We start from the raw sequence: 55,074 nt of genomic DNA, 5'->3' as shown, positions 1-55,074 counted from the left end.
TGATCTGCGAAAGCTGATCATGCCGCCTCCGCGCCTCATTCTCGATGATGCCACTTCAAAGCGATCCGCAAGGGTCGCTTTTTTCTTGGCGCACACCTCGACCGAGGCCGCCGTCGCGGCCAAGATGGTGGTCAAAGAAAACGCACGGAGAGACGCCAATGGCTTCGACAAGCGGCAAGACGAACCGTCAATGGGTGCTGCGCCAGCGGCCCAAGGGCCTGATCCAGCCCGGTGATCTGGAACTGGTCGAGACGGCCATCCCTGATCTGAATGAGAACGAGGTGTTGGTCCGCACCGTCTATCTGTCGCTGGACCCGACCAATCGCACTTGGATGAACGATTCCGAGGGTTATCTGCCGCCGGTCGGTCTGGGCGAGGTCATGCGCGGCCTGACGCTGGGCGTGGTCGAAGCCTCGCGATCCAGCCGCTTCAAGGCCGGCGATGTCGTCATGCCGACCTCGGGCGGTTGGGCCGACTATGCGGTCGTGCCGGAAGGCGGTCTTCGCCCGGTTCACCGTGCGCCGGGCCTGCCGTTGACGGCCAATATGTCCGTGCTCGGCATGACCGGTCTGACCGCCTATTTCGGCGTCACCGATGTGTTGAAGGCCAAGGAAGGCGAGACCATCGTCATCTCGGCCGCCGCCGGCGCGGTCGGCTCTATCGCGGGGCAGATCGCCAAACAGCGCGGGTGTCGCGTCATCGGCATCGCGGGCGGCCCGCAGAAGTGCGCCTGGCTGACCGACGAACTCGGCTTCGACGCGGCCATTGATTACAAGAACGAGGATGTCGGTGAGGCGCTAGACCGTCTGGCCCCCGACGGCGTCGATCTGAACTTCGAGAATGTCGGCGGCGACATCATGATCGCGGTGTTCAACCGGCTGAAGGTCCACGGCCGGATGGCGGTCTGCGGCCTGGTGTCCTCCTACAATGCGACCAAGGCGCCGCCGTCGCCGAACTTCGCCCGCATCATCACCCATCGCCTGCACGTCCAGGGCTTCCTGGTCCTGGACTACGCCCCGCGCGCTCGCGAGATGGTGGCGGAGATGGGCCCGTGGCTGGCGGACGGCCGGGTGAAGTGGAAGGTTCACGTCGACGACGGGCTGGAAGGCGCGGTGGGATCGTTGAATCGCTTGTTCACCGGCGATCACGACGGCAAGCTGCTGGTTCGCGTTTCCGAAGAACCCGCCTGAACTCAAGGTCTGCGCATGAGTGATCCGCTGCACGTCCATTTCGAAGACCTGGAGGTGGGGCAGGTCGTGCCGCTGGGCGCCTGTGCGGTCGATCAAGGGGCGCTGGACGTTTTCATCGAGCGGTTCTCGCCGGGCTGGGACGTGGCCTACGGCGCCCCGGACGCCATGGTCTATGTGCTGTGGAGCCGACTGGCGGCCGACAAGTCCGGCGGCTGGGCCCAGACCAAGGTCCTGGCCGTCGATGGGCTGCGTTACATGCGCAATCCCCCGGCGGGCGAACTGCTGCGGGGTCGCATGACGGTGATGGGCAAGGATCCGGTCGGAGACGACAAGGGCATCGTCATCGCCTCGCATGACCTGCTGGACGAGGCCGGGCGCCTGGTCTTTTCCTGCCTGACGCGAGCGCTGTTCTCGCGCCGTTGAAACGAAAAACGCCCCGCCGGCGAACCGGCGGGGCGTTGATCGATCTTTGACAGACCGGGTCTTAGTTGACCGAGGTCGGGACCTGGGCCTGACGCATCACAGCCATGGCGATCAGGCGATCCCAACCGACCAGCGACACCAGGTGGGCGTAAATCTGGCCCAGAGCGCCGTTGTCGCGCAGCTCGACCAGCTTCTCGGCAGGCAGGGCGCGCAGCTTGTCTTCCGACACCGCATAGTATTCGGCCAGCTTCTGCGGCTGACCCGGCGTGCCGTCGGGATTGCGCGGCGTGAAGTGGGCTTCGCGGATGTCCAGCAGGTCCAGATCCTTGACCAGGGCGACGAAGCCCTCGGTGCGCTGGCGCTCCTGCTCGAAGTTGTTGCAGAACTCCATCGCCATGTTCGTGTAGTCGCTGGGCTGGCCGTCGACGAACAGCGGGTTCTGGCCGCCTTCGGCGACGATCGACGCGCCGCGGTCGATGCATAGGATCAGGCGCTGGTTCTGCTTGTCGTCGGCGAAGACGAACGGATAGCGGCGCACATAGGCCGGCACATAGGCGTCGGCGCGGAACTCGCCGTCCGGCGCGACGAACAGGTTTTCGTTGGAGCTCAGGCCCATCACGGCGACCGGCTGGCGGTTATCGCCGGTGAAGATGATCGGATAGGACAGGGCGGCGGCCGAGAATTCGGTGACAGTCAGCGGCACGATATTGGTCTGGGCCACGAAGGCGTAGGGCTTGTCGCTCGGGTTCACGCCCAGGCCGCCGTGGACGCTCTGATCCAGCGGTTCGGGGTTGGTGTAGAAGAGGACGTTGCCTTCAAGCGGCGAATTGTTCGTGTCGGTCATGAAGCGAGGACGCTCTGGTTAAAGATCGGAGGCGCGCCTTCTAGCCCAACGCCGCGCAACCGGCAAACCCGCGATGCGTCGGTTGCAGTGGGGGTCGCCAGCCATTAGCTGTGGCGTATGGGTTCCGCCTGCGATCACGACCATGACCATTCCGGCCTGAACGGTGGGGCGCTGGACCGCGCCCTGGCGGCGGCCGAGGCGCGCGCGGTCCAGCAGGGCGAGCGGATGACCGCCCAGCGCCGGCGCGTCCTGGCCCTGCTGCTGGAAAGCGGCGAGCCGGTGAAGGCCTACGATCTGATCGCACGCTTCGGCGAAGACGGCCAGGCCGCCAAGCCGCCGACCGTCTATCGGGCGCTGGAGTTTCTGGAACGGCTGGGCATGGTCCACCGCATCGCCTCGATCAGCGCCTATGTCGCCTGCACCGACGACGGCGAGGCCGCCCACGCGGCCGCCTTCTTGATCTGCGACTGCTGCGGCGCGACGCGCGAGGTCAGCGGACCGGACCAGGGCGCCATGAACGCCGCCGCCTCAGCCGCCGGCTACGCCATCGCCCGCACGACGATCGAGGCGCACGGTCGCTGCGCCGCCTGTCGCGACGTCGCATGACCATGGATGCGGCGTTGATGTCGCCACCGCGTCGCCTGTCCGTGCCGATCGACAATCGCTGGGGCGCCGGCGAGATGGCCGTGCTGGATTTCGGCGATCCGAACCGGCCGGTCGATCTGATCTTTTCTCACGCCAACGGCTTCAACGCCGCCACCTATCGCAGCCTGTTGTCGCCGCTGTCGTCGTCCTTGCGGATCTGGGCGCCGGATCTGCGCGGCCATGGCCGATCGGCCCTGCCGACCTTCGCGCGACCCAAGACCAGCTGGTTGGATCACCGCGACGACCTGCTGGCGCTGCTGGAGGCCATCGACGGCCCGCCCGTGGTCATGGCCGGCCATTCGATGGGCGGCACGGCCTCGCTTCTGGCGGCCGCCGTCCGGCCGGATCGGGTGTCCAGCCTGGTGCTGTTCGATCCGGTGATCTGGAAACGCTCGGCGGTCTTCGCCTTCAACCTGCCCTTCGCCCACAAGCTGATGAAGGCGATCCCCATCGCCAAGGCCACCTTGCGCCGTCGCAGTCAGTTCGACAGCCGCGAACAGGCCATGGCCGCCTATCGCGGGCGCGGCGCCTTCAAGGGTTGGCCCGACATGGTTCTGGCTGACTATCTTTCCGAAGGCCTGAGCGAAGGCGACGGCGGGTTCAGCCTGACCGCCGCGCCGGCCTGGGAGGCGGCCAACTACGCAGCCCAGGCGCACGATCCGTGGCGGGCCATGAAACGCTATCCCGGGCCGGTTCGCATCCTCAAAGCCGAATACGGCGCCCTGACCCATGTGCCGGTTCAGCCCCGCGGCCTGCCCAATGTCTCGGTCGAGGTCGTGTCCGGCGGCGGACACCTGTTCCCTATGACCCATGCCGACGTGGCGCGCGACGCCCTGTTCGACGCCGCCGTCTGAGAACGAATTCTGTAGGCGGAGCATGGGCGCGCGCTATAAGGGCGCCGCTGAGCATAACGCCCGCCGCCCGAGACGCCGCTTGTCCTTCTTCCACGCCGGTCCCGCGCCCAAAGGCGCCGGCCCCCGCTCCGGGGCGCTGCGCGACGGTTTGATCCTCGCTCCAGGCATGAAGGTCGGCCTGTTCGGCGGCTCCTTCAATCCCGCCCACGACGGTCACGCCCATGTCGCCGAGACCGCCATGCGACGTCTGGATCTCGACCGCGTCGTCTGGCTGGTCTCGCCGCAGAACCCGTTGAAGGACGCCCGTCACAGCGCGCCGCTGAAGGACCGCATGGCCTCGGCGCGCCAGCATGCACGTGGTCCGTCGATGATCGTCTCGGATTTCGAGAGCAGGGCTGGCGTGGCCTGGACCGTCGACACCCTACGCCTTCTGGTCGCGCGGCATCCCGGCGTGCATTTCGTCTGGCTGATGGGGTCGGACAATCTGGCCAGTTTCCACCGCTGGAGAGGCTGGACCGACATCATGCGGCTGATGCCTGTGGCGGTCATCGCCCGGCCGGGTTCGCTGCTGGATAGCCGAACGGCGCCGGCCGCCGCTCGCTTCGCCGGTTTCCGCATTCCGGCCCAGCAGGCGGGGCTTCTGCCGACGCTTCAGGCGCCCGCCTGGACCTATCTGACGGCGCCGCTCAACCCCCTGTCGTCCACGGCGATCAGGACCGGCGCAGGCGTACGCGCGACCTCGTGATCGCCGGATGATTCGGGCGGCGGTTCACGTTGCGGCCCATCCGTGCTAGAGGGCTTCTTTAGTCAACGCTCCCGGAGCCCTCCGCTGACCCCCTCGCCCGCGTATGATACGCAAGACGCCGCCGTCTCGAATACGGCGCACGAGATGGACCCTATCGAACCTCTCCATTCCGAAGACGGCTTTGAATCCGACGCCTCCCCGCGCGGCTTCGACGATTCCGCTCCCCGCCCCGTCGGCTCCACGCCGCTGGAAGAAGCCCTGCTGAGCCGCCTCGACGAGGACAAGGCTCAGGACATGGTCCTGATCGACCTGAAGGGCAAAAGCGCCATGGCCGACACCATGATCGTGGCGTCCGGTCGTTCGCACCGTCACGTCGGCGCCATCGCCGACCACCTGCTGCGCACGCTTAAGGAACAGGGGCTGGGCAAGGCCAAGGTCGAGGGCCTGCCGCACTGCGACTGGGTTCTGATCGACGCCGGCGATGTGATCGTGCACCTCTTCCGCCCGGAAGTACGCACCTTCTACAACATCGAAAAGATATGGGCGGTCGATTCCGCCCACCGCATGGTCCGCGACTGACAAGATGAAGCTGAGCATCGTCGCCATCGGCCGACCGGGCCGGGGGCCTGAAGCGACGCTCGCCGACGACTACGCCAAGCGCGCCACCCTGTCGGGGCGCGCGCTTGGCCTCGGTCCCCTCGAACTGATCGATCTGGAAGCCCGCAGACCCGGCAAGGCGCCGGAGGCCGAGTTGATCCTCGCGGCCGCCGAAGGATCGCACCTGATCGCCTGCGACGAGCGCGGCAAAACCTATTCCTCGCGCGCCTTCGCCGACCACATCGCCAAACTGAGGGATCAGGGCGAGCGCCGCCTGGTCTTCGCCATCGGCGGGGCGGACGGGCTGGACGCCAGCGTGCGCCAGGCCGCGTCTTCGACCCTGGCCTTCGGTCCCCAGACCTGGCCCCACGCCCTGGCGCGCGCCATGCTCGCCGAACAGCTGTATCGGGCCGTGACCATCCTGGCCGGATCGCCCTATCATCGCGACTGACATGCGTCGCGCCATACCCTTATCGCTGGCCTTGCTGACGGGTTTCGTCTGCGCCGCCCCGGCGATGAGCAACCAGGCGCCCGAGAGCGAACTGTCGCGCATCCAAGCCGAATACCGCGACGAAACGGTGCGCGCCCGTCGTCTGCGCGCCGACGCCGACGCCGCCAAGACCGAACTGGCCCAGTTGGAGCTCCGCCTGGCTTCGCTGCGGGCCGACGAACAGACCGGCGACCGTCAGATCGACGATCAGCGCGCCCGCCTCCAGCAACTGACCGAGCGCGAGGCCGAACTGGTCACGGATCTGGCGCGTGAGCGCGGCGCCCAGGGCCGTCTGCTCAGCGCGCTGCAGATGATGAGCCGCCGGCCGCCGCCGCCCTTGCTGGTGCCCGCGGACAAGGCCATCGACACGGTGCGCGCCTCCATCCTGCTCAAGGCCATGACGCCGGATCTGGAAAGTCGCGCCAAGGTGCTGGCCGCCCGTCAGGCCGAGATCATGCGCATCCGCCGCCTCGCCGTCCTGTCCTCGGAGCGACTGCTGACGACCGAGAGCGAGCAAGGCGACCGGCGCGGCGAGATCGAGGGGCTGACGGCGCGCAAGACCGCCCTGACCGCCGTCCTGAATGCCGAGGCCCGCGCCGCCGAACGCGCCGCCGCCGTGCTGGAACGCCGAATCCGCGAACTGGGCGGCGCGGTCCCGACCACCCAGGCCGAAGAGACGCCGACCGCTCGCCTTCCGGCCGGACGCGGTCGCCTCAGTTCGCCCGTCGCCGGCGCGCCCAGCCAGACTTGGGGCGCCGGAACCTCCGGCTGGCGCTGGCGGGCTGACCGCGCGGCCGTCACCGCGCCCGCCGACGCCAAGGTGGCCTACGCCGGGCCGCTGACGGGGTGGGGCAATGTGGTGGTGCTGGATCTCGGCCCCGGCTGGCGCGCCGTCATCGCCGGCCTGGAAAGTGTCGATGTGGGCCCGGACGCCCGGGTTTCGGACGGCCAGACCCTGGGGCGCAGCGGCCCGGACGGCGATGTCTATTTCGAACTGCGCCGCGACGAACGGCCGATCGATCCGGGACCGTGGTTGCGTTGAACGCGCAATAGTCCTTTGCATTCTCGTCTGACGCTGATTTTATCGGCGGGACGCCGCGTCGCCACGATTTGGTCGTGAGGACGGGGCCTTAACCTTCCCACGGGCGCCCACAGTGATCGGCCCGACCGAAAGAGACCGAATGCGTAAACTGCTCCTAGTCGGCTGCGCCGCTCTGGTGCTCGGCGGATCCGCCGCTGCTGTCAGCAGCCAGACCCCGCGAAACGAAACCTTCCGCATGCTGGAGCTGTTCGGCGACGTGGTGGGCATCGTCGAGCAGGCCTACGTCGTCCCGGTCGACAACAAGAAGCTGATCGAGGCCGCGCTGGCCGGCATGATGACGGCGCTGGACCCGCACTCCAACTATCTGCCGCCCTCCAACTACGACGATCTGCGCGAGCGCACCGAGGGCCAGTATTCTGGCGTCGGCCTGACCATCAGCGCCGACGGCGGCATGGTGAAGGTCATCTCGCCGATGGACGACAGCCCCGCCGCCAAGGCCGGGGTCCAGGCGGGCGACGTGATCTCTTCGATCGAGGGCCAGAACGCAGCGGGCCTGACGGTCAGCCAGGTGTCCGAAAAGCTGCGCGGCGCCGTGGGCACCAGCGTGAAGGTGACCTTCCTGCGCGACGGTTCAGACCCGCTGGAAGTGACCCTGACCCGCGAGGTCATCAAGGTTCAGTCGGTCACCGGCCGTGTCGAGGGCGACTTTGGTTATCTGCGCGTCTCGACCTTCAACGAGAACACCGGCCGCGAGCTGAACGAGGCCATCGCCAAGATCAAGGCCGAGAAGCCGGGCGTGAAGGGCTATGTCCTGGACCTGCGCAACAACGGCGGCGGCCTGCTGAACGCCGCCATCGACGTGTCCGACGCCTTCCTGGAACGCGGCGAGATCGTCAGCCAGCGGGGCCGCAAGCCCGAGCAGATTCAGCGTTATTCCGCCAAGCCGGGCGACATCACCGGCGGCCTGCCGCTGGTCGTTCTGGTCAACTATGGCTCGGCCTCGGCGTCGGAAATCGTCGCCGGCGCCCTGAAGGATCACCAGCGCGCGACCATCGTGGGCCTGACCAGCTTCGGCAAGGGTTCGGTCCAGACCGTGATCCCGCTGCGTCAGGGCCAGGACGGCGCCCTATCGATCACGACCGCGCGCTACTACACGCCCTCGGGCGCCTCGATCCAGAAGATCGGCATCGAGCCGGACCTGGAAGTCGCGCGTTCGGAGGCCGAGGCCCGCATCGTCTCGCGCTCCAGCTTCATCTATTCCGAGGCCGCCTACGCCACGGCCCTGGACGCCTCCATCGGCGCCGAGCGCAAGGGTCCGCACACCCCGCGCGAAGCCCCGGGCGAAAAGTTCGACAAGGAAAAGGACTATCAGCTTCAGCGCGCGCTGGACGTCCTGCGCGCCGGCGGCGACCTGTCGAAACTGCCGGCCGCGCCCGAAGGCATCGTCGTCACCGAGCCGGGCTCGACGCCCAAGCCCGACGCCGAACCGACGGCGGACGAACCGAAAGACGAATAGGTCAGGGAAGGGCGGCGCGGGCCGCCCTTTTTCTTTGCGATCAGGACAGGCGGTCGCGGAAGGCCGAATAGTCGAACGCGCGCACCGTCCTCAGCGCATCCGTCTGGGAGTTCCACAGCACGATGGACGGCAGCGGCACGCCATTAAAGGTATTGGTCTTCACCATCGAATAGTGGGCCTGGTCCAGAAACGCGATCCGCGTCCCCGACGTCGGCCGTTCGGCGAAGACGTAGTCGCCGATGATGTCCCCGGCCAGGCACGACGGCCCGCCCAGCCGCACCGTCACCCCATGTTCGGGTTCTTGCAGCAGCGCGGGGCGATAGGGCGCCTCGATCACATCCGGCATATGGCAGGTGGCCGAGATGTCGGTGATGCCGATGGGCATGCCGTTGTCGAAGACGTCCAGCACCTCGCCGATCAATATGCCGGCGTCCAGCGCCACGGCCTCGCCCGGCTCCAGATAGACCTGAACCCCGTGCCGGGCCTGCAGATCGCGCACGAAGGCGATCAGATCGTCGGTCTGATAGTCGGCGCGGGTGATGTGGTGCCCCCCGCCCAGGTTCAGCCATTTGATCCCGCCCAGCAGCGGCGCCAGCTTTGGCTCCACCGCTGCCCAGATGCGCGACAGCGGCTGGAAGTCCTGCTCGCACAGCGCATGGATGTGCAGACCATCGACGCCGATCAGATGGTCGGCCGTCAGTTGCGACACCGGAAAGCCCAGGCGCGAACAGGGCTGGGCCGGGTCGTATTTGGCGACCTCGCCTTCGGAATGTTCGGGGTTCAGCCTCAGGCCGATCTCGAACACCTGCCCTTCAGCCCGCGCCTTGGCGATCAGGTCGGCGAAACGGGCGATCTGGGCCGGGTTGTTGAAGATGACGTGATCCGACAGACGCAGGATCTCGGGCAGGTCCTGCGCCGTATAGGCCGGCGAATAGGTGGTGAGCTCGCCCTTGTAGAACTCGCGCGCCAGCCGCGCCTCCCACAGACCCGAGGCGCAGACCCCGTCGAGGTATTCGCCGACCACATCGGCCAGCGACCACATCGAAAACGCCTTCAGCGCCAGAAGCACGCGCGCCTCCGCTCCGTCGCGCACGCCCTTCAACACGGACAGATTGCGGCGGATGGCCGCCTCGTCCACCACGAAGGCGGGCGAGGCGACGCGGTTCAGGTCGAAATGCGCAAAGGCGCCCGGATCGCCGGCCTGGGTCTGCATTCAGTCGGTCCGATCAGAAATCCAGAGGGGCGTCCAGGTCCTGAACCTTCCACGGCAGGCCGTGCTTGTTCAGCATGTCCATGAAGGGGTCGGGGTCCAGCTGCTCCATGTTGAACACGCCGTCGCCCTTCCACTGGCCGGTCACCATCAGGGCCGCGCCGATCATGGCCGGCACGCCGGTGGTGTAGCTGACGGCCTGGTTGCCGGTCTCGGCATAGGCCTCTTCGTGGTCGCAGATATTGTTGACGTAGACCGTCTTCTTGACCCCGTCCTTCAGGCCGGTGGCGATGACGCCGATGTTGGTCTTGCCCTTGGTGATCGGACCCAGCGAGGCCGGCTCGGGCAGCAGGGCCTTCAGGAACTCGATCGGAATGATCTCCCGGCCCTGGAACGACATCGGCTCGATCGAGGTCATGCCGATGTTTTCCAGCACTTCGAGGTGCTTCAGATAGCTGTCGCCGAACGTCATCCAGAAGCGGATGCGCTTGATCTCGGGATAGAATTTCGCCAGCGACTCCAGCTCCTCATGGTACATGAGATACATGTTCTTGGGACCCACACCCTCGAAGTCGAAGGTCTGTTTGTGGCTCAGCGCCGGGCCCTCGACCCACTGGCCGTTCTCCCAGTGACGCGAGTTCGCGGTCACTTCACGCAGATTGATCTCGGGGTTGAAGTTGGTCGCGAAGGGCAAGCCGGTGTCGCCGCCGTTGCAGTCCAGGATGTCCAGCGTCTCGATGGAATCCAGCAGATGCTTCTTGACGTAGGTGGTGAAGACCGAGGTCACGCCGGGGTCGAAGCCCGAACCCAGCAGCGCCATCAGGCCGGCGTCCTTGAAACGGTCCTGATAGGCCCACTGCCACTTGTATTCGAACTTGGCCTCGTCGCGCGGCTCGTAGTTGGCGGTGTCCAGATAGTCGACGCCGGCGGCCAGGCAGGCGTCCATGATTGACAGGTCCTGATAGGGCAGGGCCAGGTTCACGACCAGTTCGGGCTGCACCTTCTGGATCAGCGCGGTGGTCGCCGCCACGTCGTCGGCGTCAATGGCCGCCGTGTCGATATCGACGCCGAAGCGCGACTTCACGGACTGGGCGATCGCATCGCACTTGGACTTGGTGCGGCTCGCCAGGGTGATATGCGAGAAGATGTCCGCGTTCATCGCCATCTTGTGGACGGCCACCGAACTGACGCCGCCTGCGCCGATAACCAGCACCTTGCTCATCTGTGCTTCTCCCGAAGTCTGAAACCCTGGCGACAACGCCGCCCCTATAAAGGGCGCGGCTCTTAGCACGACGATGACAATCCGCTAAATCCCTGCGCCGATATTGGCTGTTATAGCGTGACCGGATCGCTCCGGTTGCCTTTGTGCGGTTTTTCCGCCATAAGCCGCCGCTTCCGACGCAAGTGAACCTCGCGTCTCCACCCACACGACAGCTCTCCGAGGAGAGAACGAGGTGGGCGAGAACCCTCCGCCGACGTGATCGTCGCCGGGGGCCGTTGTCGTATGGAGCCGTTTCACCCGTCGCCATGAGGTAGTGAATGTTCGAGGCTCTGAACGAGCGGCTGACAGGCGTCTTCGACCGGATCACCGGGCGCGGCGCCCTGTCCGAAAAGGATGTCGCCGAGGCGATGCGCGAAGTGCGCGTGGCCCTGCTCGAGGCCGACGTCGCCCTGCCGGTCGTCAAGGAATTCATCGCCTTCGCCACCGAGCGCGCGACGGGCGAAGAGGTTATCCGTTCGGTCAAGCCGGCCGATCAGGTGGTCAAGATCGTCTATGACGGCCTGATCGAGATGCTGGGCGGCGAAGAGCCGGTCCCGCTGAACACCAACGCCAACCCGCCCGCCGTGGTGCTGATGGCCGGCCTGCAGGGCTCGGGCAAGACCACGACCTCGGCCAAGCTGGCGCTGCGCCTGACCAAGTTCGATCGCAAGAAGGTCATGATGGCCTCGCTGGACACGCGTCGTCCGGCCGCGATGGAACAGCTGGCCACCCTGGGCAAGCAGATCGAGGTCGCCACCCTGCCGATCGTGGCGGGCGAGAGCGCGGTCCAGATCACGCGCCGGGCGCTGCAATCGGCCAAGCTTCAGGGTTTCGACGTCCTGATCCTCGACACCGCCGGCCGCATCACCCTGGACGAAGGGCTGATGAACGAGGTGGCCGAGGTCGCCGACATCGCCAAGCCCGTCGAGACCCTGCTGGTCGCCGACAGCCTGACCGGTCAGGATGCGGTGCGTACCGCCAAGGCCTTCCACGAGCGCCTGCCCCTGACCGGCCTCGTCTTGACCCGCGCCGACGGCGACGGTCGTGGCGGCGCCATGCTGTCGATGCGGGCCGTCACCGGCCTGCCGATCAAATATCTGGGCGCCGGCGAAAAGGTCGATGCGCTGGACGTGTTCGACGCCCGTCGCGTCGCCGGCCGCATCCTGGGTCAGGGCGATATCGTCGCCCTGGTCGAAAAGGCCAGCCAGGATCTGGACCAGGCCAAGGCCGAGAAGATGGCCCGCAAACTGGCCAAGGGTCAGTTCGATCTGGACGACCTGGCCGGCCAGCTTCAGCAGATGAAGCGGATGGGCGGGCTTCAGGGCATCATGGGCATGCTGCCCGGCGTGGCCAAGATGAAGGGTCAGATGGCCGAGAGCGGCATCGACGACCGCATGATCCTGCGTCAGGAAGCCATCATCTCCTCGATGACCAAGGCTGAGCGCAAGAAGCCCGACCTGCTGAACGCCTCGCGCAAGAAGCGGATCGCCGCCGGCGCCGGCGTCGATGTGCAGGACGTGAACCGGGTTCTGAAGCAGCATCGGCAGATGGCTGACGTGGTCAAGTCGATGGCGCGCGGCGGACCCAAGAAGATGCAGCAGATGGCCGCCATGCTGGGCGGCCTTGGCGGCGGCGGCATGCCCGGCATGGGCGGCGGCCCCGACATGGCCCGCCTCAAGGCGCTGGGCGGCGGCAAGATGGCCGAACCCTCCGCCGACGATCTGAAAGCCATCCAGGACCGGCTCGCCGGACTGGGCGGCGGACAACTTCCGGGAGGTCTTCCTGGCCTGCCGGGCTTCCCTCCCAAGAAATAACGATTTCCTAGAAAGAGACCTGAAATGCTGAAGATTCGTCTGGCCCGCGGCGGCGCCAAGAAGCGCCCCTACTACCACATCGTCATCGCCGACTCGCACTCGCCGCGCGACGGCAAGTTCATCGAGAAGGTCGGCAGCTACAACCCGATGCTGCCCAAGGACGGCGCCCAACCGCGCGTCGCCCTGAAGGTCGAGCGTATCGCCGAATGGCTCGGCAAGGGCGCCCAGCCGACCGACCGCGTCGCCCGCTTCCTGTCGCAGGACGAGACCCTGGGCCAGAAGGTCAAGTGGACGCAGTCGAACAACCCGAACAAGGGCGCTCCGGGCAAGAAGGCCCAGGAACGCGCCGCCGAGCGCGCCCAGCGCGAAGCCGACCGCCTGGAAGCCGAAGCCGCCGCCAAGGTCGAGGCCGCTGAAGCCGCCGCCCGCGCCAAGGAAGAGGCCGCCGCCGCCGCCGAAGCCGCCAAGAACGCTCCCGCTGCTGAAGAAGCGCCTGCCGAAGAGGCTCCGGCCGCTGACGCCGCCGCAGAGGAAGCCCCGGCTGCTGAAGCGACCGAGGAAAAGGCCGAAGGCTAAGGCTTTCGGTTTGACGATGATCAGGGCGGCGTCTTTCGACGCCGCCTTTTTCATGGGTTAAGAACACGCATGACCACGGACAGCAGATTGATCCTCGTCGGCCAGATCGGCGGCGGCTTCGGCGTGCGGGGCGAGGTGCGGGTGACCGCCTTCACCGCCGACCCCCTGGCCCTGACCGCCTATGGCCCTCTACTACGCGCCGATGGGACCGTGGCCCTGACCCTGACCTCGACGCGGCCCGACAAGAACGGCGTCGTCGGTCGGGCCAAGGAGATCACGACCAAGGAACAGGCCGACGCGCTGCGCGGCCTGAAGCTGCACGTCCCCCGCGACCGGTTCCCCGAGCCGGACGAGGACGAGTTTTACCTCGCCGACCTCTTGGGCGTTCAGGTCCGCGACACGGCGGGCGCCGTCATGGGCACGGTGAAATCGGTCCAGAACTTCGGCGCCGACGACATGCTGGAGATCGCGCCCGCCGCGGGCGGCCCGACCTGGTATCTGCCCTTCACCAAGGAAGCGACGCCGGAACTGCATCTGGCCGACGGCTGGCTCATGGCCGTGCCGCCGACTGAGGTGGGCGAGCGCGAGCCCGATTAGGCGTCCTCTATGGGCGCGTCGCCGACGTGCTTCTTGATCGATTCGATCGCCCGCTTGGCGCCCGACTTGTCTGCGTAGCCTTCGGTCGAGAAGATGACCTCGGAATTGTATTTGAAGCGGACGCGGTATTCGCCGGCCTTGTCCTGATAGACTTCGAACTTGTGCGCCATCGGGCGTTTCCCTGACTGCGACCGTCGATCGGTCACGGCAAGGCTGGCATCGCTAGCTGTACGGTTCCAGACACAAGGCCGCGATCAAATGGCGCCGGTGACTGTTGCGAAGGCTGCGGACCGCGCCAACATAAGGGCGACAACCCGCAGAGGCCCGCCATGACCGACCTGTCCGCCTTCCCGATCACGCAACGCTGGCCGGCCCAGCATCCCGATCGCATCCAGCTGTATTCCCTGCCGACGCCCAACGGCGTGAAGGTCTCGATCATGCTGGAAGAGGTCGGCCTGGCCTATGAGCCGCACCTGGTCGATATCACCAAGAACGAGACCTGGGGGCCGAAGTTTCTGTCGCTGAACCCCAACGGCAAGATCCCCGCCATCCTCGATCCGAGCGGCCCGAACGGAAAGCCGCTGGCCCTATTCGAATCCGGCGCCATCCTGATCTATCTGGCGGAAAAGACCGGCAAACTGCTCTCGGCCGACCCGGCGACCCGCTACGAGACGATCCAGTGGGTCATGTTCCAGATGGGCGCGATCGGCCCGATGTTCGGCCAGTTGGGCTTCTTCCACCGCTTCGCCGGCAAGGACTACGAGGACAAGCGCCCGCGCGACCGCTACGTCGCCGAAAGCCGCCGCCTGCTCGGCGTGCTGGAGACGCGGCTCGCCAACGACGGGGGAGAGCCCCGCGACTGGCTTGTTGGCGACTACTCCATCGCCGATGTCGCCACCCTGGGCTGGGTCCGCAACCTGATCGGCTTCTACGAAGCGAAGGAGATCGTAGGCTTCGCCGATTTCCCGCGCGTCGCCGCCTGGCTGGAGCGCGGCCTGGCGCGCCCCGCCGTCCAGCGCGGCCTCAACATTCCGGCGCGCGACTGATCTGAACCTCGCCCCGTCGGTCGCGTTGTCTGCTCACACCAACAGGAGCGCGACCGATGGGCATCTTCTCTTCGATCTGGAACAAGATCACGGGCCACAAGCCGAAGGCGGCTCCCGTTCCACCGCCGGCCTCGACGGCTGGAATCCCGGCGCCCAACGCAGCGCCGGCCCCGACCGCCGCGCCGGCCTTGCCGCCCGTCGATGTCGAGGCGGTGCTCAGCGATCTGGCGGCGTCCAAGGGCGGCGGCGGCAACTGGCGCACCTCGATCGTCGATCTGCTGAAGCTGCTGGACCTGGATTCCAGCCTGGCCGCCCGCAAGGAGCTGGCCGAGGAACTGAACGTCCACGCCGGCGAGCACGGCTCGGCCGAACAGAACATCGCCCTGTCCAAGGCCGTCTGGAAGAAGCTGGCCGAAAACGGCGGTCAGGTCCCGGCCTCGCTGCGCGACTAGCCCCCTGAGCTGGATCAGGCCGTCGGTCTGATCCAGCGCATCGCGGCCAGCGCCGCAAACCCAACGACCAGACCCCAGAAGGCCGATCCGACGCCGAACAGGGTCAGGCCAGACGCCGTCGCCGCAAACGTCAGCACAGCCGCCTCGCGCGATCCCACCTCCGTCATCATATTCTGGAGCGCGCCCGTCAGCGGCGCGATCAGGGCCAGACCCGTCACCGCCGCGAGCACCGCTGGCGGCATGGCGATGAACAGTCCCGCCAGCGGCGCGGCGAACAGCGCCACGACCAGATAAAGACCGCCGTAGATCACGCCCACGATCCAGCGCTTGGCGACGTCGGGGTGCGCGTCCGTCGCGGTGCAGATCGCCGCCGTGATCGCCGCTAGATTGACCCCGTGCCCGCCGACCGGCGCGATCAACAGGCTGGCGACGCCGGTCGACAGGATCAGTCGGTTGGCGGGCGGCGGATAGCCGGCGCTCTGCAGGACCACCAGCCCGGGCAGGTTCTGGGCCGCCAGCGTCACCAGAAACAAAGGAAAGCCCAGGCTGACCGCCGCCTTCCAGTCGAAGACGGGCGCGACCGGCTCCAGATGGCCGAACAGTCCGGTCCCGGCCGGCAGGGCCAGCTGCCCCCGCATCGCCAGCACCGCAAGGGCCGCCGCCAGCACGGCGGGCAAGGCCCAGGTCGGCCATAGCCGTCTGAAGATCAGGAACACCACGATTAGCCCGACGATCAAGGCCGTCTCGTCCGGCGCCACCTTGAACAGTCTCAGCACGAAGGGCAGCAGCACCCCCGCCAGCATGGCCGAGGCGATGGCCGCCGGGATCCGCGCCGCCAGCCGCCCCAGCACCGGGATCAGGCCGGTCAGGATCATCAGCAGGGCGGCGAAGACGAAGGCGCCGATGGCTGTCGGCCAGGACAGGCGCAGGGTCGAGGCCGCCAGCAGGGCCGCCCCCGGCGTGGACCAGGCCAGCACCACGGGGATCTTCAGCCGCCAGCTCAGAAAGGCGCCGGGCAAGCCGATGCCGAGGCACAGGGCCGTCACCATCGACCCGATCTGGCCTGCGTCCGCCCCCAGGGCCTGGCCGGCCTGGACCACCAGGGCGACCGTCCCGCCAAAGCCGATCACCGTCGCCACTGCGGCGGACGAAAAGGCCGAGGCGGGCAGGGCGCGCATGGAAAAGGCCGGAGCAGTCATGCCCCGGCCTTAAACCGTCGCTTCAGGTGGCGGAAGGCTGGGATCAGCCCTCCCTGATCAGCCTTCGATGTCTTCCGGCAGGCCCACGGCGTGGAAGCCGGCATCGACGTGGACGACTTCGCCCGTGGTCGAACGGCCGAGGTCCGAACACAGCCACAGGGCCGCGCCCGCGACGCCCTCCATCGAGGTCTCTTCCTTGATCAGCGAGAACTGGGCCGACTTGGAGTGCAGGCCGCGCCCGCCCGAGATGCCGGCCAGCGACAGGGTGCGCATGGCCCCGGCCGAGATGGCGTTGACGCGGATGTTCTTGGGACCCAGGTCGCGCGCGATATAGCGGGTCGCGGCTTCCAGCGCCGCCTTGGCCACGCCCATCGTGTTGTAGTTCGGAATGACCCGCTCGGACCCCAGATAGGTGAGGGTGATCAGGCTGCCGCCGTTCGGCATCAGCTTGGCCGCGCGACGCGACACGTCCACGAAGCTGAAGGCCGAGATGTTCATGGCCAGAAGGAAGCTGTCGCGCGTGGTGTTGTCCACGAAGCTGCCCTTCAACTCATCCTTGTTGGCGAAGGCTATCGAATGGACGACGAAGTCGATCGTGCCGAAGGTCTTTTCCAGTTCGGCGAAGGCCGCATCCATCGAGGCGTCGTCGGTGACGTCGGCCGGGATCAGCAGCTTGGCGCCGACGCTTTCGGCCAGCGGGCGCACGCGGCGCTCCAGGCTCTCGCCCAGATAGGTGAAGGCCAGCTCGGCGCCTTGGGCGGCCAGCTGCGAGGCGATGCCCCAGGCGATGGAGCTGGAGTTGGCCACGCCCATGATCAGGCCCTTCTTGCCCTTCATGAGGTCGCCGGTCGGCATGTCCCAGCCTTCGGAAGTCGCCATGGTTCGTCTCCTGATGATTTGCGCGGAGGGTTAGCAGGGGCGGGCGTAAACCGGAACCCCCGCCGCCTTCCCTAGCGTCAGAGCAGACCCGCGATCGCCTGGCGCGCCGCATCGCCCAGGTCAGGGCGTTTCAGGGCCAGGGCGACGTTGGCGCGCAGCAGGCCGATCTTGTCGCCGCAGTCGTGGGTCACGCCGGCATATTCGACGGCGGTGAAGCTCTGGTCCGCCATCAGTCGCGCCATGGCGTCGGTCAGCTGGATCTCGCCGCCCGCGCCCTTTTCCTGCGTCGCCAACAGGTCGAAGATTTCCGGCTGCAGGATGTAACGGCCCGAGATCGACAGGTTGGATGGCGCGGTTCCGGCGGCGGGCTTTTCGACCATGCCCTTCATGACGATGCGCGATCCATCGCGGCTGACCGGATCGACGATGCCGTATTTGTGGGTCTGATCTTCCGGGACGGATTCCACGCCGATGATGTTGCCGCCGGTTTCGGCATAGACCTCGGCCAACTGCTTCAGGGCGCCGGGCTGAGAATCCACGATGACGTCGGGCAGGATGACGGCGAACGGCTCGTGGCCGATGATGTCGCGCGCGCACCAGACGGCGTGGCCCAGGCCCTTGGGCTGCATCTGGCGGGTGAAGCTCATCTCCCCGGCCGAGGCCAGTTCGGCGTTCATCATCTCCAGGATGTCAGTCTTGCCCTTGGCCAGAAGCTGGGCTTCCAGCTCGATCTGGTGATCGAAATAGTCCTCGATGGCGCCCTTGGAGCGGCCGGTGACGAAGACAATGTGCTCGATCCCGGCTTCGCGCGCCTCTTCGACGATGTAGGACAGGATCGGCCGGTCGACGACGTTCAGCAGTTCCTTGGGAGTCGTCTTGGTGCCGGGCAGGACCCGGGTGCCGAGGCCCGCGACGGGCAGTACGGCCTTGCGCAGGCGCGCGGGCGTGGTGGTCATCAAATCATCCTGACAGCTATCCCGCCCCTTCTACCCGGTGCGGACCGGCGAAAGAAGGGGCGGAACGGCGGTCGGGTTCCCCCTTACTTGGCGGGGCGGGCCATCGGGGTCATGGCGGCGATGGTCGCGCGCTGGGCCAGCAGTTGGTCTTCCGGCAGCGGGATCAGGCCGCGGTCGGCCAAATAACCGCCCTTGCCGGCGGCGCCTTCCGACAGGAACTCCTGCACGAACTGCTGCAGGCCCGGAATGACGCCGATATGGGCCTTCTTCACATAGATGTAGAGGCTGCGCGACAGCGGGTATTCACCGCTGGCGATGGTGTCGGCGGTCGGGGCCACGCCGTCGATGGTCTCGGCCTTCACCGTGTCCAGGTTCTGTTCCAGGAACGAGTAGCCGAACACGCCCAGCGAACCCGGAGTGCGGGTCAGGGTCTGGACGATGGCGTTGTCGTTCTCGCCGGAATCGATCCAGGCGCCGTCCTCGCGCAGGGTGTGGGCGATGCCTTCAAACCGGTCCTTGTCGCCTTCGATCGCCTTGGCCGCCGGCACCAGCTTGGCGCCCGGCGTCATGCCCAGCTCCAGGAAGGCGTCGCGCGTGCCCGAGGTGGGCGGCGGGCCATAGACCTGGATGCGCTGGTTCGGCAGGCCGGCGTTGACCTGGTTCCAGGTCTTGGCCGGATTGGCGACGAACTGACCGTTGGCGCCCGGCACTTCCTTGGCCAGGCCTTCGTACAGGTCGTTTAGTTCGAAGTTGAAGCCGTTGCCGTTACGGGCCGTGGCGATGACGATGCCGTCGAAGCCGATCTTGATCTCGACGATGTCGGTGACGCCGTTCTTGGCGCACAGGTCGAACTCGGACTGCTTCATCTGACGCGAGGCGTTGGCGATGTCCGGGGTGGTCGGGCCGACGCCTTGGCAGAAGGCCTGAATGCCGCCGCCGGTGCCCAGCGATTCGACGCGCGGCGCCGCGCCGCCCGAACCGCGTGCGAAGGTCTCGGCGACCCGCGTGGCGAAGGGGAAGACGGTCGACGAACCGGCCGCCCAGATGCCGGAGCGCGCGCCGGAGGCGGAGCCGCCCCCGCCGTTGTCGCCACAGGCCGCCAGGGCCAGAAGGGCGGCGGCCGAAGCCGCCAGTTTCAGTGTGCGGATCATCCAAGGCTCTCCCTGAGCATCGATTTCGCGATGCTTAGAGCAGAGGATTATGACAGTCCCGCGAAGGGACCCGCCACCGCTACAGCAGGCGGCGGCGCATCACCTGCGACAGAGTGTCGATCAGGGTCACGGCAACCACGACGACGATCACGATGGCCGAGACGGCGCGGAAATCGAAGGCGTTCATGCTGTCGAACAGCACCTGGCCGATGCCGCCCGCGCCGATCAGACCCAGCACGGTCGCGGACCGGCTGTTGGATTCGAAACGGTACAGGGCGAACGAGGTCCACAGCGGCGCGACCTGAGGCAGGACGCCCCAGACGATCTCGTGCAGCTTGCCGGCGCCGGTGGCGCGCACGCCCTCGACCGGACCCTTGTCGATCGACTCGACCGCTTCCGAGAACAGCTTGGCCAGAACCCCGGCCGTGTTCAAGGTGATGGCCAGGACGCCCGCCAGAGGCCCCAGGCCCACGGCGGTCACGAACAGCAGGCCGATCACCAGATCCGGCACCGAGCGCAGCAGGTTCATGATCCAGCGCACCGGCGTCACGACCCAGACGGGCGCGATGTTGCGCGCCGCCGCCAGACCCAGCGGGATACCCAGGATCACGGCCAGGAAGGTGCCCCACAGGGCGATCTGCACCGTCTCCCACATCTTGGCGACGAACATCTTCCAGTCGCTGAAGTCAGGACGCAGCAGGTCGTGGACGAACAGCTGGGTGCTGTCGTTGCCGGCGAACAAACGCGAGATGTTGCCCAGATCGACCGCGTCAATGCTGTACAGCAGGACGGCGGCGACGCCGCCCCAGACGAGGACGTCGGCGACCCAGGAGAGGGCGGACTTCTTGGGCGCCGCCGGAATCGCGACGGCGGGAGACGCGACTGCGGTCAAGGCCGGACCTCACGCAGGCTGCGCAGGCGTTGAAGCTCGCGCTCGGCGGCGGCGGCGGCGGCCGTGTCGCCCTTGGCGCGGGCCTCGCCCAGTTTCTGGTCGGCGATCATCTCGCGGATCGGGTCCAGATAGCTGTCGTCCGCGGCGGTGAAGCGGGAATATTCCAGGTCCGCCAGAACCTTGCGCTGGCGCTCGGCCTCGGCGCCTTCGCCCTGGCCATAGGTCAGGAAGAAGCCGCGGATCTTTTCCTTCAGCGCAGGATCCAGATCCTCGCGCACGACGATGCCGCTCTCGGGGATCGGCGGCGAGGTCCAGATTTCCTCGATCTGGCCGGCCAGCTGCGGGTTTTCCTTGCGCATGAAGATGGTGTTCACGCTGTTGGAGGTCGCCACGTCGATCACGCCGGTCGCCACGCCGAAGGCGTTGGCCTGGTGGTTGGCCGAGCGCACGGTCTTGAAGCACTGGCTGGGGACCACGCCGCGCGGATTGAACAGGAAGGTCAGCGGGGCCAGGGTGCCCGACGTCGACTGGGCGTCGCCGATGCCGAAGTTGTACTTCTTGCCGCACGCCATGACCTGATCCAGCGTGATGCCCGATCCCTTCTTGACGATCAGGGTCGACTGATAGCTGTCCAGACCCTCGCGGTTGACGGTGCGGGCGATGACCTCGGCCTTGGCGCGGTCGATGGCCTCGACCTCAGGCTTGGCCGAGAACCAGCCCACCTGGGTGTGGTTGCCGCGCATGGCCTCGACCAGGACGGTGTAGTTCGAACCGAAATAGGGCTTCACCGGCACGCCGATGGCCTTGGACATGTCGTCCAGCAGCGGCTGCCACAGCGGGCCGGCCGAGGCTTGGCCTTCGGCGGACAGGATCGAGAAAGTGATCTCGCTGGGCGCGCCGCCCGCAGCCTTCTTGTCCTCGCCGCCGCCGCAGGCCGCCAGGCCCAGCATCATGACGGCGGCGCCGGCCGCAGCGATTAGACGGCGGGTGGGGGAAATGCGCGACAGGCTCATGCCTTGGTCTCCCAGAACGCGTCCTCGAACTCGGGACCGTAGATTTCGATCAGGCGCTTTTGGTCCAGCGCCGTGGACGGGCCGTCATAGACGATCTTGCCGCCTTGCAGGGCGATGACGCGGTCGCAGTAGCGGATGGCGTAGTCGACCTGGTGCAGGGTGACGATTACCCCCATGCCGTCGCGCTTGTTCAGCTCAACCAGCAATTCCATGACCTTACGGGCGGACACCGGGTCCAGCGAGGCGACGGGTTCGTCGGCCAGAATGGCCTTGGCGCCCTGCACGATGGCGCGGGCGATGGCGCCGCGCTGTTGCTGACCGCCGGACAGGGTGTTGGCGCGCTGGGCGGCGTAGTCGCTGACGCCGACGCGGTGCAGGGCCGCCATGGCCTTGTCCTTGTCCGCCTGGGGCCACAGGCCCAGCAGGCCCTTCCATCCAGGCAGACGCCCCAGCGCGCCCAGCATGACGTTGGAGAACAGGCTCAGTCGCCCGACCAGATTGAACTGCTGGAAGATCATGCCCAGCTTGCCGCGCGCCTTGCGCACGGCGCCGGTGACCCGGCCGTCCTTCTGCACGGTCTCGCCGAACACCTGGATCGTGCCGGCGCCGGCGTCGATCGACTGCAGGCCGGTGATGGAGCGGAGCAGGGTGGACTTGCCCGAACCGGACGGACCGATCAGGGCGACCATTTCGCCGGAGGCCACGGAAATCGAGACGCCGTCCAGCGCCTTTCGCGATCCGAAGGTCTTCGACACGTCACGCGCCAGGACTAGCCCAGGGGCGGCGGCGGCTGCGGATGAACTCATGAACTCGCTAGGAGGCTATGGCGAAGGGGCGCCGCAATAAGCTGAAATCGCGCTCGGGCAAGTCCTAATCGCACGTCGGGCGCAATCTCGTCCAGACCCGAGCCGTTCAGGAGCCTTCTGCCGCACCCTTCACCCGGGCGTAGTCCGCCGGAATCGGCAAGGCGGCGCGCGATCGCTCAAGCGCCTGATCGGCCATGGTCTGGACCGGCGCGGCCAGACAAGGGATCGAGGCCAGCGCCTTCAAGCCTTTTTGCAGTCTGATGGCGACCGCAACGTCGCCGGCCCCGTAACGGGCGATCGGGCCGAACAGATCGTCGAGCAGATCGTCTTCGGAGACGCCCGGCATCATCAGGCGATCGCGCAGGGTCCGCTTCTCGTCTTCCCCGCCGTGTCGGGCCCAGATGTCCATCAGCCTCACGCCGGTCGACACCACCTGAATGGCCGTTCCGGGATCGTTGATACCAGGCGACAGAGCCTTGGCGGCGATCTCGCCCAAAACGATCAGGCCGAAACGCGGGTCTTGATCATAGGAGCGCGAGTCTCCGATCGCGAAGGCGGAGCAGAAGGCGTCCTGGGCCTCTTTGTCGCAGGCCGGCAGGCTGATCCGGGCGAGGACCTCCCCGCGTCGCACGAAGGCGCCGGGCGCGGCGACCACCTCGACCTGGCAGTCTCGTTTCTCGGCCATGGCCTGCAGGCGATCGGGATCGACGTTCTGGACATAGCCGGTTTCCGGCGCCGTCACGTCCGCGCCGTTTTGCAAATGCCCCTCGCGCCCGCCCAGAAATGGATTGTCGCGCCGCTGTTCCAGCGCCTCGCGGGCCCGGGCCTCGACCAGATCGATCATGTGACCGACCCGCGCCAGGCTGGACAGACGGTTGATCCAGGCCAGGAGGCGAAACGCCACCAGCCCCACCATGACGAGGCTGACCAGGAACAGGATCGCCCGGCCGTTCTGGCCGTAATAATGGGCGTTGATCGCGGTGACCGCGACGATGGCGTAGAGAAAGGCGCCGACGAAGGTCGCCAGCGATTTCTGGGTTTCGTCATCGCTGGTGACCAGGGCCGCGACACGCGGACTGGCCGCCGACGACACCGACGTATAGGCCGTGACCATGGCGCCGACCGAAAAGGTCGCCACGCCCAGCAGGCTGGACGCCAGGATCGTCAGGATTGATTCTACAGACTCTCCGCCCAGACGCTCGGCCATCTCCTGCGGCACCCAGGGGGCCAGGGCGGCGGCCAGCAAGGCTGCGGCGACGCCCGCGACGGCATAGGCCGTGGCGCGCACCCACAGCTGACGCCGCATCTTGCGCCAAAAGAACAGCCATCGGTTCATAAAACCCTCCGATCATCGCAACGGCGCAGAACGGTCAAGGTTGCCGCTGGATCGTGTCGTGGAGGGCGCAGAGCGGATTTGTGACAGTCAAACCTAAGACCCGCCACGAAAAAACCTCTTTACATGACAGTCGCGCGTCCCCATATCGCGCTCTCCGGCGGACCCCGTAGGTCCTGTCTGCGCCGCTAACGCCGGTCTGGGTTTAACAATTAGCAGGGGGTTACGTGAATTGCGCACGTATCAGCTTCCCCTGGACCTGGTCCGTGAGCGGTCCCCTGAACGTCCCGTCGCCCTCGTGCGGCCGCGTTCGGTTTCCGTAGCGGCGCGCTGGTTCCAGGATAATCTAAAGGCCGACGTCTTCTACGCTGTGAAGGCCAACCCTTCGCGCTGGGTCGTCGAAACCCTGATCGAGGCCGGCGTTCGCGGCTTCGACGTGGCGTCCATCGCCGAGATCGAGCTGGTGCGCTCGGTCAGCCATGACGTGCGCCTGGCCTTCATGCATCCGGTCAAGAGCCGGTCTGCAATCACCAAGGCCTACTTCGATCACGGCGTGCGCACCTTCTCGCTCGACTGCATCGACGAGCTGAACAAGATCCTCGACGCCACCGGCGGCGCGGACGACCTGAACCTGATCGTGCGCATGGCCGTCTCGGCCGACGGCGCCGCCTATACGCTGTCGGGCAAGTTCGGCGTGTCGTCGGATCAGGCGCCGGCCCTGCTGATGGCGACGCGCCAGGCGGTCAAGGACGGCCTGATGGGCGTCTCCTTCCACGTCGGCAGCCAGTGCATGCGCCCGACCGCCTATCAGGCCGCCATGGCCCAGGTCGGCCGGTCGATCAGCCGTGCGGGTGTGATCGTCGATATCGTCGATGTCGGCGGCGGCTTCCCGTCCGTCTATCCGGGCATGGTTCCGCCGGACATGAGCGAATACGCCGACGCCATTCATCGCGGCTTCAGCGAGATGCCGGTGTCGGAAACGACCGAGCTGTGGTGCGAGCCCGGCCGGGCGCTGGTCGCCGAATCCTCGTCGATCCTGGCCCGTGTCGATCTGCGCAAGGGCGACGCCCTTTATCTGAACGACGGCTCCTACGGCTCGCTGTTCGACGCGACCCACTCGCGCTGGCCCTTCCCGACCAAGCTGGTTCGGGACGGCGAAAGCGCGGGCGATCTTAAGGCGTTCCAGTTCTACGGCCCGACCTGCGATTCCATCGACCATATGCCGGGACCCTTCTGGCTGCCGGCCGATGTGCGCGAAGGCGACTTCATCGAGATCGGCATGCTGGGCGCTTACGGCGTGGCCATGTCGACGGGCTTCAACGGCTATGGCGAACACGACATCGCCGCAGTCGAGGACGCCCCGATGGCCTCGCTGTACGGCCTGGCCCCGCGTTCCATCCCCACCGTGCGCACCACGGCGGAAGAGAACGCCCGCAAGGTCGTGCGCCTTTCACGGCCCAAGGGCAAGGCCGGTCAGCGCAAGTCGCGCCGGAAATAGGACGCTCCATCTGACATCCGTCATCCTCGGACTTGATCCGAGGATCGGCCGCTCTGCGTCTCCTTTACAAGAAGGGCGCGGCGGAACGTCCGACCCTCGGATCAAGTCCGAGGGTGACGGCCGATGGTTGGGCGTCTATCGGTCCTGTCGGTCGCTCCGTCCCGGCACGTCTGCTTGTTCGACGGGCGCTCAAATCACAGGGAAACCGCCGAAATGAACGCTCCCGTTCAATCGAACACCAAGGCCCAACTGCTGCAGAATGTCGTCGAGCACGTCGACATCACCAGCTTCGATGCGCGCCCGATCATCGACTCGATGCGCAAGATGTCCTTCTCGTCGCGCGACACCGCCCGCGCCGCCGACATCTTCTCGATGGCCATCGAGGACAAGGACTGCTCGCCCTGGCTGATCCTGGCCGGTTCGACCTCGGCCGGCGGCTGCATGCACGTCTACCGCGACATGGTGAAGTTCGGCATGGTCGACGCCGTGGTCGCCACCGGCGCCTCGATCGTCGACATGGACTTCTTCGAGGCCTTGGGCTTCAAACACTATCAGGCGGCCGGCGAGGTGGACGACAACGTCCTGCGCGACAACTACATCGACCGGATCTACGACACCTATATCGACGAGGAAGAGCTCCAGGCCTGCGACCACACCATCCTGGAGATCGCCAACCGCCTGGAGCCGCGCGGCTATTCCAGCCGCGAATTCATCTGGGAAATGGGTAAGTGGCTGAGCGAGGGCAATGCGAAAAAGCCCGGCTCGCTGATCCAGACCGCCTATGAAGAGGGCGTGCCGATCTTCTGCCCGGCCTTCGTCGACTCCTCGGCCGGCTTCGGTCTGGTGAAACATCAGAAGGAACGCGCCGCCGCCGGCCAGCCCTATCTGATGCTGGACGCCATCGCCGACTTCCGCGAACTGACCGACATCAAGATCGCCGCGGGCGTCACCGGCCTGTTCATGGTCGGCGGCGGCGTGCCCAAGAACTTCGCCCAGGACACGGTCGTCTGCGCTGAAATCCTGGGTGTCGAGGCCGAGATGCACCGCTATGCGGTTCAGATCACCGTCGCCGACGTCCGCGACGGCGCCTGCTCGTCCTCGACGCTGAAAGAGGCGGCCTCCTGGGGCAAGGTCCAGACCACCCACGAACAGATGGTCTTCGCCGAGGCCACCACGGTCGTCCCCCTGATCGGCTCCGACGCCTACCACCGCGGCGCCTGGAAGGCCCGCGACAAGCGCCGCTGGAACAAGTTGTTCGAGAAGGGCTGAACAAAGAAAAAGGCCGGTGGATTGCTCCGCCGGCCTTTTGTCTGTCTGTCCACCTTTGAGATCAGGCGGCGCAGGCCTCGAAGCCCGCCTTCAGCGCGGCTTCGTCCAGATCGCGGCCGATGAAGACGGCGCGGCTCCAGCGGCGTTCGGCGGCGCCCCATTCGCGTTGCAGGTCGCCCTCAAGGATCATGTGCACGGCCTGGAAGACCAGGCGGCGGTTCTCGCCCTTGACGTCGATGATGCCCTTGGCGCGCAGGATGTTCTGACCCTGCTCGCCCAGCAGCCGGTCCAGCCAAGCGGTGAACTTGGCCCCGTCCAGCGGCCGATCCAGAGACAGGGAGATGCCCTTGATGTCGTCCTGGTGGGCGTGCCCCCTGACTCCGTGAGAATGGGCGCCGTGATCGTGATCGTGGTGATGTTGGTCGTGCCCGTGATCATGGTCATGGTCATGGTCGTGGTCGTGGTGGTCATTACCGCAGTGTTCGTCATGCACATGGCCGTCCGCGCCGTGCGGCGGGTTCACGAAGTCCGGCTTGACCTCGAGAATGCGCTCCAGATCAAAGGCGCCCAGGCCCAGCACCTGATCCAGCGGCACGTTCGACCGCTCGGCTCGCACGATGGGCGCCAGAGGGTTCAGCGCCCGTAGACGCGCCTCGACCGCGTCCAGTTCGTCAGCCGTCGCCAGATCGACCTTGTTCAGGATGATCCGATCGGCGAAGGCCACCTGCTCGCGCGCCTCTTTGGAGTCGTCCAGGCGCGCCATCACATGTTTGGCGTCGACCAGGGTCGTGACGCTGTCCAGCTGCGTCTTGGCCTTGACGTCCTCGTCCACGAAAAAGGTCTGGGCCACCGGACCGGGGTCGGCGAGGCCCGTCGTCTCCACGATGATGGCGTCGAAGGCGGGCTTGCCGGGACGTTGGCGCTTCATCAGGCCGGCGACCACACGGATCAGGTCGCCCCGTACCGTGCAGCAGACGCAGCCGTTGTTCATCTCGAACACGTCCTCGTCGGCGCCGACCACCAGGTCGTTGTCGATGCCGATCTCGCCGAACTCGTTGACGATGACGGCGTAGCGCTTGCCGTGATCCTCGGTCAGGATGCGGTTCAGCAGCGTCGTCTTGCCCGCGCCGAGATAGCCGGTCAGGACGGTGACGGGGATCTTGCCGTTCGTTGCGGCAGTCGAGGTCGGGGCGGCGAGAGTGTCGGTCATAGGCCGCTAGATGGCGGCTGCATCGCGCGAAGGGAAGAGGGTCAGGCCTTCTTCACGAACTCGGTGCGCAGGACCAGGCCGCGCACCTTCTCCACATTGGCCTCGATCTCGTCCGTGTCGCCGGTGAGACGGATGTTCTTGACCAGCGTCCCGCGCTTCAGCGTGACCCCGCCCGATCCTTTGACCTTCAGATCCTTGATCAGGGTCACGCTGTCGCCGTCGGCCAGGATGTTGCCGTTGGAGTCTTTGGTCACGTCGTCGGTCATGGCCAAGCTTCTAGCGGCGCGTCTCCTCCCCATGCAATGGGGAGGGGGACCACGAAGTGGTGGAGGGGTTCTTCTACCCACACAGCCAAGAGCCCCTCCGTCTCTCCGCTATGCTTCGAGCCACCTCCCCGCAAAGCGGGGAGGAGACGGTCAGTCCGGCACGTTTGCGTCCAGCTCGTCCAGCCACACCCGCGCATTGCCGTCGGACGGCGCACGCCAGTCGCCGCGCGGCGACAGCGATCCGCCCGTCACCACTTTCGGACCATTCGGCAGGGCCGACCGCTTGAACTGCGATGTCTGGAAGAAGCGGATCAGGAACTTCCTCAGCCAAGCCTTGATGGTCGCCAGGTCGTACTCGACCTTTTCGTCCTCGGGCGTGTTCGCCGGCCAGTCGCCCGCGCCCGCATCGCCCCAGGCCTGGTGCGCCAGGAAGGCGACCTTGGACGGCTTCAGGCCGAACCGGCTGATGTAGAACAGGAAGAAGTCGTTCAGCGCATAGGGACCGACCGTGCCCTCGGTCGACTGGATCACCCCGTCTTTCGCCGGCACCAGCTCGGGCGAAATCTCGGTGTTCAGAATGGCGTGCAGCGTGTCACGCGCGCCCGCGCCGATCAGGTCGCCCGCCGCCACCCAGCGGATCAGGTGCCGGATCAACGTCTTCGCCACCCCGCCGTTGACGTTGTAGTGGCTCATATGGTCGCCGACGCCGTATGTGGCCCAACCCAGCGCCAGTTCCGACAGATCCCCGGTCCCCAGCACGAAGGCCCTGTGCTGGTTCGCCAGCCGGAATAGATAGTCGGTCCGCAGGCCCGCCTGCACGTTCTCGAAGGTGATGTCATGCACCGGCTGACCCTCGGCATAGGGGTGGCCGATGTCCTTGAACATCTGTTCGGCGGCGGGACGGATGTCGATCTCTGCGCCCGTCACGCCCAGCGCGGTCATCAGCGCCCAGGCATTGGACTTCGTCGCATCCGAGGTCGCGAACGCCGGCATGGTGAACGCCAGTATGTCCGTTCTCGGCAGATCCAGCCGGTCGAAGGCGCGACAGGCCACCAGCAGGGCCTGGGTCGAATCCAGCCCGCCCGACACGCCGATCACCAGCGACTTCGCGCCTGTCGCCGTCATGCGGCGCATCAGCCCTTGGACCTGGATGTTGAACGCCTCGTAGCAGTCCTGATCCAGCCGCCCGGCGTCGTCGGGCACGAAGGGGAACCGGTCCAGAGGCCGGATCAGCTCGCTGGCCTCATGGTCCTGGCGCGCCATGAAGGGCACGACCGCCGCCGGCTCGCCTTCGTTTCTCGCGCATTCGGCGAAGGTGCCGTTGCGCAGACGATCCAGCCCGATCCGGTCCACGTCCACATCGGCGATCGTCAGATGGCTGTCCAAGGCGAACCGCTCGCCCTCGGCTAGTTTCGACCCCAGTTCGTGGATGGTCGCCTGACCGTCCCACGCCAGGTCGGTGGTGCTCTCGCCCCAGCCCGAGGCGGCGAAGACATAGGCCGACAGGGTGCGGGCCGAATGGCTGGCGCTCAGCATCGCCCGCTCGTCCGCCTTGCCGATGACGATGTTGGACGCCGACAGGTTCAGCAGGATCCGCGCGCCCGCCAATGCGGCCCGCGTCGAGGGCGGCAGCGGCGCCCAATAGTCCTCACAGATCTCGACCGAGAAGACGAAGCCCGGCCGATTGACGGCCTCGAACAACAGGCCCGGCGCGAAGTCCACCGTCTCGCCGTTCAAAGCGATCACGTCCTCGGCGCGCGCCGTCGCCGGCGCGAACCAGCGTTTCTCATAGTATTCGCGGTAGTTGGGCAGATAGGTCTTGGGCACAACGCCCAGAACCTCGCCGGACCCGATCACCACCGCGCAATTATACAGGGCGTCGCCGTTGCGGATCGGCGCCCCGACCACCGCCACGACATCTGCCTCGGCCGTCGCCTCGGCCGCCACGGCGATCTGTCGCTCAACCTCGTCCAGCAGCGCCGCCTGCATATGCAGATCGTCGATGGCGTAGGCCGACAGCGACAGCTCGGGAAACACCATCAGGTCCACGCCCTGTTCGCCCGCCTGACGGATCAGCGCGACGTGCTCTTGCCCGTTCGCCCTGGGGTCGCCCGGATGGCTGACCGGCGTCGCCGCCGCCACGCGCACGAAGCCGTGGGTCTTGGGAGAATGGAACAGAGCATCAGCCATCGGATCGTCCGCATCACCCGGCCCGCGCCGGTCGTCGGCCTTCATATAGGCGCGAATGATGAAGGGACGGAATCTCTCCTTCGCGCGCCTATGCGCCCCGCTTCTCGTCCGGCCTCAGGGTCAGGACCCGCACGCCCTCCTTCGTCACCGCCACCGTATGTTCGAACTGGGCCGACAGTTTTCCATCGGAGGTGACCACGGTCCAGCCGTCGTCCTCGGTCAGGACCGTGCGCACGCCCTGGTTCAGCATCGGTTCGATGGTGAAGGTCATGCCTTCGCGCAGGGTTACGCCGGTCCCGGCCTTGCCGAAATGCAGCACCTGCGGCTCTTCATGCATCTCGCGCCCGATGCCGTGCCCGCAATAGTCGCGCACCACCGAATAGCCGGCCTTCCTGGCGTATTTTTCGATGGCGAAGCCGATGTCGCCCAGTTTCGCGCCCGGGCGCACCGCCTGAATGCCCTTCCACATCGCCTCATAGGTGGTGCACACCAGCCGCCGGGCCTGCGGTCCCACAGATCCGATCAGATAGGTCTTGGAGGAATCGGCGATGAAGCCGTCCTTCTCGAGCGTGATGTCCAGATTGACGATGTCGCCGCTCTTCAGGATGTCGTCCGCCGTCGGCACGCCGTGGCAGACGACCTGGTTGATCGAGCTGTTCAGTACAAAGCCATAGCCATACTGACCCTTGCTGGCCGGCCGCGCCTGAAGGTCATCGACGATGAAGGCCTCGACCCGTCGGTCGATCTCCAGCGTGCTCAGCCCCTCAAGCGTCATTGCGTCCAGATGGGTGAAGACCGAGGCCAGCAGCCGCCCCGCCTCGGCCATCAGTTCGATCTCGGCCGGCGTCTTGATCACGCGGCGGCATCCTTCAGAACAGGCGCATCCACACCCGCCGCCCTCAGCTCGCGCGCCACCAGCTCCTGGAACGTCACGCCGGGGTGTGTCTCACACAACATGCCGATCCTGATCCAGAACGCCGCCTGAGCGTTAATCGACCGATAGGACGCCTTGGCGGCGCGACGCAGCTGCTCGTGCAGTTCGTCCTCGATATTGACGATGCCCATGATACTCCCGCGCTATATGAAACGTATGCGCAGCGCATATTCTTTGTTGATCGGCTCCACAAGCGCAAGCGTCGCTCGATGATCTTCGCCGCTGCCATCTGCGCCGCCAGAGGCTTGCACCTGATGACGGAAGAAAATGATCGACAGCCATCCAAACTGGCGGCTCCAACCCTTGCGCTTTCAACGGTTTGCCGATTTCTCGCGGCCTTCCGCCATCGTCGATTGTGCGTGGCCTATAATCCTCGCCTTCGCACTCACGATAACAGGGAGGTCTCGATTTCAGGTCAATTAGACGAATTAGACGGTGTTTTGTCGCCGACCGTCTGAAACAGCGCGGACGACCTTCGCGAATGCGGATGACGTTGGCCTTCGCCCCCGCTAAAGCCACTGCATGAACGACACGCCGAAAAAGGGCTGGTTCCAGCGCCTGTCCGCTGGGCTCTCGCGCTCCTCCAAACAGATGACCGATCAGGTCGTCGCCACCTTCGTCAAGGAGCCTCTGTCCGAGGCGTCGCTGGAGCAGCTGGAGGAGCATCTGCTGGAGAGCGATCTCGGCCCTGCCGCCTCGGCCCGGATCGTCGAACGCTTTCGCGGGATGAAGTTCGGCAAGGACGCGCCCGAGCGCGAGGTCAAGGAGGCCCTGGCCGAGGCGGTCGCCGCCGAACTTTCGCCGCGCCAGGCGACCTTCGACCCCCTGTCCGGCCCCAAACCCTATGTCGTCCTGTTCGTCGGGGTGAACGGGTCGGGCAAGACCACGACCCTGGGCAAGATCGCCGCCGATCTGACGGGCAAGGGCGCCAAGGTGATGATCGTCGCCGGCGACACCTTCCGCGCCGCCGCCCGCGAACAGCTGAAGGTTTGGGCCGAGCGCGCCGGCGCCGACTTCGAAAGCCGTCGCGACGGCGCCGATGCCGCGGGCCTAGCCTTCGACGCCTATACCAAGGCGCGGGCCGAAGGCTACGACGTCGTCCTGATCGACACCGCCGGCCGACTGCAGAACAAGTCCGCCCTGATGGACGAACTGCTCAAGATCGTCCGCGTGCTGAAGAAGGTCGATCCCGAGGCGCCGCACGACACCCTGCTGGTGCTGGACGCCACGGTGGGCCGCAACGCCCTGGCGCAGGAACAGATCTTCGGCCGCACCGCCTTCGTGACCGGCGTGGTCATGACCAAGCTGGACGGGACGGCGCGTGGCGGCGTCCTGGTGCCGGTGGCCCAGGCGTCCGACGCCCCCCTGATGCTGATCGGCGTCGGCGAAGGGGTCGAGGACCTGCAACCGTTCGACGCCCGCGCCTTCTCCCGCTCGCTCGTGGGACTGGAAGACTGACATGACCGAGACGCCTAAGAAGGCTTCCAACATCCGCCAGGCCGTCGACTTCGGCGCCCTCGTGGCCTTCATGGCCGCCTATGCGGTCAACCGGTTCGCGCGCGGTCTGGACGGGCAGGAAGCCCTGGTCCAGGCGACGTGGGTCCTGGTGGGCGCCTCGCTGATCGCCCTGATCGTCGGCTATGTGGTGGAGCGTCGGCTGGCGCCCCTGCCGCTGCTGACCGGCGGGTTCGCCCTGATCTTCGGCGTGCTGACCATCGTCTTCCACGATCCGAACCTGTTGAAGATCAAGCTGTCGATCCAGAACGGCCTGCTGGCGGTCGTGCTGCTGGGGTCGCTGCCGCTGAACCGCTATCCGTTCAAATATCTGCTGGGCGAGGCGATCCGCATCACCGACGCGGGCTGGCGCGGCCTGACCCTGCGTTACGGCCTGTATTTCGCGGCCGTCTGCATCGTCAACGAGATCGTCTGGCGCACCCAGTCCGATGACACTTGGGTCGCCTTCCGCGGCGGCCTGTGGATCGCCTCGGCCGTGTTCGGCGTCTGGCAGGTCTTCTTCATCATGAAGCACCTGATCAAGGACGACGAGCCGGCCCCCGTCTCGCCCGATACCGGGCTCTAGGCGCCAAGCGGAACTGTCACGGAACCGACGCGCTTTCCCCGTCAAATCGTAAAGCAGAGCTGATACGTGTTCGGACGAAACTTCAGGGGAGCGGCGCGATGGTGAAGGCGGGAAAAGCGGCAAGGAAGGTCGGGCCCCTGGCCACCTCGCCCAGCCACCTGATGCACCGCGCCCTGCAGCTGGCGCTCGACATCTATGCCGAGGAGACCGGCGCCGACGGCCTGACCCAGCGCCAGTTCGCGGTGCTGGAGGCTGTCTCGCTCAAGGCCGGCCTGACCCAGACCGAACTGGTCCGCATGACCGGCATCGACCGCTCGACCCTGGCCGATCTGGTCACGCGCATGACCAGCAAGGGCCTGCTGGAGCGGGAACGCTCGACCCTGGACGCCCGCGCCAAGGCGGTGCGTTTGTCGGCTGAGGGCGCCGCCCGATTGGAGGCCGCGCGGCCGCTGGTTGAGGCCGCCGACAAGCGGATCATGGCCCTGCTGCCCAAGGGGCAGCGCGAGACATTCCTCAATCAGCTGGCCGATCTGGCCGCCGCCGCCGACGCCGCTCCCGACGCGGCAAAGGCCGAGGCCAAGGCCGCCAAGAAGGCGCTGAAGGCGGTCGAGAAGGAAGCGCGCAAGGCCGAAAAGGCCGCCAAAAAGGCCGACCGCCCTGCCAAGCCCGCCAAGGTCAAGAAGCCCAAGCTAAAGCTGGTCGAGCCGGCCTAGCGCGTCTTGCGCAGCCGTTTGGCGTTGGCGGTCGCGGTCTTGTGGATCGGGGCCAGCGCCTCGGCTTGGGCCTTCAGCAGTTCGCCGTTCAGGGTCATGGCCTGGGCCGCCGCCCGGCTCCACCAGCCCATGGCATAGCTGAACTGGGCTTCGGCCGCCTTGGCCGGGGTGCGGGCCTGGGTGACGGCCGCCGCCGCTCGCAGGGCATGGGCGCTTTCGTCCAGTGCTACGCGGCCCAGCCGCTGGCCGATGGCCCCGGCGCTGGCGGCCAAGGCGTCGGCGGAGGCGGACAGCGCCTCGGTCTTCTCGGAGCTCATCAGCGACAGCTCCTTGAAGTCCTGCCCCTTGGCGCTGGTCAGGCCCTGCGCCATCAGCCCGGTCCGGGCCGCGATCACCTCGGCCGAGGCGGCCAGGATCTCGGCGCCGACGACGGCCGCGTTGGCGGCTGTGGGGGTCTTGCGGGTCAGAGCGACGCTCCCGGCTGGGTCTCTGCGGCGAAGGCCGCGATGTCGCTCAACAGGGCGGGAACCGCCGCGTCGATGATCTGCTGGCCCTTCTCGGGGCTGGCCTGGGCCGGGTCCGAGCCGATCCGGCCGTCGGGGAAGCGGGCGCGATAGTCCAGGGCGTCGCGGATCGGCCCGTTCGGCGCGATCTGCGGGCTGTAGTCGGCGGTCTTGATCCGCTCGGGATAGGCGGCCTGCGTCACCGCGATCTCGGATGGGGTGGCATGCATGCCATGGCCGGTCGGAAACAGGCGGTTGCACAGGCCATGGACGCCGGGCAGGTCCCACCAGTTCTTCAGCTTCAGGATGAAGGGTGGGCTGTCCTCGACGAAGCTCCACTCGGCGTAGATTTCCGAGATGGTCGCCTCGATGGTCGCGACGTTCCCGCCGTGACCGTTCAGGAAGTAGATTCGCTCGAATCCGTGACGGCTCAGGGACGACACCCAGTCCGTGATCGCGGCCATGAAGGTCGAGGGGCGCAGGCTGATGGTGCCGGCGAAGGCCAGGTGATGCTGAGCCATGCCGATGTTGAAGGTCGGGGCCACGATCAGGTTGGCGTCGGTCTTTTCGGCCGCATGGGCGATGATCTCAGGGCACAGCCAGTCGGTGCCCAGCAGCCCCGTCGGCCCGTGCTGCTCGTTGGAGCCTATGGGCACGACCACTGTCCTGGACAGGGGACCGCCGTCGTTCAGTCGCGCATCGATTTCGGGCCAGGAGGACAGGTGGATCAGCATGAAGGCGGTCTCAAGCGACATGGTGCGGCGACTGTAGCGCGCCGGGCTCAGGAAGTCTTGGCGGCCGTGGCGGGCGGATGGGCGGCCATGAAGATGCGCGCGGCCTCTCTGGCGCGGCCTGCGCGTTTGTCGGCCTCCAGCTGCGGCACGTCCAGCATGGCGCGCAGATGGCCGTGGCCGAGCACCAGGCCGGCGAACATCTCGGCCGCCTCTTCCGGATCGGCGACGCTCATCCGGCCCAGCCGCGTCTGTTCCGCCAGCCAGGCGCCCAGTTCGCGCAGGCTGCGACGCGGGCCGGCCTCATAGATGGCGTGGGCGATGTCAGGCGCCTCGACCGAGACCAGGGCGACCCCGCGCATCGAGCCGACCTTGTCGCCGCTGCACACCCGGTTCAGCAGCGTCAGGGCCAGGGTCTCCAGCACCGTCTGCGGATCGCCGGCGCCGCGCAGGGGGGCGACGATATCCTCGACCCGCTTTGACGCCAGGGCCTGGGCGATCTCCAGCTTGGAGGCGAAGCGATTGTAAACCGTCTGTTTGGAGACGCCGGCCAGTTTGGCGATCTCGTCCATCTTTGCCTGCAGCCCCTTTTCGGCGAACAGGGTCGCGGCGGCGTCCAGGATCGCCTCGCTCTTGCGTTCATCGACCTGCCCGAGACGGCGCGCCATCAGTGGACGTCCGAGGGCGGTGCGCCGGCCTGCGCCTTCACCGGCTGGGCGGCCAGGGTGACGAACGCGGCGCCCGCGCACAGGATGGCCAGCAGGGCGAAGGCGTCGCCGAACGCCATCGTCGTCGCCTGTTTCTGCAACATCCCGTAGATGGCCTTCATCGCCGAGGCGGCCGGGTCGATGGAGCCGGCGAACCGCTGGGCCATGCCGGCCATCATGTTGCGCATCGCCTGGTCGCCCTGACCGATGGCGCTGGTCAGTTCGCTCATGTGAAGGGCCGTGTTGGACGTCAGGCTGGTGTTCAGGATCGCCAGGCCGAAGGCGCCGCCGACGTTGCGCGACAGGTTCACCAGCCCCGAGGCGTTCTTGACCATGTGCGGCGGCAGGGTCGCCATCGTCACCTGCTGGGATGCGATCATGGCCAGCATCACGCCGACGCCGCGGAAGGCCTGGACCGAGGCGAAGTTCCAGAAGCCCCAGTCATCGGTGACGACGCGCGCCTCCCACATCCCCCAGGCGCACAGCATGAAGCCGCCGAACATCAGCACCCGCGCATCAAGCTTGCGCACCAGTCGTCCAGCAAAGGGGCCGGTGGCGAACATGGCCAGGCCGGACACGACCATGGTGGTGCCGACCTCTGAAGACGAATAGCCGAGCACGCGGCCCAGGAAGAGCGGCAGCAGGAAGGTGCCGCCGAACAGGGCGAAACCGACGATGAAGGTCATGATGAAACCGACCAGGAAGTTGCGATTGCCAAAGGCGCGCAACTCCACGATCGGCTGGCGATAGGTCAGGGACCGCCAGATGAAGATCGGTCCGGCGACCGCCGCCACGACGGTCAGCAACAGGATGTGGGTGTCGTCGAACCAGTCGTTCTTGGCGCCCTCTTCCAGCACGAACTGCATCGACATCAGAAAGGCGGCCATCAGGCCCAGGCCCCACCAGTCGAAGCCCTTGGCCAGCGACGGATCGCCCTTGTCGAAGTTGCCGTAGCGCCCGACCAGGAACAGCACCAGCAGGCCCGGCCCCACGTTGATGAAGAACAGCCAGCGCCAGCTCAGCCACTCCGTCAGATGCCCCCCCAGCGTGGGTCCGACGGTCGGCGCCAGGGTGACGATCAGGCCCATGACCACGCTGGCGGTGACGCGCTTGTCGGGCGGAAAGGCGGTGAAGGCGACGGCGAAGACGGTCGGGATCATGGCCCCGCCCACAAAGCCTTGGATGGCCCGGAACAGGATCATCATGTCGATCGACGACGACAGGCCCGTGGCGATGCTCATCAGCACGAAACCCGCACAGGAGACCAGGAACAGCCGCTGCGTCCCCCACAGCCGCGACAGGAAGCCCGACAGCGGGATCATCACCACCTCGGGGATCAGATAGGCGGTCTGGATCCAGCTGATCTCGTCGGCCGAGGCGCCGACCCCCGCCTGGATCTGAGGCAGGGAGGCGGCGACGATCTGGATGTCCAGAATGGCCATGAACTGGCCCACCACCATGCCGGCGAAGCCCAGCAGCAGCATGGTCCAGTTGATCTCGGGATGGCCGGCGACGGGACCCTTTTGCGCGACAGGGGCCCCGCCATCTGCGGCGGGGTTGGCGGCGGTCACTGGCCTGCGGCTCCCGTCGTCGTGGCGGCTTCGGCGAAGCTCTGGCCGCCCTGGCTCTTCAGGTCGATCTTGACGTCCACCGACAGGCCGGGACGCAGAGCCAGGCTGCGGTCTGCGCCGCTGACGACGATGCGGACGGGCACGCGCTGGGTGATCTTGGTGAAGTTGCCTGTGGCGTTCTCGACCGGGATCAGGGCGAACTCCGATCCAGTGGCGGGGGCGAAGCTGTCCACGCGGCCCTCGATCTTGCGGCCGGGGAAGGCGTCGGCGGAAATCTCGACAGTCTGGCCCAGGCGCACCTTGTCCAGCTGCGTCTCCTTGAAGTTGGCGACGATGTAGGTGTTGGTCAGGGGCACGACCGACAGCAGTTGCGTGCCGGCGTTGACATACTGGCCGGGCCGCACGCTGCGGGCGCCGACGACGCCGGCGACCGGAGCGCGGATCACGGTGCGCTCCAGCGCGATGCGAGCCTGATCGACGACGGCGCGGGCCTGTTCGACGGCGGCGACGCTCTGCTGACGGGTCGAGCCCAGCACCCCGGCGGTGCGTTGTTCGGCGACCAGGGCAGCCTGGGCCTGCTGGACGCTGGCGGCGGCGGTGGCGGCCGAGGCGCGCTCGGTCTGGATGCGCTGTTGCGAGACCCAGCCCTGTTCGGCCAGTTTTCCATAACGATCGACCTCGGCGCGGGCCAGGCCGGCCTGGGCGTTGGCCTGGGCGACGGAGGCGGCTCGGGCGGCGATGGTGGCCTGTTCCTGCTCGGCCTGGGCGTCGACATGGCCGACGGCGGCGATGGCGGCGGCCAGATTGGCCTCGGCCTGAGCGAGCTGAGCCTTTTGGTCCGAATCGTCCAGCTTGACCAGGATCTGGCCTGCCGCGACCCGCTGGTTGTCGCCCACCAGAACCTCGGTGACCCGGCCGGACAGTTGCGGGCTGACCAAAGTGGTGTCGGCCTGGACGAAGGCGTTGTCGGTGCTTTCCCAACGCTGGCCGTTCACCCACCAGACGATGCCGCCCACGATCAGGGCCAGGCCGACGAGGGCGGCCGCGAACAGCGGCAGGCGTTTCTTGAGTTCAGGCGACATGGAAAATCCGGGGGAGGTGCGGCGTTTTGAAGCGGCGCTAAAATGGACCCCGCCGTCCAAAAATCAATAGGCGATTGGGACGGCGCCGATCACGACCGGTTTTCGTGTATGTCCTGACGCCATGAACCCCCGCATCTCCGCCTCCCAGCCGCTGCCGTCACAGGTCGATATTGTGGTGATCGGCGCAGGCGCCGCCGGCATCGCCGCCGCGCGTCGTCTGATGCGACCCGGCCTGTCGGTTCTGGTGCTGGAGGCCCGCGACCGGATCGGCGGGCGCGCCTGGACGGTTCGGGCCGAGGGCGAAGGGTTGGACATGGGCTGCGGCTGGCTGCATTCGGCCGATGACAATGTGCTGGCGGGACGGGTCGAGGCCGAGGGGCTGACGCTGGACCAGACCCCGCCGCCCTGGCGCACCCAGGTCTTCGATCACGAGATGACCCGCGCGGATCAGGCCGAGTTCGGCGAGGCCTTCGCCGCCTTCGACCAGCGGGTGACCGAGGCGGCGTCGCTCGTCCGCGCGGGTGTGGGGGAGGATCGTCCGGCGTCGGACTTCTTCGATCCCGACTGTCGCTGGAACCCGCGCATGGACGCCATCTCGGGCGCCCTGAACGGCGCGCGGTTCGCCGAGGTGTCCAGCTTGGATTACGACGCCTATGGCGACACCGGCGTGAACTGGCGGGTGCGCGAGGGCTATGGCCGCCTGATCGCGCGGCTGGGCGAGGCTGTGTCGCCCATCACGATCACGGACTGCGCCGTCAGCCGCATCGACCGTTCCGGACCTGTGCTGCGCCTGGAGACCAATCGCGGCGAGTTGACCGCGCGGATCGTCATCCTGACCGTGCCCAACAGCCTGATCGCCAGCGAGACGATCCGCATCGATCCGCCGGTTCCGGCGCTGCTCGAGGCGACGACGGGCGTGCCGCTGGGCCTGGCGTCCAAGGTGCATATGACCGTGCGCGGCGCCGGCGATTTCCAGCCCGACACCCAGTTGTGGACCCGCACCGATACGGCCGAGACCGGCGGCTATCACCTGCGGCCGTTCGGGCGGCCGATGATCGAGGCCTATTTCGGCGCAGACCTGGACTGGGGGCTGGAGGCGCAAGGGCCGGCCGCCCTGTTCGACTTCGCCGTGTCCGAACTGGTCGCAGCCCTGGGGTCGGACATGCGCCGGCGGCTGGAGGCGGTCGCGGTCAGCGGCTGGGGCGTCGACCCGTGGTCGCGCGGCGCCTATTCCCACGCCTTACCGGGCCATGCGGCGGACCGCGCCAAGCTGCGCACGTCGGTCGAGGACCGCATCTTCCTGGCCGGCGAGGCCACGGCGCCGGTCTATTACGGCACAGCCCACGGCGCCTGGATGGAGGGCAAGCGCGCCGCCGACGCCGCCCTGACTGCCTTGGGTCTTGACCCACGTCGTCCCGAGGACGACAGCGAGGCATGAAGCCCGCCAAGGCCAAAAAACCCGCCGCCAAGCCTGCCAAACGCCCGGCCGTGATGACCGGGGCGGCCATTCCCGTGCTGCGCTGGCCGCCCGATGAGGACCGTGTCGAGGCGATCTTCGAACGCCTGTCCGGCGTCATGCCGGAGCCCAAGACCGAGCTGGATTTCTCCAATCCTTTCACCCTCGTCGTCGCCGTCGCCCTGTCGGCCCAGGCCACGGACGTCTCGGTCAACAAGGCGACCGAGCGGCTGTTCAAGGTCGCGGACACGCCGGAGAAGATGCTGGCCCTCGGCGAGGAGGGGCTGATCCCCTACATCGCCTCCATCGGCCTTTATCGCGGCAAGGCGCGGAACGTCATCGCGCTGAGCCGCATCGTGCTGGAGCAGCATGGCGGCGAGGTCCCACTCAACCGCGCCGATCTTCAGGCCCTGCCCGGCGTGGGTCGCAAGACGGCCTCGGTGGTCCTGAACGAGCTGGGGATCGAGGCGGCCATCGCCGTGGACACCCACGTCTTTCGCGTCTCTCACCGGTTGGGCTTGGCCAATGCCGGAACGCCGGACAAGGTCGAGGCCCAGCTGTTCAAGGTCGTGCCGGAGGACTGGCTGCCCAAGGCGCACCACTGGCTGATCCTGCACGGCCGCTACACCTGCACGGCGCGAAAGCCCAAATGCCTATCCTGCATCATCGCCGACCTGTGCCCCTCGCGGGCGGGCCTGATGGGGCTGGGCGAGACGGGCTAGACCCCCGGAGCGGCGTCGGGGCCGTGGGTCAGCTTCTCGGCCAAGGCCTTCAGCACGCGAAGTGCGGCAGCCATATCCTCGTCCGAAACGCCTTCAAACATTCGTTCGCGCATGGCCGCGGCATGGATCTCGAACGCCTCGATTTCGGCGCGCCCGGCTGGCTCCATCTGGATCAGCCATGACCGGCCATCTCCAATCATCCGACGCCGGCTGACCATGCCGTCTTTCTCGAGTCTTTGCACCAGACGGGTGAGCGACGCGCCGGACAGCTCCATCCTGTTCGCCAACTCGGAAAGCGTCAGGCCCTTGGGCTCGTCCGCCAGGAAATAAAGCACCACGGTCGGCGCGCCCGTGTGTCCGGACTCTCGGAACAGATCGGCGACACGTAACTTCCATCGCTTGGCCGTCACCATCAGTGTCATGGCGACGTCGAGCTGAAGGGCGCTGCGCTGATCTGACGACAGCAGGTGCGGGCGTTGCGACAAATATGACCTCTTGGAACCAGCGGGCGGCGTAGCGGCTTTAAGGCGACTAAAGCTAGACCGCAGAGGAATATTCTCTCCCAGGTTGAGCCTTTAGCGCGCTAACCATGCTGACACCTGATTTAAAGTGTTGATGTGGCATTAACGTTCATCTCAGCACGAAAGATTTTTGCATTGCGCCTTTTTGCCAAAAACAGAGATGACAAGACGCTCAACGAGCTGCGCAACATGATGGCTGCCGTCAGTCGCTCTCAAGCAGTCATCCAGTTCGATCTGGATGGCGTCACTCTGGAGGCCAATCAGAACTTCCTATCAGTGGTGGGATACGATTTGTCCGAAATCGTCGGACGTCACCACAAGATCTTCGTCGATCCGACTGAGGCGCAGACGCCGGCCTATGCCGAGTTGTGGCGAAAGCTGAACGCAGGTGAGTTCGTGGCGGACAAGTTTGTGCGCTACGGCCGAGGCGGCAAGCGCGTGGTCATCGAGGCCAGCTACAATCCTATCCTGGACAGCGACGGGCGTCCCTACAAGGTGGTCAAGTTCGCCACGGACGTAACCGCCGTCGAGGAAGAGCGCGAACGCCGGGCCGAGGCGGACCGTCAGGCCGCGCAAGTTCAGGCCGCCGTCGTCGAAGGCACGGCCAGAGGGCTGTCGGCCATGGCGGCCGGCGACCTTTCCTATCGCATCCAGGACGACTTTCCGGGCGACTACGCCGTCCTGCGCGACAACTTCAACCAAGCCATGGCGACGCTGGATCAGGCGCTGGGCGTAATCGGCGTCAACGCCGGGTCGATGCAGTCGGGCGCACAGGAGATCGGCAGCGCCGCCGAAGACCTGTCGCGTCGCACCGAACAACAGGCCGCCAGCCTGGAGGAAACCGCCGCCGCGCTGGATCAGATCACCGCGACGGTGCGCAAGACGGCCGAGAACGCCCAGGCCGCCGACACCGTCGTCACCCAGGGGCGGACCCAGGCCGAGACCGGCGGCGTGGTCGTCCAGAAGGCCGTCGCGGCCATGGGCGAGATCGAACGCTCGTCCAATGAGATCAGCCAGATCATCGGCGTGATCGACGAGATCGCCTTCCAGACCAATCTCCTGGCGCTGAACGCCGGCGTCGAGGCCGCCCGTGCGGGCGAGGCCGGCCGTGGCTTCGCCGTCGTCGCGTCCGAAGTGCGCGCCCTGGCCCAACGGTCGGCGGAATCGGCCAAGGAGATCAAGACGCTGATCTCGGCCAGCTCCAGCCAGGTCAGGGACGGGGTCGTTCTGGTGCGTCAGTCGGGCGAGGCCCTGGCGGGCATCGCCGGCCGCATCGAGGAGATCACGACCCTGATGGGCGAAATCCGCGCCTCGACTCAGGAACAGGCGGTGGGTCTGGCCGAGGTCAACACCGCCGTGAACCAGATGGACCAGGTCACCCAGCAGAACGCGGCCATGGTCGAGCAATCGACTGCCGCCAGCCTGAGCCTGAGCCGCGACGCCGCCGAACTGGCCGAACTGGTCGGCCGCTTCGAGGTTAGCAAGGTCGCCGCGGCCCCGACGCCGATCCACGCGGCCTCCGTCCAGCAGATGAAGGCGCGCGTCGAAAGCTTCGCCCGCGCCCACGCCGCCCCTGCGCGCGCCCGCATGGCGGCTGGCGGCGGCGGGCGGGCCGCTGTGGCCACCGTTCAGTCGGACTGGGAAGAGTTCTGAGCTCCAGGCTCGGTTGGGCGCGATTCAGCGCCAGGCGGCCTAGGCCTCCAGCCGCGCTTTGACGGCCTCGGCGAAGCCGGCGCCGTTCGCGGGGTCGTGGTCCAGATAGAAGTCCGGTTCGATCAGTTCGGCCTCCATCAGCACCCATCGGCCGGCGTCGTCGCGGGCCATGTCGATGCGGGCATAGAGTAGCGGTTCGTCGATGGCGGCCAGCACCTGCTCAGCCAAGGCCATCGCCGCCGCATCCGGCGTCACGGCCGTATACAGGCCGCCGAACTGGACCTGGATGCGGAAGTCGCCCGCCACCGGCCGCTTGTTGACCGCATGGCTGAACGGGCCGCCGAAGAACAGCAGCGAGGTCTCGCCCTCGGTTTCGATCGATTTCAGATAGGGCTGGATCATCGCCGCGCCCTCGGGCGCATCGCTCAACACCTCGCCTGGCGTCAGGCGCAGGGTGCGAAACGCCCCGGCCGAGACGGTCGGCTTCACGATCAGCACTGGCGCGCCGGTCTCTGCGAAGGCGGCGTCCACCTGATCCTGGGTCACGCGGTCGGTCCAGCGCGTCTGCGGGATCGGCACGCCCTTGTCCGCCAGCCGCGCCAGATAGGCCTTGTCGGAGTTCCAGCGCAGCACCTCGGCGGGATTGGCGACCGCCAGACCGGCCTCGCGCCACGTCGCGCAGGCCTTCAGCCAGCGCCCATGATCGCGGTGATAGCCCCAGGCGATGACCGGCAGGATCAGGTCATAGGCCTTGAGGCCCGACGCGTCCTCGACATGATCGCTCCAGGGCGTGGCCGTGACCGTCGCGCCCGTGCTCTCCAACGTCGCCTTCAACCGTTCCAGCACCTCTGGCCAGCGCCCGACATAGGTCTTGTCGGCGGGATCGGGGGTCAGGACGGCGATCTGGGTCATGCAGTCCTCATACCGAAGCGACGTGGAGCATATAAGGGCTTCCTTATGTGATTTCGGGTGACGTGCGGGCATTGACCGGCTAAGGCGCGACCATGACCCAGAACACCGCCCAATATGACGTCTGCGCCGTCGGCAACGCCATCGTCGACGTCCTCAGCCCCTGCGACGCCGCCTTCCTGACGGCCCAGGACCTGGCGCCCAACTCAATGCAGTTGGTCGACGCCGAGCGCAGCGCCGCCCTGTATGACGCCATGGCGCCGGGCGTAGAGGCCTCGGGCGGTTCGGCAGGCAACACCGTGGCGGGCGTCGGCTCGTTCGGCGGCCGCGCGGCCTATATCGGCAAGGTCGCCGACGATACGCTGGGCCAGGTCTTCACCCACGACATCCGCGCCGCCGGCGTTCACTTCGACACGCCTGTCCTGACGGCCGGGGCGGATCAGGGCTTCGGCACCGGCCGCTGCCTGATCAATGTGCTGTCGGACGGCGCACGCACCATGGCGACCTTCCTGGGCGCCGCAAACCAGCTGTATGCCGACGACATCGACGAGGCCCTGATCGGCGCCAGCGAGATCGTCTATCTGGAAGGCTATCTGTTCGATCCGGCGCCCGCCCGCGCCGCCTTCGAACGCGCCGCCGCCGCCGCGCACAAAGCCGGCCGCAAGGTGGCCATCACCCTGTCGGACACCTTCGTCGTCGCCCGCTGGCGCGCCGAGCTACTGGATTTCATCACCCAGTCCGCCGACATCGTCCTGGCTAACGAGGCCGAACTGGGCGCCCTGTTCGAGACCGAAGACTTCGACGCCGCCGCCGCGAAACTGGCCGCCATCGTCGAGATCGCCGCCGTGACGCGCGGCGAGCAGGGCTCAGTCGTGATCAAGGGCGAGGACCGCGTCGTCGTCGCCGCCTATCCGGTCGCCAAAGTCATCGACACCACCGGCGCCGGCGACCAGTACGCCGCCGGCTTCCTGCTGGGCCTCGCGCGCGGCCTGACGCTTGAAGAGGCCGGCAAGCTGGGCTCGCTGGCGGCGTCCGAAGTCATCGCCCACTGGGGCCCGCGCCCGATGGTGAAGCTGGTCGACCTGGCCAAGGAGAACGGGCTGAAGCTGTAAGACCCAGTGTCCCCTCCCCACAAAGTGGGGAGGGGGACCACGGCGTCAGCTCTTCCACCTCAGCGTCGTCGGCTGGATCGGGTTCACGAAGGCTCGGTCTTCCGCCCGGCTCTTGGCCCATTCGCGCTTCAGCTGCTGATACCACTTGGCCTGTTTGTCGGCGTCGTCGATCCAGATCAGGGCAGGGTCGTAGCGCAGGCCTTCGTTCTGAAGGTTCACCATCCCGCCGTCCTGTTTCAGGAAAGCGACGACCCCCATCCGCAGGAAGGGCTTGGCCAGGCCGAACACCCGATGATCGGACCAGAAGATCTGCGTGATGCGCGTCTTGGTGTCGGTGATCGGCGTCAGGCAGGTCAGGGCCAGGACCTGTTTCTCGCCCACCTGGATGTGCTCCCAGCGGAAGCCCGGCAGGCGGAAGGTGATCTCGGTCGCGGGCGCCCCGCCCAGGATCTTGTAGAGGCGGCTGTTCGACGACGGCGCATGGCGGACCATGGCCCAGCCGAATTCGGTCGGGGCGAAGGCCTTGGATTTCTCGTGCATCGAATGCTCGGACCGCCACCACCATTGCTGGTGGACGTAGGGGCCGTGGGCGGGGTCCATCAGGCCGACGACCGCGTGGTCGATATGGCTGTCGAAATCCATCGCCTCGACCAGCTTCGCCTCGCCGCCGACCACGCCGGGGAAGACGGGCGGTTCATGGTCCGGCTCCATCGGGTTGCGGGCGTCCGACGCCATCCAGACGAAGACGATCCCTTGGCTCTCGCGCACCGGATAGGACCGTACGCGGATGCGGTTCGCCTCGAACGCCTGATCCTCGACCAGCGAAGGAATGGCGGCGCAGACGCCGTCGGGGCGGAAGCGCCAGCCGTGATAGGGACATTCGACCGTCTCGCCCTCGCCGGGCTTTTCGACCAGCTTGCCGGCCGACAAGGGCGCGGCGCGGTGGGGACAAATGTCGCGCATCGCATAGACCTGGCCGGCGCGAGTGCGGCCGATCAGCACCGGCTCGCCCATGATCTCGTAGCGTTTCAGGCTGGCCGGAGCGACGTCGCGGCCCAGGGCGACGAAATACCAGGCGTCGGTGACGAACCCCTTGCCGAACGGCTGCGCGCCGCCTTTTGAAGGGGCGGGTTCGACCTGGGGGGACTGGACGGGAGCGGCGTCGGCGGGCTTCATGCCGACTGTCTAACAGAGCCGCGCGCCGCCTGTCTCATATCACCTGACAGAGAACTTTACATATCAAAGTTGATGCGGCATAAGCGGGCGTCAAATGGGAGTTTGATCATGACCATCGCATCCATTCTGAACCGCGCCGTCGGTGCCGCAGCAGCCGCCGCCTTAATCGCTGTGGCGCCAGCGGCCTTCGCGCAGGACGGGCACGGCGCCCATGCCGAAAGCGGCCATGCCCACGGCCATCAGCATGCGGATTTCCAGTCCGACCGCATCCATGTCCGCGTCGACGGCGACGCCGGCGGGCGCGACATCATCCTGATCCCCGGCCTCAGCTCGTCGCCGGAGATCTGGCAGGGGACGGTGGATCATCTGGGCGCCGGCTGGCGCGTCCATCGCATCCACGTCCAGGGTTTCGCCGGCGCGCCGGCCGAGGGCAATGCGCAGGGCGCGACCCCGTCGCCCGTCGCCGCGCCGGTCGCCGAAGAGATCGCCCGCTATATCCGCGAAAAGGGCCTCACCAAGCCGGTCGTCGTCGGCCATTCGATGGGCGGCACCATCGGCATGATGCTGGCCGCGCGCCATCCCGATGCGGTCGGCAAGCTGATGGTCGTGGACATGGTGCCTTTCATGGGCGCGATGTTCGCCGCGCCGGGCGCCTCGGCCGAAAGCGTGACGCCGGTCGCCGACCAGATCTGGGCCGCCCAGGCCAACAGCCCGCGCGAGGCCTATGTCGCCCAGGCGACGACCAGCATCAACGGCATGATCAACACCGAAAGCCGCCGCGCCGAGGCATTGGAAGACATGCGCGAAAGCGACCAGAAGGTCTCGGCCGCCGCCTTCCGCGAGCTGATCACGTCGGATCTGCGTCCCGAACTGTCCAAGATCACCGCCCCGACCGAGGTGCTGTACGTCAAGTTCAACGATCCGCGCATGACGCCCCAGATCACCGACAGCATCTATCGGATGTCCTTCGCCAATCTGAAGGACGCGCAGTTGAAGCGGATCGACGACAGCGCCCACTTCATCATGTTCGACCAGCCCCAGGCCTTCTACGCGGATCTGGACGCCTTCCTGGCGAAATAGGCGCCGTGACCCATCCGTCCGCGAAACGAATCGTCGGCCTTTATCGGGACAAGGCCGACGACTGGGTCCGGGATCGGGGCGAGACCCTGTATTCCGGCGAAGACGGGGCGGACGAAGCGGTTTGGCTGGACCGCTTCGTTGCAGAGCTGCCCGCAGGCGCATCTATTCTGGATGTCGGCTGTGGTTCGGGCTGGCCCATCGGGGCCGCCCTGTTGGAGCGGGGGCATCAGGTGACGGGGGTGGATGCGTCGCCGGGCCTGATCGCCCATGCGCGGGCGACGCTGCCGGCGGGGGTCTGGTCGGTTGGAGATATGCGTGAGTCCCTGCCGCCGGGTCCGTTCGACGGCGTTTTGGCCTGGCACAGCCTGTTCCATCTCAGCCCCGACGATCAGAGCAGGGTATTGCCGAAGCTGGCTGCGTGCGTCGCCGACGGCGGGCGGCTGATGTTCACCTCGGGCCAGGCGCACGGGGAGACCATCGGCGACTGGCGGGGCGAGCCGCTCTATCACGCCAGTCTTGACCCGGAGGCCTATCGCGCCCTGCTGGCCGACGCCGGATTGCGCGTGGAATACGACGGGGCGGAAAGCGGCGTTTGGCTGTGCAGGCGCGCCTTTCTTTCGGCGAAATAGCCGCTCACGATCCCGTGAAGTCGGCGGGACCGTTTCGGCGGGCGTTCATACGCGATACACAGCCGATGAACGAGAACTCGCCCAAGGCGGCATCTGAAGGACGGACATGGCGGGACCGGTGAACGCGGGCGGACCACAGGCGCAGGGCAAGCCCCGCCGGTCGGCCCTGGGACGGTTGTTCTACTGGAGCGCCGTGCTGGCGGTCTGGGGGCTGATCTTCCTCGTTGTCTTCTTCGCCGTCTTTGCGCGCGGCCTGCCGGACACCTCCAGCCTGTATCAGGTCGATCGCCAGCCCTCGATCACCTATCTGGATCGCAATGGGGCGTTGATCGCGACGCGGGGCACCCAGATGGCGCCGCCCGCCGATCTGGATGCCCTGCCGGACTATGTGCCGGCCGCTTTCATCGCGATCGAGGATCGGCGCTTCTATCACCACCCTGGCTTCGACCCCATCGGCATGATGCGGGCGATGGCGACCAACGTCCGCGCCGGTCGGGTGGTGCAGGGCGGCTCGACCCTGACCCAGCAACTGGCCAAGAACCTGTTCCTGACGCCCGATCAGAACATGCGCCGCAAGGTGCAGGAGCTGATGCTGGCGGTCTGGCTGGAGATGAAATTCTCCAAGAAAGAGATATTGGCCCTCTATTTGAACCGGGTCTATTTCGGCGCCGGCGCCTACGGAATCGAGGCGGCGTCGCAGCGCTATTTCGACAAGTCGGCCAAGAACCTGACGGTCGGCGAGGCTGCGTTGCTGGCTGGCCTGCTGAAGGCGCCCTCGCGCTATTCGCCGGTGTCCGAGAGCGAACGCGCCGCCGCCCGCGCCACCGTCGTGCTGAACGAGATGGAAGAGGCCGGCGTCATCACCGCCGCCCAGCGCGAACAGGCCGTGACCCAGCCGGTCATCGTCTCGCGCACCCTGGCGACCCAGCACGCCCAGTATTTCATCGACTGGCTGGACAAGTCGATCCGCAGCCTGGTCGGCGAACCGACCGAGGACATGGTGGTCGAGACCACGCTGGACCTGACGCTGCAGACGGCGGCCGAGCGGTCGGTGCGCCGCATCCTGGATCGTGACGCCGGCAAGGGCGTACAGCAGGCGGCCCTGGTCGCGCTGGACGGCGACGGCCGGGTGCGCGCCATGATCGGCGGCTCCTCCTATGCCGACAGTCAGTTCAACCGCGCCGTTGACGCCAAGCGCCAGGCGGGTTCGGCCTTCAAGCCCTTCGTCTATCTGGCGGCGGTCGAGGCGGGCTATACGCCCCAGACCCCGGTGGTCGATCAACCGATCACCATCGGCAACTGGTCGCCCCGCAACTATTCAGGCACGTTCAGTGGAAACATGACCCTGGCCCAGGCCGTGGCCCAGTCGACCAATACGGTCGCGGCCTACGTCGCCGATCAGGTCGGGCGCGACAGCGTGGCCCGCGCCGCGCGGCGTCTGGGCATCGAAAGCCGCATCGGCCTGGAGCCGGCGATGGCGTTGGGCGCGGTCGAGGTCTCGCCGATCGAGATGGCCACCGCCTATGACGCCTTCGCCAACGGCGGGCGCCGCGTCGATGCCTATGGCATCAGCCGCATCCGCACGCCCCAGGGCCGCGTCATCTACCAGCGCCAGTCAGGCCAGAGCGGTCAGGCGATCAACAATCCGTCGCTGTACTACATGAACCAGATGCTGCGCGGCGTGGTGACCAGCGGCTCGGGGCGGTCGGCGGCGATCTCGGGCCGCGACCTGGCGGGCAAGACCGGCACGACCTCGGATTACAAGGACGCCTGGTTCGTCGGCTATACCGGCGGCTTCGTCACCGCCGTCTGGGTCGGCAAGGACGACAACACCGCCATGCGCGGCGTGACCGGCGGCTCGTCGCCCGCCGCCATCTGGAAGGGCTTCATGGAGGCGGCCTTGCCGCGCCTGGACGCCCCCGCCATCCCCAACGGTCCGCCCATGCCCGAAGGCTGGGTCGCGCCCGATCCGGTCGGCGACCTGATGAGCGGCCTGGATCAGAACGGCCTGCCCATCGAACCCGTCGATCCCCTGGCGGGCGAGCCCTATGTCTCGGACGACCAGGCGCCGATGCAGCAGTCGTCGCCGCAGCCGTCCAGTCCCGCGTCTCCCAAGGGCGGCTATCGCGATGCGCCGAACCCGCAGCAGCCCGAGGGCCGGCCGGCGCCGGAAAGAAAGGGCGATGCCCTGTTCTTCTGATCGCGACGCCAACGGCGCGTAAAAAGGGAGGCGACCCGGCGGTCGCCTCCCTTTGCATTTCAGCCCTGGGTCAGCGGGGGCAGGACAGGTCGCCTTCCTGACATTGGCTGAGGGTCCGCAACTGGCGTGTCCGCTCTGTCGTCAGACGCGCGAGGCAGGTCGAATGCACCATCGGATAGGCGGAACCGCCCTGAACGCCGGAGGCCTCGAAGCGGCATTGCTGATCGCGGAAGCTGATCCAGGTGCGTTGGGCGGTGCGCAGCAAGGTGCGGCTGGCGGGCGACAGCCGTCCCATCGTCGTCGTGTACTGGCTATTGAGCGCCCGATCGGCGCGCTGAAGTTCCTGAGCGGCGTTGGCGTTCATCGTAGCCTGCGACTGGGCGCTGGCGGACGAGGCGGCGGCAGCGGCGAGACCGAGCGCGATTGACAGGGTGATCATCGTTTTCATGGGGCGTTCCTGAGTGGGCGGGCCATGCTAAACGCGCCCGGCCGCTGGGGTTTCCGCCTAACGCCCCACGGCGTGAAGGGCGGCGCCGTAATCCTTCAGCCATTTGCGCCAAGGCTTGTGATCCCCGACCAGCCGTTCGACCACGGACCAATAAGCCGGGCTGTGGTCGGCGTGGACCAGGTGGGCGACCTCGTGGGCGGCGAGGTAGTCGATGACCGGGGGCGGGGCCATGATGACGCGCCAGGAGTAGCGGATGGTGCGGTTGTGCGGGCTGCACGAGCCCCAGCGCGACCGGGTGTCGGCGATGCCCATCTTGATCGGGCCCTGGCCCAGGGTGCGCAGATGGTGGTCGGTGCGTTCCAGAAGCGTCTCGCGCGCCTCGCGTTTCAACAGGTTTTCGACGCGGCGGGCGTAGGCCTCGCCCTCGCCGCCCGAGCGGATGATGGTCCCGTCCTCGACCAGGCGCGCGGCGCCCCCGCCGGGCACGGCCTCAAGCCGCACAGGCCTGCCGCGCAGGGAGATGACCTGTCCCGGTTCCAGCGGGCGGCTCTTGGGGCGGACGGCCAGGCGTTCGCTGATCCAGACGGCCTTGGATCGGGCGAAGGCGACGGCCTGGCTCAGGTCGCGCTCGGTCGGGGCGATGACCACGGCCTCGCCGGCGCGCGCATCGATCCGCACCGATAGGCGGCGGGCACGCGAATTGACCGACAGTCTTAGAACGGGACCGGCGCCGGCCCCGCTTTCGTCAAGCGGCAGCTGCTGACCGTTGCGATACGCCACCGGCGGCCTCGTTCTGGGCGATGAAATCGCGCACGCGGGGATAAATCTCGTCACGGAATCGCCGGCCGTTGAACACGCCATAATGGCCCACGCCCGGCTGGATGTAGAGGACGCGGCGATCCTCGGGAATGTTTGGGCACAGGCCGTGCGCGGCCTGGGTCTGGCCGACGCCGGAGATGTCGTCCTTCTCGCCCTCGACGGTCATCAGGCCGATGTCGGTGATCCTGGACAGATCGACCTTGCGCCCGCGATGCTCCAACAGGCCCCGCGCCAACAGATGCTGCTGGAAGACGATGTCGATGGTCTGGAGATAGAACTCTTCGGTCAGGTCCAGCACCGACAGATATTCGTCGTAGAATTCCTCGTGCTTTTCGACCTCGTCGCCGTCGCCGGCGATCAGGCTGGTGAAATAGTTCCAGTGGGCGTCGCGGTGCCGATCCTCATTCATCGACATGAAGCTGTAGAGCTGGACGAAGCCCGGATAGACGTGCCGCCCAAAGCCCGCATAGGGCAGGGGCACGGTGTGGATCATGTTCGACTTGAACCAGGTGAAGGGCTTTTCCTCGGCCAGCTGGTTTGTCACGGTCGGCGACAGGCGCGCGTCGATGGGCGACCCCATGAAGGTCATCGACAGGGGACGGTTTTCGTCCTCGTCCTCGGCCATCACCGCGCCGGCGGCCAGAACGGGCGGGCCGGGCTGGCACACGCCGACGACGTGGGCGCGGCCGCCGATCTCGGCCAGCATCAGGCGAACGTGGTCGATGTAGTCGAAGAAGTCGAACCGGCCTTCCAGCATCGGCACCTGGCGAGCGTTGACCCAGTCGGTGACATAGACGTCGTGGTCCTGAAGGAAAGCCTCGACCGTACCGCGCAGCAGGGTGGCGTAGTGGCCCGAAAGCGGGGCCACGATCAGGACGGCCGGGCCGGAGGCGGGCTTCTTGGCGCGCTTCAGGTCGCCGATGTTGCGGGCGAAGCGGACCAGGCGGCACCACGGGCTCTGCCAGATCACCTGTTCGGTGGTGCGCACCGGCTTGCCGCCGATGTCGATGGTTTCCAGCTTCCAAGCCGGCTTGCCATAGCGCCGCGTCACGCTCTCGAACAGTTCTGCCGAGGCGTAGGCGGTGCGGCCGATGGCGGTGTCGGCCGCCGGGTTGAACGGCGAGGTCCAGAAGCTGCGGGCCAGTTGCGCGCCGACCCGGAACGGCAGGGCCGACTGGTAGGCGAGTTCATGAAAGGCGTAGAGCATGACGATCCGATACGGCCGAGCGCCGTTTGTGCAGGGCAACATATAATGCATCACCCTGCAAAAGGATTATGGGGTCGCTGCTAACCCCGCGCCATCGCCTGTTCGATGATCTTGGTCGTCTTGTCCGGCCCCATTCCATAGGCGACGGCGGTGCGGAACTTTCCGTCCGGGCCCATCAGATAGACGGTCAGGGAGTGGTTCATCGTATAGCCCTCGCCCTCGCCGACCTTCTGATAGAAGGCGCGGTAGGCTTTGGCGGCGGTCGCCACCTGTTCGGGCGTGCCCGTCAGGCCGATGGTTCCCTTGGGAAAGCCGTCGGATGACAGATAGTCCTTCAGCGCCTGGGGCGTGTCGCGTTCAGGGTCAATGCTGACGAAGACGATTTGCAGATTGTCCGCCCTGTCGCCCAGCCGCTGCTGCACCGCGCCCAGCTCGGCCAGGGTGGTCGGGCAGAACTCGGGGCAGTAGGTGAAGCCGAAGAAGACCAGGCTCCATTTGCCGTTCAGCATCGTCTGATCGACGGGTTGTCCATCCTGATTGACCAGTTTGAAGTCGCCGCCGACCAGGGGCTGGCCGGTCGACGTCACCTCGGCGCCGTCCGACGTGGGCGCGCGACCGCTGACCACCACGACGGTGATGATGGCCAGCGCCACGGCGATGGCGATGCAGGCGCCCGCGAACAGCAGGATGGAACGACGCGGCATGACGGCCTCTCACGAAACGGATGTGATCGGTCTATAGAAGGCGTGTGACCTCGACAGAAGCCCGCATGGCGCCGCACCGCGTATCCTCTTCGGAGCCGTTGAACGGCTGGAGCGATGCGCCGCGTCGCGGTCGGGGGTTTTCGCTGCGGACCCTGATCGTTCTGCGCTGGCTGACGATCATCGGCCAGAGCGCGGCGATCCTGACGGCGCATCAGGGGCTGCATTTCCCGCTGCCGCTCTGGCCCTGCCTGATCGTGATCGCCATCAGCGCGGCTGTGAATGTGGGGGCCATGGCGCGCGTGCGCCGGCTGGAGGCCAGCCTGCCGGACGGGCGCACAACGGCGATCCACCTGGGCTTCGACATTTTCCAGCTGGGCGTGCTGCTGGGTCTGACCGGCGGGCTGGAGAACCCGTTCTGCCTGCTGCTGGTCGCGCCCGTCACCATCGCGGCGGCGGCCCTGCCGGCGCGTCAGGCCCTGATGCTGGGCGTGCTGGCCCTGATCGCGGTCGGGGTGCTGTTCTTCTGGTCCGAGCCCCTGCCCTGGCGACCGCACGAGAACTTCCACCTGCCGACGCTTTATCGCCTCGGCATGGCCATGGCCCTGGTGACCGGCGTGGTCTTCACCGCCGGCTATGCCTGGCGGGTGGCGGCCGATGCGGAGAAGCTGGAACTGGCCCTGGCGACCACCCAGGACGTGCTGCAACGCGAACAGAGGCTGGCGGCGCTGGGCGGACTGGCGGCGGCGGCGGCGCACGAACTGGGAACGCCGCTGGCGACCATTCAGGTGGTGGCCAAGGAGCTTCAGCGCGCCTCCGCCCCCGACAGCGACGCGGCCGAGGACGCGGCCCTGATCCTGCAACAGGCCGAACGGTGCCGGGGCATCCTGACCCAGCTGTCGCAGCAGCCCGAGGGCGACGACGCTTTGTATGCCGACGTGTCGCTGAAGGCGCTGCTGGAAGAGGTGGTGGAGCCGCACCGGGGCTTCGACCTGGCCTTTGATGTGCTGGTCAAGACGCCGCCGGGTCAGCCCGCTCCGCGCGTGCGCCGGATGCCGGAGGTGATCCACGGCCTGTCCACCCTGGTCGAGAACGCCGCCGATTTCGCCAAGACCACGGTGCGGGTCCAGGCGGTGGTGGACGCCGGCTGGATCGAGATCGAGATCCTGGACGACGGGCCGGGCTTTGCGGGGGACATCCTGCCCCGGCTGGGCGAGCCCTATGTGACCAGTCGGCCGCAGGGCAAGGCGCGCCAGGCCCTGGCCGCCCAGATCGCCACCGCCGCCAGACCCTCCAAGCCTCGCGCAACTGTCGAGCCGCCCATCGCCCCCAGCCAAGGCGGCATGGGGCTGGGCTTCTTCATCGCCCGCACCCTGCTGGAACGAACCGGCGGGTCGGTCAGCGTGGGCCAGGGCCTGCCGCAATCGGACGCCCAGACCGAGACACGGGCCGCGCCCCGCGGCGCGCGCGTGGCGGTGCGCTGGGCGCGGCCGGCGCTGGAGGTCGCGGCATGAGGCGATTGGGTCGAAGCGTCGCAGGCGGAACCTTGGCCTTGACCCGCGCGCTACCCGTCCCGACTTGAAGCGGCAGGAGAGAAACGCATGTCAGAACTCGAAGCCCGCATCGCCGCCCTGCCCGACAAGTCCCTGCTGCTGCTGGATGACGATCAGGCCCTGCGCACCCGCATGGGGCGGGCGCTGGAAGCGCGCGGTTTTCAGGTGACGACCGCTGAATCCGTCGCCGAGGCGATGCAGTTGCTGCGCGACAAGGCGCCGGCCTTCGCCGTGCTGGACATGCGGCTTGAGGACGGCAACGGCCTGAAGATCGTCGAGGCGGTGCGTGAGAAGCGCGAGGACGCCCGCATCGTCATGTTGACCGGCTACGGCGCCATCGCCACGGCGGTCGCGGCGGTCAAGGCCGGCGCCGTCGACTATCTGTCCAAGCCCGCCGATGCCGACGATGTGGTCAAGGCCCTGCTCGCCACCGGCGATTCGCCTGAACCGCCCGAAAACCCGATGAGCGCTGACCGCGTGCGCTGGGAGCATATCCAGCGCGTCTATGAGCTGTGCGACCACAATGTCTCGGAGACGGCGCGCCGCCTGGGCATGCATCGCCGCACCCTGCAACGCATCCTGGCCAAGCGCGCGCCGCGGTAG

General features: G+C 67.0%; 57 protein-coding genes. 28 read left to right on the top strand and 29 right to left on the bottom strand.

Annotation, left to right across the window (positions count from 1 at the left end; all coding sequences use genetic code 11):
• Nucleotides 1–158: 158 nt before the first annotated feature.
• Together E4341_RS00555 and E4341_RS00550 are read left to right on the top strand one after the other, a co-directional pair.
• A complete protein-coding gene (locus tag E4341_RS00555) occupies nt 159–1,190 on the top strand; it encodes an NADP-dependent oxidoreductase (protein WP_165114116.1) in 1,032 nt (343 codons plus the stop codon).
• A 15-nt stretch (nt 1,191–1,205) separates the two neighbouring features.
• Nucleotides 1,206–1,613: an acyl dehydratase gene (locus tag E4341_RS00550; RefSeq protein WP_017505512.1), complete on the top strand. Its 408-nt coding sequence runs from the start codon at nt 1,206–1,208 to the stop codon at nt 1,611–1,613.
• A 61-nt stretch (nt 1,614–1,674) separates the two neighbouring features.
• Here the strand turns inward: E4341_RS00550 and E4341_RS00545 are convergent, their stop codons facing one another.
• Entirely contained in the window at nt 1,675–2,457 is a 783-nt protein-coding gene (locus tag E4341_RS00545; RefSeq protein ID WP_165114113.1) for a SapC family protein, read from the bottom strand.
• Between the two features lie 117 nt (nt 2,458–2,574).
• Here E4341_RS00545 and E4341_RS00540 point away from each other — a divergent pair, with 117 nt between their 5' ends.
• The 7 genes from E4341_RS00540 (at nt 2,575) to E4341_RS00510 (ending at nt 8,346) form a co-directional block, all read left to right on the top strand.
• Nucleotides 2,575–3,063, top strand: coding sequence for a Fur family transcriptional regulator (locus tag E4341_RS00540; protein ID WP_165114109.1), 489 nt, complete (start codon nt 2,575–2,577; stop codon nt 3,061–3,063).
• Nucleotides 3,064–3,065: 2 nt separating this feature from the next.
• Nucleotides 3,066–3,956: an alpha/beta fold hydrolase gene (locus E4341_RS00535; protein WP_205751380.1), complete on the top strand. Its 891-nt coding sequence runs from the start codon at nt 3,066–3,068 to the stop codon at nt 3,954–3,956.
• Nucleotides 3,957–4,035: 79 nt separating this feature from the next.
• Nucleotides 4,036–4,701 carry a nicotinate-nucleotide adenylyltransferase gene (locus E4341_RS00530; RefSeq protein WP_165114103.1) on the top strand — a complete coding sequence of 222 codons (666 nt, stop codon included), beginning with the start codon at nt 4,036–4,038 and terminating at the stop codon, nt 4,699–4,701.
• Between the two features lie 144 nt (nt 4,702–4,845).
• A complete protein-coding gene (gene rsfS / locus E4341_RS00525) occupies nt 4,846–5,280 on the top strand; it encodes a ribosome silencing factor (RefSeq protein WP_082064315.1) in 435 nt (144 codons plus the stop codon).
• Between the two features lie 4 nt (nt 5,281–5,284).
• Nucleotides 5,285–5,749 (top strand): 23S rRNA (pseudouridine(1915)-N(3))-methyltransferase RlmH, encoded by a 465-nt coding sequence (rlmH, locus tag E4341_RS00520; RefSeq protein ID WP_165114100.1) that lies wholly within the window; start codon nt 5,285–5,287, stop codon nt 5,747–5,749.
• A gap of 1 nt (nt 5,750) precedes the next feature.
• On the top strand, nt 5,751–6,830 hold the full coding sequence (locus E4341_RS00515; RefSeq protein WP_165114096.1) for a murein hydrolase activator EnvC: 1,080 nt from the start codon (nt 5,751–5,753) through the stop codon (nt 6,828–6,830).
• A 139-nt stretch (nt 6,831–6,969) separates the two neighbouring features.
• Complete coding sequence (locus E4341_RS00510; protein WP_165114092.1) at nt 6,970–8,346, top strand: S41 family peptidase; 1,377 nt, start codon at nt 6,970–6,972, stop codon at nt 8,344–8,346.
• Between the two features lie 40 nt (nt 8,347–8,386).
• Here E4341_RS00510 and E4341_RS00505 read toward each other — a convergent pair whose 3' ends face one another.
• A complete protein-coding gene (locus tag E4341_RS00505; RefSeq protein WP_165114088.1) occupies nt 8,387–9,559 on the bottom strand; it encodes a carboxynorspermidine decarboxylase in 1,173 nt (390 codons plus the stop codon).
• Between the two features lie 13 nt (nt 9,560–9,572).
• Entirely contained in the window at nt 9,573–10,778 is a 1,206-nt protein-coding gene (locus E4341_RS00500) for a saccharopine dehydrogenase family protein (protein ID WP_165114085.1), read from the bottom strand.
• A 317-nt stretch (nt 10,779–11,095) separates the two neighbouring features.
• Between E4341_RS00500 and ffh the strand changes: the two genes are divergently transcribed.
• The 3 genes from ffh to rimM all read left to right on the top strand — a co-directional run bounded on the left by ffh (nt 11,096) and on the right by rimM (nt 13,804).
• A complete protein-coding gene (gene ffh, locus E4341_RS00495; RefSeq protein ID WP_045809532.1) occupies nt 11,096–12,631 on the top strand; it encodes a signal recognition particle protein in 1,536 nt (511 codons plus the stop codon).
• Nucleotides 12,632–12,655: 24 nt separating this feature from the next.
• A complete protein-coding gene (gene rpsP, locus E4341_RS00490; protein WP_165114081.1) occupies nt 12,656–13,207 on the top strand; it encodes a 30S ribosomal protein S16 in 552 nt (183 codons plus the stop codon).
• A 69-nt stretch (nt 13,208–13,276) separates the two neighbouring features.
• On the top strand, nt 13,277–13,804 hold the full coding sequence (gene rimM / locus E4341_RS00485) for a ribosome maturation factor RimM (protein WP_165114078.1): 528 nt from the start codon (nt 13,277–13,279) through the stop codon (nt 13,802–13,804).
• Here rimM and E4341_RS00480 read toward each other — a convergent pair.
• Entirely contained in the window at nt 13,801–13,974 is a 174-nt protein-coding gene (locus E4341_RS00480; RefSeq protein ID WP_084375307.1) for a DUF1508 domain-containing protein, read from the bottom strand. The two genes, rimM and E4341_RS00480, sit on opposite strands and share 4 nt — an antisense overlap.
• 159 nt (nt 13,975–14,133) lie before the next feature.
• On the opposite strand from E4341_RS00480, the gene E4341_RS00475 reads away from it, so the two are divergent.
• Nucleotides 14,134–14,850 (top strand): glutathione S-transferase N-terminal domain-containing protein, encoded by a 717-nt coding sequence (locus E4341_RS00475; protein WP_165114075.1) that lies wholly within the window; start codon nt 14,134–14,136, stop codon nt 14,848–14,850.
• Between the two features lie 56 nt (nt 14,851–14,906).
• Nucleotides 14,907–15,302 (top strand): DUF3597 family protein, encoded by a 396-nt coding sequence (locus E4341_RS00470; RefSeq protein ID WP_039245841.1) that lies wholly within the window; start codon nt 14,907–14,909, stop codon nt 15,300–15,302.
• 14 nt (nt 15,303–15,316) lie between these two features.
• On the opposite strand, the gene E4341_RS00465 is transcribed toward E4341_RS00470, so the two are convergent.
• The 8 genes from E4341_RS00465 to E4341_RS00430 form a co-directional block, all read right to left on the bottom strand.
• Nucleotides 15,317–16,501, bottom strand: coding sequence for a benzoate/H(+) symporter BenE family transporter (locus E4341_RS00465; RefSeq protein WP_240893587.1), 1,185 nt, complete (start codon nt 16,499–16,501; stop codon nt 15,317–15,319).
• A 57-nt stretch (nt 16,502–16,558) separates the two neighbouring features.
• Nucleotides 16,559–17,356, bottom strand: a complete 798-nt coding sequence (locus tag E4341_RS00460) for an enoyl-ACP reductase (RefSeq protein ID WP_165118453.1) — start codon at nt 17,354–17,356, stop codon at nt 16,559–16,561.
• 101 nt (nt 17,357–17,457) lie between these two features.
• The gene (galU, locus tag E4341_RS00455; protein WP_165114072.1) at nt 17,458–18,336 is read right to left on the bottom strand and encodes a UTP--glucose-1-phosphate uridylyltransferase GalU; all 879 of its coding nucleotides are present in this window, start codon (nt 18,334–18,336) and stop codon (nt 17,458–17,460) included.
• 83 nt (nt 18,337–18,419) lie between these two features.
• Nucleotides 18,420–19,487, bottom strand: a complete 1,068-nt coding sequence (locus tag E4341_RS00450) for a substrate-binding domain-containing protein (RefSeq protein ID WP_165114067.1) — start codon at nt 19,485–19,487, stop codon at nt 18,420–18,422.
• A 79-nt stretch (nt 19,488–19,566) separates the two neighbouring features.
• The gene (gene phnE / locus E4341_RS00445; protein WP_165114062.1) at nt 19,567–20,379 is read right to left on the bottom strand and encodes a phosphonate ABC transporter, permease protein PhnE; all 813 of its coding nucleotides are present in this window, start codon (nt 20,377–20,379) and stop codon (nt 19,567–19,569) included.
• Entirely contained in the window at nt 20,376–21,392 is a 1,017-nt protein-coding gene (gene phnD / locus E4341_RS00440; protein ID WP_165114057.1) for a phosphate/phosphite/phosphonate ABC transporter substrate-binding protein, read from the bottom strand. Before phnD ends, phnE begins: the two co-directional genes overlap by 4 nt.
• Complete coding sequence (gene phnC, locus E4341_RS00435; protein WP_055808912.1) at nt 21,389–22,198, bottom strand: phosphonate ABC transporter ATP-binding protein; 810 nt, start codon at nt 22,196–22,198, stop codon at nt 21,389–21,391. The genes phnD and phnC overlap by 4 nt, the downstream gene beginning before the upstream one ends.
• Before the next feature lie 106 nt (nt 22,199–22,304).
• Nucleotides 22,305–23,534 (bottom strand): DUF2254 domain-containing protein, encoded by a 1,230-nt coding sequence (locus E4341_RS00430; protein WP_165114038.1) that lies wholly within the window; start codon nt 23,532–23,534, stop codon nt 22,305–22,307.
• A gap of 229 nt (nt 23,535–23,763) precedes the next feature.
• On the opposite strand from E4341_RS00430, the gene E4341_RS00425 reads away from it, so the two are divergent.
• Together E4341_RS00425 and E4341_RS00420 are read left to right on the top strand one after the other, a co-directional pair.
• Nucleotides 23,764–25,029: a type III PLP-dependent enzyme gene (locus E4341_RS00425; protein WP_165114035.1), complete on the top strand. Its 1,266-nt coding sequence runs from the start codon at nt 23,764–23,766 to the stop codon at nt 25,027–25,029.
• 213 nt (nt 25,030–25,242) lie between these two features.
• Nucleotides 25,243–26,298 carry a deoxyhypusine synthase gene (locus E4341_RS00420; protein WP_039245978.1) on the top strand — a complete coding sequence of 352 codons (1,056 nt, stop codon included), beginning with the start codon at nt 25,243–25,245 and terminating at the stop codon, nt 26,296–26,298.
• Between the two features lie 61 nt (nt 26,299–26,359).
• Here E4341_RS00420 and E4341_RS00415 read toward each other — a convergent pair whose 3' ends face one another.
• The 5 genes from E4341_RS00415 to E4341_RS00395 all read right to left on the bottom strand — a co-directional run bounded on the left by E4341_RS00415 (nt 26,360) and on the right by E4341_RS00395 (nt 31,029).
• Complete coding sequence (locus E4341_RS00415; RefSeq protein ID WP_165114028.1) at nt 26,360–27,508, bottom strand: GTP-binding protein; 1,149 nt, start codon at nt 27,506–27,508, stop codon at nt 26,360–26,362.
• Between the two features lie 41 nt (nt 27,509–27,549).
• The gene (locus E4341_RS00410; RefSeq protein WP_055754537.1) at nt 27,550–27,774 is read right to left on the bottom strand and encodes an alkylphosphonate utilization protein; all 225 of its coding nucleotides are present in this window, start codon (nt 27,772–27,774) and stop codon (nt 27,550–27,552) included.
• Nucleotides 27,775–27,924: 150 nt separating this feature from the next.
• Nucleotides 27,925–29,964, bottom strand: a complete 2,040-nt coding sequence (locus E4341_RS00405; RefSeq protein WP_165114024.1) for an NAD(+) synthase — start codon at nt 29,962–29,964, stop codon at nt 27,925–27,927.
• Nucleotides 29,965–30,052: 88 nt separating this feature from the next.
• A complete protein-coding gene (gene map, locus E4341_RS00400) occupies nt 30,053–30,820 on the bottom strand; it encodes a type I methionyl aminopeptidase (protein WP_165114021.1) in 768 nt (255 codons plus the stop codon).
• Nucleotides 30,817–31,029 (bottom strand): ParD-like family protein, encoded by a 213-nt coding sequence (locus E4341_RS00395; protein ID WP_165114018.1) that lies wholly within the window; start codon nt 31,027–31,029, stop codon nt 30,817–30,819. The genes map and E4341_RS00395 overlap by 4 nt, the downstream gene beginning before the upstream one ends.
• A 391-nt stretch (nt 31,030–31,420) precedes the next feature.
• On the opposite strand from E4341_RS00395, the gene ftsY reads away from it, so the two are divergent.
• The 3 genes from ftsY (at nt 31,421) to E4341_RS00380 (ending at nt 33,691) form a co-directional block, all read left to right on the top strand.
• A complete protein-coding gene (gene ftsY / locus E4341_RS00390; RefSeq protein ID WP_165114015.1) occupies nt 31,421–32,356 on the top strand; it encodes a signal recognition particle-docking protein FtsY in 936 nt (311 codons plus the stop codon).
• Between the two features lies 1 nt (nt 32,357).
• Complete coding sequence (locus E4341_RS00385) at nt 32,358–32,978, top strand: inner membrane-spanning protein YciB (RefSeq protein WP_165114004.1); 621 nt, start codon at nt 32,358–32,360, stop codon at nt 32,976–32,978.
• 98 nt (nt 32,979–33,076) lie between these two features.
• Entirely contained in the window at nt 33,077–33,691 is a 615-nt protein-coding gene (locus E4341_RS00380) for a MarR family winged helix-turn-helix transcriptional regulator (RefSeq protein ID WP_165113999.1), read from the top strand.
• Here E4341_RS00380 and E4341_RS00375 read toward each other — a convergent pair.
• From E4341_RS00375 to E4341_RS00355, 5 genes are all read right to left on the bottom strand, one after another.
• A complete protein-coding gene (locus tag E4341_RS00375; RefSeq protein WP_240893586.1) occupies nt 33,688–34,062 on the bottom strand; it encodes a phasin family protein in 375 nt (124 codons plus the stop codon). The two genes, E4341_RS00380 and E4341_RS00375, sit on opposite strands and share 4 nt — an antisense overlap.
• Before the next feature lie 92 nt (nt 34,063–34,154).
• Nucleotides 34,155–34,928: a creatininase family protein gene (locus E4341_RS00370; RefSeq protein WP_165118451.1), complete on the bottom strand. Its 774-nt coding sequence runs from the start codon at nt 34,926–34,928 to the stop codon at nt 34,155–34,157.
• 47 nt (nt 34,929–34,975) lie between these two features.
• Nucleotides 34,976–35,593, bottom strand: a complete 618-nt coding sequence (locus E4341_RS00365) for a TetR/AcrR family transcriptional regulator (RefSeq protein WP_165113977.1) — start codon at nt 35,591–35,593, stop codon at nt 34,976–34,978.
• Nucleotides 35,593–37,203 (bottom strand): DHA2 family efflux MFS transporter permease subunit, encoded by a 1,611-nt coding sequence (locus tag E4341_RS00360; RefSeq protein WP_055754527.1) that lies wholly within the window; start codon nt 37,201–37,203, stop codon nt 35,593–35,595. Before E4341_RS00360 ends, E4341_RS00365 begins: the two co-directional genes overlap by 1 nt.
• On the bottom strand, nt 37,200–38,285 hold the full coding sequence (locus E4341_RS00355; protein WP_165113973.1) for an HlyD family secretion protein: 1,086 nt from the start codon (nt 38,283–38,285) through the stop codon (nt 37,200–37,202). The genes E4341_RS00360 and E4341_RS00355 overlap by 4 nt, the downstream gene beginning before the upstream one ends.
• A gap of 121 nt (nt 38,286–38,406) precedes the next feature.
• Here E4341_RS00355 and E4341_RS00350 point away from each other — a divergent pair, with 121 nt between their 5' ends.
• Together E4341_RS00350 and nth are read left to right on the top strand one after the other, a co-directional pair.
• Nucleotides 38,407–39,723 (top strand): NAD(P)/FAD-dependent oxidoreductase, encoded by a 1,317-nt coding sequence (locus E4341_RS00350; RefSeq protein WP_165113972.1) that lies wholly within the window; start codon nt 38,407–38,409, stop codon nt 39,721–39,723.
• On the top strand, nt 39,720–40,463 hold the full coding sequence (gene nth / locus E4341_RS00345; RefSeq protein ID WP_165113971.1) for an endonuclease III: 744 nt from the start codon (nt 39,720–39,722) through the stop codon (nt 40,461–40,463). The genes E4341_RS00350 and nth overlap by 4 nt, the downstream gene beginning before the upstream one ends.
• Here nth and E4341_RS00340 read toward each other — a convergent pair.
• Complete coding sequence (locus E4341_RS00340; RefSeq protein ID WP_165113970.1) at nt 40,460–40,876, bottom strand: MarR family winged helix-turn-helix transcriptional regulator; 417 nt, start codon at nt 40,874–40,876, stop codon at nt 40,460–40,462. The genes nth and E4341_RS00340 overlap by 4 nt on opposite strands.
• Before the next feature lie 297 nt (nt 40,877–41,173).
• On the opposite strand from E4341_RS00340, the gene E4341_RS00335 reads away from it, so the two are divergent.
• The gene (locus E4341_RS00335) at nt 41,174–42,637 is read left to right on the top strand and encodes a methyl-accepting chemotaxis protein (RefSeq protein ID WP_165113969.1); all 1,464 of its coding nucleotides are present in this window, start codon (nt 41,174–41,176) and stop codon (nt 42,635–42,637) included.
• Between the two features lie 39 nt (nt 42,638–42,676).
• Here the strand turns inward: E4341_RS00335 and E4341_RS00330 are convergent, their stop codons facing one another.
• A complete protein-coding gene (locus E4341_RS00330) occupies nt 42,677–43,549 on the bottom strand; it encodes a RimK family alpha-L-glutamate ligase (RefSeq protein WP_165113966.1) in 873 nt (290 codons plus the stop codon).
• Nucleotides 43,550–43,641: 92 nt separating this feature from the next.
• Here E4341_RS00330 and E4341_RS00325 point away from each other — a divergent pair, with 92 nt between their 5' ends.
• Nucleotides 43,642–44,658, top strand: a complete 1,017-nt coding sequence (locus tag E4341_RS00325) for an adenosine kinase (RefSeq protein WP_165113963.1) — start codon at nt 43,642–43,644, stop codon at nt 44,656–44,658.
• Nucleotides 44,659–44,703: 45 nt separating this feature from the next.
• Here E4341_RS00325 and E4341_RS00320 read toward each other — a convergent pair whose 3' ends face one another.
• Nucleotides 44,704–45,834, bottom strand: a complete 1,131-nt coding sequence (locus tag E4341_RS00320; RefSeq protein WP_165113960.1) for an aromatic ring-hydroxylating dioxygenase subunit alpha — start codon at nt 45,832–45,834, stop codon at nt 44,704–44,706.
• Between the two features lie 108 nt (nt 45,835–45,942).
• Here E4341_RS00320 and E4341_RS00315 point away from each other — a divergent pair, with 108 nt between their 5' ends.
• The 3 genes from E4341_RS00315 (at nt 45,943) to E4341_RS00305 (ending at nt 49,743) form a co-directional block, all read left to right on the top strand.
• Nucleotides 45,943–46,914 (top strand): alpha/beta fold hydrolase, encoded by a 972-nt coding sequence (locus E4341_RS00315; RefSeq protein WP_165113956.1) that lies wholly within the window; start codon nt 45,943–45,945, stop codon nt 46,912–46,914.
• Nucleotides 46,915–46,919: 5 nt separating this feature from the next.
• Nucleotides 46,920–47,543: a trans-aconitate 2-methyltransferase gene (locus tag E4341_RS00310; RefSeq protein WP_165113953.1), complete on the top strand. Its 624-nt coding sequence runs from the start codon at nt 46,920–46,922 to the stop codon at nt 47,541–47,543.
• A gap of 106 nt (nt 47,544–47,649) precedes the next feature.
• Nucleotides 47,650–49,743, top strand: a complete 2,094-nt coding sequence (locus tag E4341_RS00305) for a transglycosylase domain-containing protein (protein WP_165113947.1) — start codon at nt 47,650–47,652, stop codon at nt 49,741–49,743.
• Between the two features lie 70 nt (nt 49,744–49,813).
• On the opposite strand, the gene E4341_RS00300 is transcribed toward E4341_RS00305, so the two are convergent.
• From E4341_RS00300 to E4341_RS00285, 4 genes are all read right to left on the bottom strand, one after another.
• Nucleotides 49,814–50,191 carry a lysozyme inhibitor LprI family protein gene (locus tag E4341_RS00300; RefSeq protein WP_055808962.1) on the bottom strand — a complete coding sequence of 126 codons (378 nt, stop codon included), beginning with the start codon at nt 50,189–50,191 and terminating at the stop codon, nt 49,814–49,816.
• Nucleotides 50,192–50,248: 57 nt separating this feature from the next.
• Entirely contained in the window at nt 50,249–50,971 is a 723-nt protein-coding gene (locus E4341_RS00295) for a M48 family metallopeptidase (RefSeq protein WP_165113943.1), read from the bottom strand.
• Complete coding sequence (locus tag E4341_RS00290; RefSeq protein ID WP_165113939.1) at nt 50,937–52,217, bottom strand: polyhydroxyalkanoate depolymerase; 1,281 nt, start codon at nt 52,215–52,217, stop codon at nt 50,937–50,939. The genes E4341_RS00295 and E4341_RS00290 overlap by 35 nt, the downstream gene beginning before the upstream one ends.
• Nucleotides 52,218–52,297: 80 nt before the next feature.
• Nucleotides 52,298–52,921 (bottom strand): SCO family protein, encoded by a 624-nt coding sequence (locus E4341_RS00285; RefSeq protein WP_165113935.1) that lies wholly within the window; start codon nt 52,919–52,921, stop codon nt 52,298–52,300.
• A gap of 44 nt (nt 52,922–52,965) precedes the next feature.
• Between E4341_RS00285 and E4341_RS00280 the strand changes: the two genes are divergently transcribed.
• Both E4341_RS00280 and E4341_RS00275 read left to right on the top strand, forming a co-directional pair.
• Nucleotides 52,966–54,432 carry an ActS/PrrB/RegB family redox-sensitive histidine kinase gene (locus tag E4341_RS00280; RefSeq protein ID WP_240893585.1) on the top strand — a complete coding sequence of 489 codons (1,467 nt, stop codon included), beginning with the start codon at nt 52,966–52,968 and terminating at the stop codon, nt 54,430–54,432.
• Between the two features lie 87 nt (nt 54,433–54,519).
• A complete protein-coding gene (locus E4341_RS00275) occupies nt 54,520–55,074 on the top strand; it encodes an ActR/PrrA/RegA family redox response regulator transcription factor (protein ID WP_165113932.1) in 555 nt (184 codons plus the stop codon).

Source organism: Brevundimonas sp. 'scallop' (assembly GCF_011045535.1).
Taxonomy (GTDB): domain Bacteria; phylum Pseudomonadota; class Alphaproteobacteria; order Caulobacterales; family Caulobacteraceae; genus Brevundimonas; species Brevundimonas vesicularis.
Note: the sequence above shows the minus strand (reverse complement) of the source record. Positions and strands in the feature narration are given on the sequence as shown.

Excerpts from the sequence above, each read along its gene's own strand:
- E4341_RS00395 (WP_165114018.1), bottom strand. The coding sequence starts at position 31,029 with ATGGGCATCGTCAATATCGAGGACGAACTGCACGAGCAGCTGCGTCGC.
- rimM (WP_165114078.1), top strand. The coding sequence starts at position 13,277 with ATGACCACGGACAGCAGATTGATCCTCGTCGGCCAGATCGGCGGCGGC.
- rsfS (WP_082064315.1), top strand. The coding sequence starts at position 4,846 with ATGGACCCTATCGAACCTCTCCATTCCGAAGACGGCTTTGAATCCGAC.
- rpsP (WP_165114081.1), top strand. The coding sequence starts at position 12,656 with ATGCTGAAGATTCGTCTGGCCCGCGGCGGCGCCAAGAAGCGCCCCTAC.
- E4341_RS00325 (WP_165113963.1), top strand. The coding sequence starts at position 43,642 with ATGACCCAGAACACCGCCCAATATGACGTCTGCGCCGTCGGCAACGCC.
- E4341_RS00275 (WP_165113932.1), top strand. The coding sequence starts at position 54,520 with ATGTCAGAACTCGAAGCCCGCATCGCCGCCCTGCCCGACAAGTCCCTG.
- E4341_RS00415 (WP_165114028.1), bottom strand. The coding sequence starts at position 27,508 with ATGACCGACACTCTCGCCGCCCCGACCTCGACTGCCGCAACGAACGGC.
- E4341_RS00405 (WP_165114024.1), bottom strand. The coding sequence starts at position 29,964 with ATGGCTGATGCTCTGTTCCATTCTCCCAAGACCCACGGCTTCGTGCGC.
- E4341_RS00315 (WP_165113956.1), top strand. The coding sequence starts at position 45,943 with ATGACCATCGCATCCATTCTGAACCGCGCCGTCGGTGCCGCAGCAGCC.
- E4341_RS00385 (WP_165114004.1), top strand. The coding sequence starts at position 32,358 with ATGACCGAGACGCCTAAGAAGGCTTCCAACATCCGCCAGGCCGTCGAC.
- E4341_RS00410 (WP_055754537.1), bottom strand. The coding sequence starts at position 27,774 with ATGACCGACGACGTGACCAAAGACTCCAACGGCAACATCCTGGCCGAC.
- ffh (WP_045809532.1), top strand. The coding sequence starts at position 11,096 with ATGTTCGAGGCTCTGAACGAGCGGCTGACAGGCGTCTTCGACCGGATC.
- E4341_RS00330 (WP_165113966.1), bottom strand. The coding sequence starts at position 43,549 with ATGACCCAGATCGCCGTCCTGACCCCCGATCCCGCCGACAAGACCTAT.
- E4341_RS00500 (WP_165114085.1), bottom strand. The coding sequence starts at position 10,778 with ATGAGCAAGGTGCTGGTTATCGGCGCAGGCGGCGTCAGTTCGGTGGCC.
- E4341_RS00465 (WP_240893587.1), bottom strand. The coding sequence starts at position 16,501 with ATGACTGCTCCGGCCTTTTCCATGCGCGCCCTGCCCGCCTCGGCCTTT.
- E4341_RS00380 (WP_165113999.1), top strand. The coding sequence starts at position 33,077 with ATGGTGAAGGCGGGAAAAGCGGCAAGGAAGGTCGGGCCCCTGGCCACC.
- ftsY (WP_165114015.1), top strand. The coding sequence starts at position 31,421 with ATGAACGACACGCCGAAAAAGGGCTGGTTCCAGCGCCTGTCCGCTGGG.
- E4341_RS00335 (WP_165113969.1), top strand. The coding sequence starts at position 41,174 with ATGATGGCTGCCGTCAGTCGCTCTCAAGCAGTCATCCAGTTCGATCTG.
- E4341_RS00450 (WP_165114067.1), bottom strand. The coding sequence starts at position 19,487 with ATGATCCGCACACTGAAACTGGCGGCTTCGGCCGCCGCCCTTCTGGCC.
- phnC (WP_055808912.1), bottom strand. The coding sequence starts at position 22,198 with ATGAGTTCATCCGCAGCCGCCGCCGCCCCTGGGCTAGTCCTGGCGCGT.
- E4341_RS00340 (WP_165113970.1), bottom strand. The coding sequence starts at position 40,876 with ATGGTGACGGCCAAGCGATGGAAGTTACGTGTCGCCGATCTGTTCCGA.
- E4341_RS00430 (WP_165114038.1), bottom strand. The coding sequence starts at position 23,534 with ATGAACCGATGGCTGTTCTTTTGGCGCAAGATGCGGCGTCAGCTGTGG.
- E4341_RS00510 (WP_165114092.1), top strand. The coding sequence starts at position 6,970 with ATGCGTAAACTGCTCCTAGTCGGCTGCGCCGCTCTGGTGCTCGGCGGA.
- E4341_RS00305 (WP_165113947.1), top strand. The coding sequence starts at position 47,650 with ATGGCGGGACCGGTGAACGCGGGCGGACCACAGGCGCAGGGCAAGCCC.
- E4341_RS00375 (WP_240893586.1), bottom strand. The coding sequence starts at position 34,062 with ATGGCGCAGGGCCTGACCAGCGCCAAGGGGCAGGACTTCAAGGAGCTG.
- E4341_RS00365 (WP_165113977.1), bottom strand. The coding sequence starts at position 35,593 with ATGGCGCGCCGTCTCGGGCAGGTCGATGAACGCAAGAGCGAGGCGATC.
- E4341_RS00300 (WP_055808962.1), bottom strand. The coding sequence starts at position 50,191 with ATGAAAACGATGATCACCCTGTCAATCGCGCTCGGTCTCGCCGCTGCC.
- E4341_RS00515 (WP_165114096.1), top strand. The coding sequence starts at position 5,751 with ATGCGTCGCGCCATACCCTTATCGCTGGCCTTGCTGACGGGTTTCGTC.
- E4341_RS00555 (WP_165114116.1), top strand. The coding sequence starts at position 159 with ATGGCTTCGACAAGCGGCAAGACGAACCGTCAATGGGTGCTGCGCCAG.
- E4341_RS00540 (WP_165114109.1), top strand. The coding sequence starts at position 2,575 with ATGGGTTCCGCCTGCGATCACGACCATGACCATTCCGGCCTGAACGGT.
- E4341_RS00350 (WP_165113972.1), top strand. The coding sequence starts at position 38,407 with ATGAACCCCCGCATCTCCGCCTCCCAGCCGCTGCCGTCACAGGTCGAT.
- E4341_RS00470 (WP_039245841.1), top strand. The coding sequence starts at position 14,907 with ATGGGCATCTTCTCTTCGATCTGGAACAAGATCACGGGCCACAAGCCG.
- E4341_RS00370 (WP_165118451.1), bottom strand. The coding sequence starts at position 34,928 with ATGCTGATCCACCTGTCCTCCTGGCCCGAAATCGATGCGCGACTGAAC.
- E4341_RS00460 (WP_165118453.1), bottom strand. The coding sequence starts at position 17,356 with ATGCCGACCGGCGACCTCATGAAGGGCAAGAAGGGCCTGATCATGGGC.
- E4341_RS00480 (WP_084375307.1), bottom strand. The coding sequence starts at position 13,974 with ATGGCGCACAAGTTCGAAGTCTATCAGGACAAGGCCGGCGAATACCGC.
- E4341_RS00535 (WP_205751380.1), top strand. The coding sequence starts at position 3,066 with ATGGATGCGGCGTTGATGTCGCCACCGCGTCGCCTGTCCGTGCCGATC.
- E4341_RS00420 (WP_039245978.1), top strand. The coding sequence starts at position 25,243 with ATGAACGCTCCCGTTCAATCGAACACCAAGGCCCAACTGCTGCAGAAT.
- E4341_RS00545 (WP_165114113.1), bottom strand. The coding sequence starts at position 2,457 with ATGACCGACACGAACAATTCGCCGCTTGAAGGCAACGTCCTCTTCTAC.
- E4341_RS00355 (WP_165113973.1), bottom strand. The coding sequence starts at position 38,285 with ATGTCGCCTGAACTCAAGAAACGCCTGCCGCTGTTCGCGGCCGCCCTC.
- nth (WP_165113971.1), top strand. The coding sequence starts at position 39,720 with ATGAAGCCCGCCAAGGCCAAAAAACCCGCCGCCAAGCCTGCCAAACGC.
- rlmH (WP_165114100.1), top strand. The coding sequence starts at position 5,285 with ATGAAGCTGAGCATCGTCGCCATCGGCCGACCGGGCCGGGGGCCTGAA.
- E4341_RS00285 (WP_165113935.1), bottom strand. The coding sequence starts at position 52,921 with ATGCCGCGTCGTTCCATCCTGCTGTTCGCGGGCGCCTGCATCGCCATC.
- E4341_RS00475 (WP_165114075.1), top strand. The coding sequence starts at position 14,134 with ATGACCGACCTGTCCGCCTTCCCGATCACGCAACGCTGGCCGGCCCAG.
- galU (WP_165114072.1), bottom strand. The coding sequence starts at position 18,336 with ATGACCACCACGCCCGCGCGCCTGCGCAAGGCCGTACTGCCCGTCGCG.
- E4341_RS00290 (WP_165113939.1), bottom strand. The coding sequence starts at position 52,217 with ATGCTCTACGCCTTTCATGAACTCGCCTACCAGTCGGCCCTGCCGTTC.
- E4341_RS00505 (WP_165114088.1), bottom strand. The coding sequence starts at position 9,559 with ATGCAGACCCAGGCCGGCGATCCGGGCGCCTTTGCGCATTTCGACCTG.
- E4341_RS00320 (WP_165113960.1), bottom strand. The coding sequence starts at position 45,834 with ATGAAGCCCGCCGACGCCGCTCCCGTCCAGTCCCCCCAGGTCGAACCC.
- E4341_RS00550 (WP_017505512.1), top strand. The coding sequence starts at position 1,206 with ATGAGTGATCCGCTGCACGTCCATTTCGAAGACCTGGAGGTGGGGCAG.
- phnD (WP_165114057.1), bottom strand. The coding sequence starts at position 21,392 with ATGAGCCTGTCGCGCATTTCCCCCACCCGCCGTCTAATCGCTGCGGCC.